The sequence below is a fragment of the Chlorobium phaeovibrioides genome, assembly GCF_003968655.1.
GTDB classification, from domain to species: domain Bacteria; phylum Bacteroidota; class Chlorobiia; order Chlorobiales; family Chlorobiaceae; genus Chlorobium; species Chlorobium phaeovibrioides.
This window is the reverse complement of record NZ_RXYK01000001.1, coordinates 287,288-342,632: the sequence shown is the minus strand read 5'-3', so window position 1 is coordinate 342,632 and position 55,345 is coordinate 287,288. Positions and strand designations below refer to the sequence as shown.

Annotated in this window: 60 protein-coding genes and 1 tRNA gene (1 of these 61 only partly in view); 30 read left to right on the top strand and 31 right to left on the bottom strand. The window is 50.8% G+C overall.

Going from position 1 to position 55,345, the window contains the following annotated elements; genetic code table 11:
• Positions 1 to 154: 154 nt before the first annotated feature.
• The 4 genes from EKD02_RS01595 to EKD02_RS01580 all read left to right on the top strand — a co-directional run bounded on the left by EKD02_RS01595 (position 155) and on the right by EKD02_RS01580 (position 2,466).
• A complete protein-coding gene (locus EKD02_RS01595; protein ID WP_049752411.1) occupies positions 155 to 388 on the top strand; it encodes a hypothetical protein in 234 nt (77 codons plus the stop codon).
• A 172-nt stretch (positions 389 to 560) separates the two neighbouring features.
• Positions 561 to 1,415, top strand: coding sequence for a bifunctional methionine sulfoxide reductase B/A protein (locus EKD02_RS01590; protein ID WP_126383484.1), 855 nt, complete (start codon positions 561 to 563; stop codon positions 1,413 to 1,415).
• Between the two features lie 92 nt (positions 1,416 to 1,507).
• The gene (locus tag EKD02_RS01585) at positions 1,508 to 2,101 is read left to right on the top strand and encodes a DUF134 domain-containing protein (protein WP_011889980.1); all 594 of its coding nucleotides are present in this window, start codon (positions 1,508 to 1,510) and stop codon (positions 2,099 to 2,101) included.
• A complete protein-coding gene (locus tag EKD02_RS01580) occupies positions 2,098 to 2,466 on the top strand; it encodes a NifB/NifX family molybdenum-iron cluster-binding protein (protein WP_011889981.1) in 369 nt (122 codons plus the stop codon). The genes EKD02_RS01585 and EKD02_RS01580 overlap by 4 nt, the downstream gene beginning before the upstream one ends.
• Positions 2,467 to 2,504: 38 nt before the next feature.
• Here the strand turns inward: EKD02_RS01580 and zupT are convergent, their stop codons facing one another.
• Genes zupT through chlG form a run of 4 tightly spaced genes read right to left on the bottom strand, consistent with a single transcriptional unit; the run spans position 2,505 to position 5,408 of the window.
• Positions 2,505 to 3,305: a zinc transporter ZupT gene (gene zupT / locus EKD02_RS01575; protein WP_011889982.1), complete on the bottom strand. Its 801-nt coding sequence runs from the start codon at positions 3,303 to 3,305 to the stop codon at positions 2,505 to 2,507.
• Positions 3,302 to 3,868: an LOG family protein gene (locus EKD02_RS01570; protein WP_011889983.1), complete on the bottom strand. Its 567-nt coding sequence runs from the start codon at positions 3,866 to 3,868 to the stop codon at positions 3,302 to 3,304. Before EKD02_RS01570 ends, zupT begins: the two co-directional genes overlap by 4 nt.
• A complete protein-coding gene (locus EKD02_RS01565) occupies positions 3,865 to 4,506 on the bottom strand; it encodes a glycosyltransferase family 2 protein (protein WP_011889984.1) in 642 nt (213 codons plus the stop codon). Before EKD02_RS01565 ends, EKD02_RS01570 begins: the two co-directional genes overlap by 4 nt.
• Positions 4,503 to 5,408, bottom strand: a complete 906-nt coding sequence (gene chlG, locus EKD02_RS01560) for a chlorophyll synthase ChlG (RefSeq protein ID WP_126383482.1) — start codon at positions 5,406 to 5,408, stop codon at positions 4,503 to 4,505. The genes EKD02_RS01565 and chlG overlap by 4 nt, the downstream gene beginning before the upstream one ends.
• 196 nt (positions 5,409 to 5,604) lie before the next feature.
• Here chlG and EKD02_RS01555 point away from each other — a divergent pair, with 196 nt between their 5' ends.
• From EKD02_RS01555 to EKD02_RS01545, 3 genes are read left to right on the top strand one after another with little or no spacing between them, the layout of a single operon-like run.
• Positions 5,605 to 6,087 (top strand): DUF2231 domain-containing protein, encoded by a 483-nt coding sequence (locus tag EKD02_RS01555; protein ID WP_011889986.1) that lies wholly within the window; start codon positions 5,605 to 5,607, stop codon positions 6,085 to 6,087.
• Positions 6,084 to 7,067 carry a D-alanyl-D-alanine carboxypeptidase family protein gene (locus EKD02_RS01550; RefSeq protein WP_244924381.1) on the top strand — a complete coding sequence of 328 codons (984 nt, stop codon included), beginning with the start codon at positions 6,084 to 6,086 and terminating at the stop codon, positions 7,065 to 7,067. The genes EKD02_RS01555 and EKD02_RS01550 overlap by 4 nt, the downstream gene beginning before the upstream one ends.
• A 31-nt stretch (positions 7,068 to 7,098) precedes the next feature.
• Positions 7,099 to 7,404: a Dabb family protein gene (locus EKD02_RS01545; protein WP_126383480.1), complete on the top strand. Its 306-nt coding sequence runs from the start codon at positions 7,099 to 7,101 to the stop codon at positions 7,402 to 7,404.
• A gap of 57 nt (positions 7,405 to 7,461) precedes the next feature.
• On the opposite strand, the gene EKD02_RS01540 is transcribed toward EKD02_RS01545, so the two are convergent.
• From EKD02_RS01540 to EKD02_RS01520, 5 genes are all read right to left on the bottom strand, one after another.
• Positions 7,462 to 7,650, bottom strand: coding sequence for a 4Fe-4S binding protein (locus EKD02_RS01540; protein WP_011889989.1), 189 nt, complete (start codon positions 7,648 to 7,650; stop codon positions 7,462 to 7,464).
• Positions 7,651 to 7,805: 155 nt separating this feature from the next.
• On the bottom strand, positions 7,806 to 7,994 hold the full coding sequence (locus EKD02_RS01535; protein ID WP_011889990.1) for a 4Fe-4S binding protein: 189 nt from the start codon (positions 7,992 to 7,994) through the stop codon (positions 7,806 to 7,808).
• A gap of 85 nt (positions 7,995 to 8,079) precedes the next feature.
• Positions 8,080 to 9,036: a PhoH family protein gene (locus EKD02_RS01530; protein ID WP_126342415.1), complete on the bottom strand. Its 957-nt coding sequence runs from the start codon at positions 9,034 to 9,036 to the stop codon at positions 8,080 to 8,082.
• A complete protein-coding gene (gene rfaD, locus EKD02_RS01525; protein WP_126383478.1) occupies positions 9,036 to 10,043 on the bottom strand; it encodes an ADP-glyceromanno-heptose 6-epimerase in 1,008 nt (335 codons plus the stop codon). The genes EKD02_RS01530 and rfaD overlap by 1 nt, the downstream gene beginning before the upstream one ends.
• Positions 10,044 to 10,164: 121 nt before the next feature.
• Positions 10,165 to 10,587, bottom strand: a complete 423-nt coding sequence (locus tag EKD02_RS01520; RefSeq protein ID WP_126383512.1) for an RNA polymerase sigma factor — start codon at positions 10,585 to 10,587, stop codon at positions 10,165 to 10,167.
• Positions 10,588 to 10,775: 188 nt separating this feature from the next.
• Between EKD02_RS01520 and hisC the strand changes: the two genes are divergently transcribed.
• The 3 genes from hisC to EKD02_RS01505 are packed head-to-tail and all read left to right on the top strand — an operon-like array spanning position 10,776 to position 13,301.
• A complete protein-coding gene (gene hisC, locus EKD02_RS01515; protein WP_126383476.1) occupies positions 10,776 to 11,858 on the top strand; it encodes a histidinol-phosphate transaminase in 1,083 nt (360 codons plus the stop codon).
• Positions 11,855 to 12,397, top strand: coding sequence for an RNA methyltransferase (locus EKD02_RS01510; protein ID WP_237409554.1), 543 nt, complete (start codon positions 11,855 to 11,857; stop codon positions 12,395 to 12,397). The genes hisC and EKD02_RS01510 overlap by 4 nt, the downstream gene beginning before the upstream one ends.
• 58 nt (positions 12,398 to 12,455) lie before the next feature.
• Positions 12,456 to 13,301 carry an alpha/beta fold hydrolase gene (locus tag EKD02_RS01505; RefSeq protein WP_011889996.1) on the top strand — a complete coding sequence of 282 codons (846 nt, stop codon included), beginning with the start codon at positions 12,456 to 12,458 and terminating at the stop codon, positions 13,299 to 13,301.
• Positions 13,302 to 13,320: 19 nt separating this feature from the next.
• Here the strand turns inward: EKD02_RS01505 and pth are convergent, their stop codons facing one another.
• From pth to EKD02_RS01480, 5 genes are all read right to left on the bottom strand, one after another.
• Entirely contained in the window at positions 13,321 to 13,893 is a 573-nt protein-coding gene (gene pth, locus EKD02_RS01500; RefSeq protein ID WP_011889997.1) for an aminoacyl-tRNA hydrolase, read from the bottom strand.
• Between the two features lie 81 nt (positions 13,894 to 13,974).
• Positions 13,975 to 16,056: a sodium-translocating pyrophosphatase gene (locus EKD02_RS01495; RefSeq protein WP_126383474.1), complete on the bottom strand. Its 2,082-nt coding sequence runs from the start codon at positions 16,054 to 16,056 to the stop codon at positions 13,975 to 13,977.
• Positions 16,057 to 16,145: 89 nt separating this feature from the next.
• Positions 16,146 to 16,754, bottom strand: a complete 609-nt coding sequence (locus tag EKD02_RS01490; protein WP_126342409.1) for a cytochrome b/b6 domain-containing protein — start codon at positions 16,752 to 16,754, stop codon at positions 16,146 to 16,148.
• Complete coding sequence (locus EKD02_RS01485; RefSeq protein ID WP_041470101.1) at positions 16,751 to 18,358, bottom strand: tetrathionate reductase family octaheme c-type cytochrome; 1,608 nt, start codon at positions 18,356 to 18,358, stop codon at positions 16,751 to 16,753. The genes EKD02_RS01490 and EKD02_RS01485 overlap by 4 nt, the downstream gene beginning before the upstream one ends.
• A 125-nt stretch (positions 18,359 to 18,483) precedes the next feature.
• The gene (locus EKD02_RS01480; RefSeq protein WP_244924380.1) at positions 18,484 to 19,410 is read right to left on the bottom strand and encodes an endonuclease/exonuclease/phosphatase family protein; all 927 of its coding nucleotides are present in this window, start codon (positions 19,408 to 19,410) and stop codon (positions 18,484 to 18,486) included.
• A 207-nt stretch (positions 19,411 to 19,617) separates the two neighbouring features.
• Between EKD02_RS01480 and EKD02_RS01475 the strand changes: the two genes are divergently transcribed.
• From EKD02_RS01475 to EKD02_RS01420, 12 genes are all read left to right on the top strand, one after another.
• Entirely contained in the window at positions 19,618 to 20,022 is a 405-nt protein-coding gene (locus EKD02_RS01475) for a hypothetical protein (RefSeq protein ID WP_011890002.1), read from the top strand.
• A gap of 86 nt (positions 20,023 to 20,108) precedes the next feature.
• Positions 20,109 to 20,819: a phosphoribosylaminoimidazolesuccinocarboxamide synthase gene (gene purC, locus EKD02_RS01470; protein WP_126383509.1), complete on the top strand. Its 711-nt coding sequence runs from the start codon at positions 20,109 to 20,111 to the stop codon at positions 20,817 to 20,819.
• A 47-nt stretch (positions 20,820 to 20,866) separates the two neighbouring features.
• A complete protein-coding gene (locus EKD02_RS01465; protein WP_126383472.1) occupies positions 20,867 to 21,511 on the top strand; it encodes a DedA family protein in 645 nt (214 codons plus the stop codon).
• 88 nt (positions 21,512 to 21,599) lie between these two features.
• On the top strand, positions 21,600 to 22,511 hold the full coding sequence (locus tag EKD02_RS01460) for a transketolase (protein WP_011890005.1): 912 nt from the start codon (positions 21,600 to 21,602) through the stop codon (positions 22,509 to 22,511).
• Between the two features lie 15 nt (positions 22,512 to 22,526).
• Positions 22,527 to 23,093, top strand: a complete 567-nt coding sequence (gene rsmD, locus EKD02_RS01455; protein WP_126383470.1) for a 16S rRNA (guanine(966)-N(2))-methyltransferase RsmD — start codon at positions 22,527 to 22,529, stop codon at positions 23,091 to 23,093.
• Positions 23,077 to 23,589, top strand: a complete 513-nt coding sequence (gene coaD, locus EKD02_RS01450; protein ID WP_011890007.1) for a pantetheine-phosphate adenylyltransferase — start codon at positions 23,077 to 23,079, stop codon at positions 23,587 to 23,589. The genes rsmD and coaD overlap by 17 nt, the downstream gene beginning before the upstream one ends.
• 44 nt (positions 23,590 to 23,633) lie before the next feature.
• Positions 23,634 to 24,842 (top strand): pyridoxal phosphate-dependent aminotransferase, encoded by a 1,209-nt coding sequence (locus tag EKD02_RS01445; RefSeq protein WP_011890008.1) that lies wholly within the window; start codon positions 23,634 to 23,636, stop codon positions 24,840 to 24,842.
• A 12-nt stretch (positions 24,843 to 24,854) separates the two neighbouring features.
• Complete coding sequence (locus tag EKD02_RS01440; protein ID WP_011890009.1) at positions 24,855 to 25,646, top strand: lysophospholipid acyltransferase family protein; 792 nt, start codon at positions 24,855 to 24,857, stop codon at positions 25,644 to 25,646.
• A gap of 18 nt (positions 25,647 to 25,664) precedes the next feature.
• Positions 25,665 to 26,642: a PSP1 domain-containing protein gene (locus EKD02_RS01435; RefSeq protein WP_126342398.1), complete on the top strand. Its 978-nt coding sequence runs from the start codon at positions 25,665 to 25,667 to the stop codon at positions 26,640 to 26,642.
• 34 nt (positions 26,643 to 26,676) lie between these two features.
• A complete protein-coding gene (gene metG / locus EKD02_RS01430; RefSeq protein ID WP_126383468.1) occupies positions 26,677 to 28,785 on the top strand; it encodes a methionine--tRNA ligase in 2,109 nt (702 codons plus the stop codon).
• A gap of 46 nt (positions 28,786 to 28,831) precedes the next feature.
• Positions 28,832 to 28,904, top strand: a tRNA-Met gene (locus EKD02_RS01425).
• Positions 28,905 to 28,969: 65 nt separating this feature from the next.
• Positions 28,970 to 30,259 carry an exo-beta-N-acetylmuramidase NamZ family protein gene (locus tag EKD02_RS01420; RefSeq protein WP_126383466.1) on the top strand — a complete coding sequence of 430 codons (1,290 nt, stop codon included), beginning with the start codon at positions 28,970 to 28,972 and terminating at the stop codon, positions 30,257 to 30,259.
• Positions 30,260 to 30,271: 12 nt separating this feature from the next.
• Here the strand turns inward: EKD02_RS01420 and cfa are convergent, their stop codons facing one another.
• The 8 genes from cfa to EKD02_RS01380 all read right to left on the bottom strand — a co-directional run bounded on the left by cfa (position 30,272) and on the right by EKD02_RS01380 (position 39,584).
• Positions 30,272 to 31,390 carry a cyclopropane fatty acyl phospholipid synthase gene (gene cfa / locus EKD02_RS01415; RefSeq protein WP_126383464.1) on the bottom strand — a complete coding sequence of 373 codons (1,119 nt, stop codon included), beginning with the start codon at positions 31,388 to 31,390 and terminating at the stop codon, positions 30,272 to 30,274.
• 93 nt (positions 31,391 to 31,483) lie between these two features.
• Positions 31,484 to 32,047 carry an STAS domain-containing protein gene (locus tag EKD02_RS01410; RefSeq protein WP_126342390.1) on the bottom strand — a complete coding sequence of 188 codons (564 nt, stop codon included), beginning with the start codon at positions 32,045 to 32,047 and terminating at the stop codon, positions 31,484 to 31,486.
• Between the two features lie 160 nt (positions 32,048 to 32,207).
• Entirely contained in the window at positions 32,208 to 33,203 is a 996-nt protein-coding gene (locus EKD02_RS01405; RefSeq protein WP_244924379.1) for a DUF481 domain-containing protein, read from the bottom strand.
• 106 nt (positions 33,204 to 33,309) lie between these two features.
• The gene (miaA, locus tag EKD02_RS01400) at positions 33,310 to 34,239 is read right to left on the bottom strand and encodes a tRNA (adenosine(37)-N6)-dimethylallyltransferase MiaA (RefSeq protein ID WP_126383462.1); all 930 of its coding nucleotides are present in this window, start codon (positions 34,237 to 34,239) and stop codon (positions 33,310 to 33,312) included.
• A gap of 5 nt (positions 34,240 to 34,244) precedes the next feature.
• Entirely contained in the window at positions 34,245 to 34,826 is a 582-nt protein-coding gene (locus EKD02_RS01395; protein ID WP_126383460.1) for a Maf family protein, read from the bottom strand.
• A 17-nt stretch (positions 34,827 to 34,843) separates the two neighbouring features.
• Positions 34,844 to 36,601, bottom strand: a complete 1,758-nt coding sequence (locus EKD02_RS01390; protein ID WP_011890018.1) for a sodium:solute symporter family protein — start codon at positions 36,599 to 36,601, stop codon at positions 34,844 to 34,846.
• Positions 36,602 to 36,664: 63 nt separating this feature from the next.
• On the bottom strand, positions 36,665 to 37,576 hold the full coding sequence (locus tag EKD02_RS01385) for a PfkB family carbohydrate kinase (protein WP_011890019.1): 912 nt from the start codon (positions 37,574 to 37,576) through the stop codon (positions 36,665 to 36,667).
• A 97-nt stretch (positions 37,577 to 37,673) separates the two neighbouring features.
• Positions 37,674 to 39,584, bottom strand: coding sequence for an alpha-amylase family protein (locus EKD02_RS01380; RefSeq protein ID WP_126383458.1), 1,911 nt, complete (start codon positions 39,582 to 39,584; stop codon positions 37,674 to 37,676).
• Positions 39,585 to 39,663: 79 nt separating this feature from the next.
• Here EKD02_RS01380 and truA point away from each other — a divergent pair, with 79 nt between their 5' ends.
• From truA to EKD02_RS01350, 6 genes are all read left to right on the top strand, one after another.
• The gene (gene truA / locus EKD02_RS01375; RefSeq protein WP_126383456.1) at positions 39,664 to 40,395 is read left to right on the top strand and encodes a tRNA pseudouridine(38-40) synthase TruA; all 732 of its coding nucleotides are present in this window, start codon (positions 39,664 to 39,666) and stop codon (positions 40,393 to 40,395) included.
• Positions 40,396 to 40,481: 86 nt separating this feature from the next.
• On the top strand, positions 40,482 to 41,960 hold the full coding sequence (locus tag EKD02_RS01370; RefSeq protein WP_225739459.1) for a lytic transglycosylase domain-containing protein: 1,479 nt from the start codon (positions 40,482 to 40,484) through the stop codon (positions 41,958 to 41,960).
• 145 nt (positions 41,961 to 42,105) lie between these two features.
• A complete protein-coding gene (locus tag EKD02_RS01365) occupies positions 42,106 to 43,296 on the top strand; it encodes an ArsA family ATPase (RefSeq protein WP_126383452.1) in 1,191 nt (396 codons plus the stop codon).
• Positions 43,297 to 43,480: 184 nt separating this feature from the next.
• Positions 43,481 to 44,530, top strand: a complete 1,050-nt coding sequence (locus EKD02_RS01360) for a 3-deoxy-7-phosphoheptulonate synthase (protein WP_126342378.1) — start codon at positions 43,481 to 43,483, stop codon at positions 44,528 to 44,530.
• 37 nt (positions 44,531 to 44,567) lie between these two features.
• Entirely contained in the window at positions 44,568 to 44,771 is a 204-nt protein-coding gene (locus EKD02_RS01355; RefSeq protein ID WP_011890025.1) for a YgaP family membrane protein, read from the top strand.
• 77 nt (positions 44,772 to 44,848) lie between these two features.
• A complete protein-coding gene (locus EKD02_RS01350; RefSeq protein ID WP_126383450.1) occupies positions 44,849 to 45,985 on the top strand; it encodes a GNAT family N-acetyltransferase in 1,137 nt (378 codons plus the stop codon).
• Positions 45,986 to 46,109: 124 nt separating this feature from the next.
• On the opposite strand, the gene EKD02_RS01345 is transcribed toward EKD02_RS01350, so the two are convergent.
• From EKD02_RS01345 to EKD02_RS01335, 3 genes are all read right to left on the bottom strand, one after another.
• Positions 46,110 to 46,805 carry a TorF family putative porin gene (locus EKD02_RS01345; protein WP_126383448.1) on the bottom strand — a complete coding sequence of 232 codons (696 nt, stop codon included), beginning with the start codon at positions 46,803 to 46,805 and terminating at the stop codon, positions 46,110 to 46,112.
• A gap of 82 nt (positions 46,806 to 46,887) precedes the next feature.
• Positions 46,888 to 47,229, bottom strand: a complete 342-nt coding sequence (locus EKD02_RS01340; protein ID WP_011890028.1) for a P-II family nitrogen regulator — start codon at positions 47,227 to 47,229, stop codon at positions 46,888 to 46,890.
• Positions 47,230 to 47,247: 18 nt separating this feature from the next.
• The gene (locus EKD02_RS01335) at positions 47,248 to 48,573 is read right to left on the bottom strand and encodes an ammonium transporter (protein WP_011890029.1); all 1,326 of its coding nucleotides are present in this window, start codon (positions 48,571 to 48,573) and stop codon (positions 47,248 to 47,250) included.
• Positions 48,574 to 48,829: 256 nt separating this feature from the next.
• Here EKD02_RS01335 and EKD02_RS01330 point away from each other — a divergent pair, with 256 nt between their 5' ends.
• Both EKD02_RS01330 and pgi read left to right on the top strand, forming a co-directional pair.
• Complete coding sequence (locus EKD02_RS01330; protein WP_011890030.1) at positions 48,830 to 49,249, top strand: ATP-binding protein; 420 nt, start codon at positions 48,830 to 48,832, stop codon at positions 49,247 to 49,249.
• A 34-nt stretch (positions 49,250 to 49,283) separates the two neighbouring features.
• Positions 49,284 to 50,972 (top strand): glucose-6-phosphate isomerase, encoded by a 1,689-nt coding sequence (gene pgi, locus EKD02_RS01325; protein ID WP_126383505.1) that lies wholly within the window; start codon positions 49,284 to 49,286, stop codon positions 50,970 to 50,972.
• Here the strand turns inward: pgi and EKD02_RS01320 are convergent.
• The 6 genes in view from EKD02_RS01320 to rsxC are tightly spaced (at most 36 nt apart) and all read right to left on the bottom strand, a layout consistent with a single transcriptional unit that may run on beyond the window.
• The gene (locus tag EKD02_RS01320; RefSeq protein WP_011890032.1) at positions 50,952 to 51,968 is read right to left on the bottom strand and encodes an FAD:protein FMN transferase; all 1,017 of its coding nucleotides are present in this window, start codon (positions 51,966 to 51,968) and stop codon (positions 50,952 to 50,954) included. The two genes, pgi and EKD02_RS01320, sit on opposite strands and share 21 nt — an antisense overlap.
• A 36-nt stretch (positions 51,969 to 52,004) precedes the next feature.
• A complete protein-coding gene (gene rsxA, locus EKD02_RS01315; RefSeq protein WP_011890033.1) occupies positions 52,005 to 52,583 on the bottom strand; it encodes an electron transport complex subunit RsxA in 579 nt (192 codons plus the stop codon).
• Entirely contained in the window at positions 52,583 to 53,185 is a 603-nt protein-coding gene (gene rsxE / locus EKD02_RS01310; protein WP_011890034.1) for an electron transport complex subunit RsxE, read from the bottom strand. The genes rsxA and rsxE overlap by 1 nt, the downstream gene beginning before the upstream one ends.
• Entirely contained in the window at positions 53,182 to 53,727 is a 546-nt protein-coding gene (locus EKD02_RS01305; RefSeq protein WP_011890035.1) for an RnfABCDGE type electron transport complex subunit G, read from the bottom strand. The genes rsxE and EKD02_RS01305 overlap by 4 nt, the downstream gene beginning before the upstream one ends.
• Positions 53,724 to 54,698 carry an RnfABCDGE type electron transport complex subunit D gene (locus EKD02_RS01300; RefSeq protein WP_011890036.1) on the bottom strand — a complete coding sequence of 325 codons (975 nt, stop codon included), beginning with the start codon at positions 54,696 to 54,698 and terminating at the stop codon, positions 53,724 to 53,726. The genes EKD02_RS01305 and EKD02_RS01300 overlap by 4 nt, the downstream gene beginning before the upstream one ends.
• Before the next feature lie 18 nt (positions 54,699 to 54,716).
• Positions 54,717 to 55,345 carry the final stretch of an electron transport complex subunit RsxC gene (gene rsxC, locus EKD02_RS01295; protein WP_126342367.1) on the bottom strand. It continues 697 nt past the right edge of the window, so only the last 629 of its 1,326 coding nucleotides appear in the window; its start codon lies beyond the right edge, outside the window; its stop codon occupies positions 54,717 to 54,719.

The window sequence follows — 55,345 nt, the reverse complement described above, 5'->3', positions numbered from 1 at the left end:
CTGTCAAGGTAATGATTGGAAATGATTTGGCAAAATGCTTGTTTGAATCCGGCACGAGCCGAGGGGAATGGAGTGCGTGGGGATTTGTATTGATGATGGGTCTTGTGATATATTCATCCATAGGCTGGGTTTTCAAGAATATTTAAATCCTGAAATGATGAATGAGAGTCAGATTGATATGGTGAAAAAGACCATAGGTGCTGGTGGGGCTGTTGCTATCGCTCCGCTTGCCGCTCCAGTTGTGGGTCCGGTATTGAGCGGGGTTGCCGGTATTGCTGTTCTCGGACTTGGCGCTTTTGCTGTTGGTTCGCTGGTTGGCAAGGTCGCCGGGTTTATATCAAACGGGCCTGGATCTTCCACTGCTCCGGAAAGAAAGGGAGAGGACTAATTGAATTTCCAATTCCTTTTCATTGTCAAAGCCGCAGCGATGCGGCTTTTTTTATGGTGCAAGGAACCAAGTTCCTTTTAATCCTGTTTTAATTGGTATGAACCTTATACTGATGATTTTGTTTTTGACTGCGGCATATGGCTGCACTGCACCAACACAAAAGGAGGATGGCGTGAGCTATAATGATCTTTCACCGGACGAGAAGAGGGTTATAGAGAATAAGGGAACGGAGAGGGCGTTTTCGGGTAAATATTATCTCAATAAAGAAGCTGGAGTGTATCTCTGTCGTCGTTGCGATGCGCCTTTGTTCCGCTCTGAAGACAAGTTCGAGTCGGGAACAGGCTGGCCGAGTTTTGATGATGCCATTCCGGGTGCGGTTCGCGAGGTTCCTGATGCTGATGGAAGGAGGACGGAAATTTTGTGCAGCAACTGCGGCGCACATTTGGGACACGCTTTTTATGGTGAGTCAATGACTGAGAAAAATGTGCGTCACTGCGTCAACTCTGTTTCGCTTGATTTCAGTCCTCGGGCAACGGCGCCCCGGCTGGAAGAAAAAGCGGTGTTTGCCGGTGGATGTTTCTGGGGTGTGGAACATCGTCTTTCTGAGCTGAAGGGTGTTCGTTCAGTCACTTCGGGCTATACTGGAGGCAGGAGTGAGAATCCATCGTATCGGGAGGTGTGCAGTGGCGATACTGGACATGCCGAGGCTGTCGAGGTTGTGTTCAATCCTGCCGAGGTCAGTTATGAAACCCTCGCAAAACTGTTTTTTGAGATTCATGATCCTACCGAGCTGAACCGTCAGGGGCCGGACAGGGGAACCCAGTATCGGTCAGCTGTTTTTTACAGGAACGATGAACAGCGGTCTGTTGCAGAGCACTTGATAGCGGAGTTGAAGGCTAAGGGATACCCGGTGGTGACCACGGTTGAGAAAGCCGGGCGCTTCTGGCCGGCGGAGGAGTATCACCAGGATTATTATGAAAAAACAGGCCATGAGCCTTATTGCCATATCTATACAAAGCGTTTTTAAAAAAAGAGGCCATCTGGCTTGACAGGTGGCTTTTTTTGTGGTATGTTATTGGCATATGCTAATAACAAATTGTTGAGTAACTATTGAGCCGTATGCCGAGACCAGTCAAATGCAGAAAAATTGGGTGCAGCCCGGAGTTTGTTGTTTTCAAGCCCGCGGGGGTGCCTCTTGATGAGCTGGAAGCAATTGAATTGACGGTTGACGAGTTTGAGGCTATACGGTTGGCGGATTTTGAAGGGCTGTATCAGGAGGAGGCTGCCGGGCGAATGCATGTTTCGCGACAGACTTTCGGCAATATCCTCAGCTCGGCGCGCCATAAGGTTGGCGTGATGCTGGTAACAGGAAAGCAGTTAACAATAACAGGAGGTACAATTATGATGACGGAACAGAGACTTTTCAAGTGTGGCGGTTGCGGCCATGCATGGGCTGTTGGGCATGGAGTGCAGCGTCCTGAAGTATGCCCATCATGCGGTAGTGAAAACATCCATCGCAGTTCACCGGGTGGTGGATTCGGCGGCGGAAGGGGCGGTGGTGGCCGTTGCAGAGGGCTCAGGACCGGCCTGCATCGTGAAGGGACGGGTATGGGTCAGGGTGGTGGCGGTGTGCATGAGCACCATCACGATCATGATCATTCCAATAACGGTGGAAATGGTGGCTCCGGTGCTGCTGAAGGAGAGAATAGATGAAAGTTGTTATTCCTCTTGACGATAATGCCGGCGAACAGTCGGTGGTCTGTGAGCATTTCGGAAGTGCCCCATGGTTTGCAATCAGCAATACGGAAACGGGTGAGGTGCAGATCACAGAAAACCCGAACAGCCAGCATGTGCATGGTCAGTGTACCCCGGCTGAAGCATTTATCGAAATGGGCGTGAACGCTGTTATCTGCAATGGCATTGGCGCCAGAGCGGCTGCAAGGCTTCAGGAGCTTGGTATTGATGTGTTTATGGCCGACATGGCTCCTACGCTTGGTGTGGCTCTTCGGCGCTTTGCCGGCGGGGATCTGGTCAAAGTTACTGCGGAGCAGGCCTGCCAGGGCCACGACTGCCACTGACGCAGAGGTTTCAGGCCTGCTTTTCCTGTCTGAAAGACTCAGGCGAGGAGGAGCAGGCTCAGGGCCATCACTGCCATTCCGGCAATCAGCCCGGAAATGGCCAGATGGTGCTCTCCATACTCTTCTGCCGTCGGCAAAAGTTCATCCAGCGAAATATAGACCATAATGCCGGCTACGGCGGCCAGCACGCTTCCGAATACCGGGGGGCTAAGCCATGGCTTGAGGATTGCAAAACCCACGATTGCTCCAAGTGGCTCGGCCAGGCCCGAGAGAAAGGAGTAGGTGAAGGCTTTTTTTCGGCTTTTTGTGGCAAAATAGATTGGTACGGCTATGGCCATTCCTTCTGGAATGTTGTGCAGTGCTATGGTGGTAGCAATGACTATTCCGAGATTTTGGTTTGACAGGGCACTGAAAAAAACGGCCATGCCTTCCGGGAAGTTGTGGATGGCTATGGCGGCAGCGGTAAACAGCCCCATCCGGTTCAGCCGCATGCTGTCGGGCACTCTTTCTTCCATTCTGCCGATATAGGACATTTCATGAGGGTTTTCTACATCGGGTACAAGTTGGTCGATGGCCCAGATAAAGAATATTCCTCCGAAAAAAGCGAGCGTTGCTACCCATGCTGCGGCTTGAGAGGGCATGCCGGCAAGAAGGGTTTCCTCTGATTGTGGGAGGAGCTCAACAAAGGAGACATAGAGCATGACTCCGGCAGAGAAACCAAGCGCAAGTGTCAGAAATCGTGTGTTGGTGTGTTTGACCACGAGAGCCATTGCGCTTCCAATCCCGGTGGAGAGGCCTGCAAGAAGTGTCAGGAGAAGGGCGGGGTATAGGTCATTCATGGAGTGGTGTCGGCTTTTGTGTTGTGACTCTGGAGGAGGCTGGCAGCCTCTTCTGTGCTGTTGCAGATTGTATAGTAGTCCTTGTAGCGGCTGTTGACCATTCGTTCTTCGGCAATGCGTCCGAAGAACTCAAGCAGGGGATTCCAGAATCCGTTGAGGTTCAGCAGGATGATGGGTTTGTGGTGATGGCCGAGGTGTTTCCATGTCATGACTTCCAGCAGCTCATCAAGGGTTCCCAGGCCTCCAGGAAGTACGAGATAGGCGTCCCCCCATTCAGCAAGCTTCATTTTTCGCTCATGCATGGTTTCCACCACCGTGAGTTCACTCAGGCCGTAATGCGCTACTTCCCGCTCTTCAAGGAACCTGGGTATAATGCCTCGTGCCGTTCCCCCGTTCTGCATCACAGCATCGGCAATGCAGCCCATCAGCCCGACCCTGCCTCCACCAAAGACAAGAGAGATGTTCAGTGCCGCACATGATTTTCCGAGTGATGCGGCTGCTTCAAAATACTCCTGGGGAGCCTCGGTACTGGAACTGCAGTAGACGGTCAGGGAGTTGATCATGATTGCCTGTAGTTTTGTGTGATGCTGTCGGGAGACTGCTGATAGATATAGGTTTTGGGGTGATCAACTGTTTTGAGCTTCCATCCGGCGGCCGTGGCCCGTTCCCACAGGTCAGTATCTTCAGCATAGGGAAGATTCCGGAACCCGGAAAGAGCAAAAAACAGCTCCCTACGACCAAAAAAAGTGGCTCCGGGAATGCATTGTTCTAGCGGAACAAGCATCTCCGGGTTGGTGCGGTCGCGCACCATGGTGCCGGGTGGGGCAAGAATGCCTCCCACAAGAAGGTCCGGGGAATCGGGCTCTCCGATGATGCTTACACGGCTTGCAAGATGGTTGGGCAGGTAGTAGTCGTCGCTGTCGAGAAAGGTGATGAACTTACCGAACGAGGCCTGCATGCCGGCGTTTCGTGAGAGGGGCGCTTTCCTGTTGCTGTGCTTCATGTAACGGACGCGCGGGTTCTCGAACAGGTAAGGCTCAACAATCTGCATCGTACTGTCGGTGCTGCCGTCGTCAACAATGAGGAGTTCCCAGTCGGTGAATGTTTGACTGAGCAGGCTCTTGATGGCGGTCCGGATGAATCGGCTCCTGTTGAATGTCGGCATGATAACCGATACGCAGGGCTTGCTGGTGAACCTCATGGCCTGGCAGCCTGAATGGCAAGAGCTGAAACAAGCATGCCTGCAACAAGAAAATTCTGAGCAAGGGCATTGTAGCGCACATCCATTGTTTTTGGTGAGCGTACAAGCGGGAACTGGAGAATGAACTGGGGAATGATAAGCAGGATGACAATGGCGGCATACAGCCCTTGTTCCCGGGAAAAGAGATAGAGTGCCGCAAGCAGTTGCCCCGTGTTGATAAGGACCGCAGCAATCAGGGCTGCGTTGGTTTCCCCGAAAGCGACCGGTAATGTTCTGATGGCCGAGCGGCTGTCACCTTCAAGTGACTTGAAATCATTGATGGTCATGGTTCCGGTGCTTGAAAGGGTAAAGAGGCCGGCAACAACCAGCGAAGGGGTCAGTGAAGAGAGTGAGATACTGCTGCTGTAGGCAATTTCTCCCGCCATCCATGGAATGATGAGGTAGGAGAGAGCAACAATGATATTGCCGGCCCAGAGCCGTTTTTTGAGCTTGATCGGGTTGGCGCTGTAGAGGTGGGCATTGATGATGCCTATGATGACATAGAGTCCTATCACCGGATGTATCAACCAGCCGGCAATGATTGAAAGTGCCGACCAGACTGCAATGAGGATGGTTGCGTTTTTCAATGATATGTCCCCTCCGGGAATGGGGCGCCCGGGTTCGTTGATTTTGTCAAGGTCGCGGTCGAAGTAGTCGTTGAGCATCTGGCATGTGCCGGTTGCCAGAGGGCCGGTGAGCAGCATGCCCAGAATGAACTTTTGCCCGGTCAGGTCATTCCAGCTAAACCCGCCGCTGGCAACGGCACCGCACAGGAAGCTCCACATGACCGGTATCCAGGTGATCGGCTTGAGAAAGCGGATGATGAGCAGGGTGGCTGCAAGGGGTTGGACTGGCTTCTGCACCTCGGCGTTGTGGAGTTAATAGTTGGGAAAAGATCGGCGTGTTAAAATACCACGAAAATATAAAGAAATGAACTCCCGCTCTGTCATGGCGGGCGACTCGCTAAAAGAACAGCGGGTTTTCTGTATTGGTTCATAGCTGTTATCTTACAGCTCAGCAATCCTATGCAATCATGTAATCACCGAAGACGGATATTCTATGGCTAAACAGAGCCTTTTCAAGGAGATGAAAAAAACTTTCATGCTCCACGCTATTGCCGCCCATTTCAGCAATGGACTGATTCCCGTGGCAGTTCTCTATCTTCTGCTTGCCATACCAGGCGGCAATGTTTTTTTTGAACATACTGTCAAGCATATCATCATCATAACGCTGCTGGCCATTCCAGTCTCTTTTGCTTCAGGCATTCATGATTGGAAAACAAAATACAGGGGAGCCAAGGCTCCTGTATTCATGAAAAAGATACGCCTTTCCATCATTCTGTTTGTTCTCTGTTTCGCCGGGGTGGGATTGCGTCTTGCTCTTCCTGATGTTATGGCAGAAGCCGGTATTCTGCGCTGGCTTTATATCGGGATTCTGCTTTCAATGCTTCCCGTGGTAACCCTGCTTGGACATTATGGGGGAAAACTCGCTTCACAGCCACGACCCGCAAAGCCGGCAGGCGGTGGAAAAGAGAGTGCATGATGAAAGGGTTTGCTGCTGAAAATGAATTTCACATTGGAGAAGGGATGATGCATAATGGGTCTGGCCGCGTTAAACGCATGTTTTCCATGACGGCGGTGTCAGTTATACTCCTGTTTTCCCTTTTCTTTCGGGCCGGTACTGCAGAGGCTGCAGTACCAGTGTTGATTGATTCCTATATCATCAAGGACCTTGGTTATTCCCGGGTGTTTATGTCCAAAGACAGCGATCGGCTCATCAGGCCGGCAAGCCTGACAAAGATCCTTACCTGTGTTCTTGCCATTGAGAGCGGAAAGCTTGACCAGATTGTCGTAATTCCCCGTGAGGCGACCCTTGTGGAGCCGACAAAGGCTGGTTTCAGGACAGGGGACCGGATTCGGTTGATTGACCTGGTCAAGGCATCTATGGTCAGTTCCAGCAATGATGCCGCCTTTGCCATTGCAATGCATCTGAGCGGCAGTGTGAAGGGTTTTGTTGCGGCGATGAACTACAGGGCAAGGGCAATTGGAATGAAACATTCCTCCTTTACCAACCCGGCCGGATTTGATACCGGGGAGTATTCGGGAAATCTCTCAACGGCAGAAGACCTTCTAGTGCTGACAGAATATGCCATCAGGCTGCCTCATTTCAATGATATGGCAATGCTTGGTTCGGTCATTGTGCCTGAATATCGAACCGGGAAAATGTTTCTGCTTCGCACCCATAACAAACTGCTTGCCCGGTATCCCTATGCTGTCGGCATTAAAACAGGGTTTACGCGTCGTGCCGGAAAGTGCCTTATTGCAAGAGCGCAGAAAAATGGCCGGGATATGCTTCTTGTGATGCTCAACGCGCGCGGAGACCGGTGGGGCATAGCTGAGGAGATGTTTGAAAAGGCGTTTTCAACTTTGGAGTCGGCCTTCCGCCGTTTTGCGGAGGCTGGTGAGGGTGGCCTGCGTCGTCCTGATCACTCGGCGTGGGGCGGGAAGAGCAAGCTGCAGTAAGAGAAAAAAAATATCAGGGAGCTGTAAAGGAATGGTAAAACACATTGTCATGTGGAGGCTTCGCGAAGAGGCAAACGGAATGGGGCGAAGGGAAAATGCCCTGGCCATCAAAGGGCGTCTTGAGGGGCTTTCAGGGAAGATTCCGGGTTTGTTGAAGATAGAGGCTGGCGTAGCCGATGAGGTTTCAGAGGGTGGCTATGATGTCGTGCTTCTCTCCGAGTTTACCGATATGCAGGCGCTTGCCCTCTATCAGATACATCCCCTGCATGAGGCTGTCAGGGACTTTATTGTTACTGCAGCGGCCGGTCGGGCGGTTGTTGATTTTGAAACGGCATAAAAAAAGCTGTCTGTTGGTTCAGACAGCTTAAGAAATCGGCTGTTTTTCGGGGTCAGCTTATCCCTGAACGATGCATTCTGCAGGGCAGACAGCAACGCATGCAGGTGCATCAGCATAACCTGCGCATTCGGTGCAGGTTGCTGCATCGATGACATAGATGTCGTCGCCGGCGGAAATAGCGGTAACCGGGCATTCGGGCTCGCAGGCTCCGCAGTAGGTGCATTCTTCGGTAATGTAGAGTGCCATATTGACTTTCTCGCTTATGTGTTGATAAAAAAAATAAAAGAACGATTCAGCTCAGAACAAGTTGAGCAATATACAATATTTCAAAGCTGAAAAAAAAACCTCCAGCCCCATTACAGATAAAGGGGCGGAGGTTTTTTTTAGAACCGATGTGTTCTTCAGACCTTGATGATACAGTCGACCGGGCAGATGGCCACGCAAGCGGGTTCATCGTGGTGGCCGACGCAGTCAACGCATACGCTTTCATTGATGACATAGAGGTCATCGCCTGGTGTGATGGCGCTGACAGGGCATTCGGGCTCGCATGCTCCGCAGTAGGTGCATTCGTCTGTAATTCTATGTGCCATGGCGGCTCCTTTGGTTTATTGTTTATGGTTGCTTTGCTCAGGGGAAATCCCTTTCGTGACAATGTAGTAAATAGTCTGTACTCTGCTATCTGCTTTCGTGAATTTCGTAAGCATTGACGATGTCGCGCACAAGCTTGTGACGGACCACATCGGATTTGTCGAGATCGACAAAGCTGATTCCTTTGATGTTTTTAAGGATGGTGCGGGAGTTTTCAAGGCCGGATTCCACCTCTTTTGGCAGGTCAATCTGGGTGACATCGCCGGTGATGATGGCCCGGGAGTTGATACCGAGTCGAGTGAGGCACATTTTCATCTGCTTGGTTGAGGCGTTCTGGGCTTCGTCAAGAATGATGAAGGCGTTGTTCAGAGTCCGTCCGCGCATATAGGCGAGGGGAACAATTTCAATGATGCGCCGTTCGGTCAGCATTTTCAGCTTTTCTGAGGTCAGCATGTCCTGCAATGCATCATAGAGCGGCCGAAGGTATGGATCGATTTTCTGTGCAAGGTCGCCGGGAAGGAATCCCAGGCTTTCGCCAGCCTCAACGGCGGGGCGGGCAAGGACAATGCGTTTGACTGTCTTGGCTTTCCATGCGGCCACTGCAACGGCAACGGCCGTGTAGGTTTTTCCTGTGCCGGCGGGACCGATGGCGAACACAATGTCGTTTGTTTTGGCTTCGGCTACCATACGACGCTGCCCGTTTGTTTTGGCACGGACAACATAATCCCGGGAGGCAACAATCACATCGTCGTCAAGCGGAATTTCCTCAGCTTTTTCTTTTGAAACTGGTGAAATGGCGAGGTTCACAATTGTTTTGAAGTCGTTTTCTGATATTTCCCCGTCCCGGGTGGCAAGAAGCATCATTTCGCCGAGAACCTTTCCAAGTAATCGGACTTCATCCGCCGTTCCCGCAATGGTGATTTCAGAGCCCCGTGAGTTGATGATAATATCAGGGAACTCCTTCTTGAGCTGTTTCAGGTACCTGTCGTGCGGTCCGAGAAGGATGACCGGTTCAATGCCCTGAATCTCAATGGTTTCTGTCATTACTGGCCCTTGCTGTTGGGGGTGGAGAGAGTGTCACAATATGGGTTCTGCTTCATGAGGAACTGCTGCACATAGGCTTCAACCCCATCTTCAAGGGATGTGAATGGAGTGCTGTAGCCCGCATTGCGCAGTTTGAGAGTTTCTGCGCTCGTATGGTACTGGTATTTGTCGCGAAGGGTTTCGGGCATGGGAATATAGCTGATGTCGGGGCGTTTGTTGAGCGCATGGAATGTGGCTTCGGCAAGGTCGCGGAATGTTCTGGGTATTCCGGTTCCTGCATTGAAAAGCCCGGCTGCAGAGGGGTTTTCAAGGAGCCATGCCATGATTCGGGTGCAATCTCTTACGAAAATGAAGTCCCGTTCCTGTCCGCCATCCTGGTAGCCCTCACGATGCGATTTGAATAGTTTGACGGTACCGGTTGCCTTGATCTGGTTGAATGCCTTGAATACCACGCTTGACATGTCTCCCTTGTGATATTCATTGGGGCCGTAAACATTGAAGAACTTGAGGCCTGCGGCTGTATTGAAAAGGCCGTTCTGTAATGCCCAGCGGTCAAAAAGCTGTTTCGAGTACCCATACATGTTCAGTGGCCGAAGGGCGTCTATGGATTCTGTTGAATCGCTGTATCCGTTTGCTCCGTCACCGTAGGTTGCCGCACTGGAGGCATAGATCAAACGCACCCCGTGCTTCATGCAGTGCTGTCCTATCTTCTTTGAGTATTCATAGTTGTTTGTGAGCAGGTGGTCGGCGTCAGTCTCTGTTGTGGAGCTGTTGGCGCCCATGTGGATGATTGCTGTTACATCTTTCAGGGCATTTCGCTCCAGAAGATCAGGAAGGTCGTCTTTGTGAATGAAATCACGGTATCTCAGGCCGGAGAGGTTTCTCCATTTCGGGGGTGTCGTCAGCCCCAGATCATCAACCACAAAAACATTCTCTTCCCCCTGACGGTTCAGTTCCCACAGCATGGCACTTCCAATGAAGCCAGCCCCTCCGGTAATAATGATCATAAAGCAGTCGGCGAATGTTAATGATTTGGGTTTCTCGTGCGTCAAAACCAATATAAAGCGGCATGGGTAAAAACAAAAAGCCGCCTCATTCGGGCGGCTCTCTGTCATATGGGGAAATCTGTCATGCTGAGGCTTTCAGTTGCATATCCTTTACCATTATTCTGCGGCCGATAAAGAGCCATTTTCTTATGGTTTCAACCGGCTTTCCTACTATTTCGGCTATCTGTTCGTGTTTCAATCCGGATATCTCACTCAACAGAACAGAGAGTTTTATGTCTGCGCTCCACTCACGGAATTTTTCCAGAAGCGTAACATGCGGCCTGCAGTCCTGTTCGGAAATGCAGAGTTGGGCTTCATTCCCGTACTGGTCTACATAGCATGCCCTGAAAGTTTTCAGTACATCTGTTTCCGCGGCACTCCCATGAAGATTGACATAAGTCATATTGACCAGGTCTGCTGTCTCTTTCTCATTTCCTGTCATCCAGTAGGCAAGGCTGTATATATCGTCGAGCAGATCGAGGGGTGTTTTTTTCAGGTGCGTCATCATTGCCTCCAGTTGTCTGTTTAAAAGAGGATTTAATTTGTCCTCTTTTAAGGTACGAAAAAAACTATCATTGTCCAGTTTTTTTTCGTGAATTTGGGTGAAAAAGCGTTTTTTACAGATGCGCTTTTGACGGGAGCCCTCTCGGGATGAGCATATCTGGTATTTTCCAATAACTTTGAAGGCTGTCTATGCAAAGAGATATCATGCGTTATTTGAATCCTTCACTCAGGGACATTGCAGCCTACAGTGTTGAGGGTGGTCAGCAGGCAGCCATTAAGCTGAACCAGAATGAAAGTCCGTTTGACCTGCCGATGTGGTTGAAGGAGGCTATTGTTTCCGAGTTTGTTCGGGAGCCCTGGAACCGGTATCCCGATATTCTTCCTTACAGGGGGACGAAGGCATATGCTGATTTTCTTGGCGTTCCGGCTGAGGGCGTGATGATGGGAAATGGTTCCAATGAACTGCTCTATACCATCTTTCTTGCCTGTCTTGGTCCGGGGAGGAAGATTCTTGTTCCCGACCCCTCATTTTCACTCTATGAAAAACTGGCACTTCTCCTTCAGGCTTCCCTTGTGAGGGTTCCCTTGAAGGCTTCGCTTGATTTTGATGTGGACGCCATTATCCAAAGCGCACAGGAAGAGTCTGTTGATTTTGTCGTTCTCTCCTCACCAAACAACCCGACGGGAAAGTCGATCACTTTTGATGATATCCGCCGGATAGCATCGTCGTGTGATGCTCTTGTACTTGTCGACGAAGCTTATATTGAGTTTTCACGACAGGACTCTGCTCTTCCTCTCATTGAAGAATTTCCGAATCTGGTGGTGCTTCGAACCATGTCAAAGGCTCTCGCACTTGCTGGTATGCGTATCGGGTTTGCCATTGGCCGGCCGGAATTGATTGCTGAAATTGCAAAACCAAAGATTCCGTTCGCTTCAAGCAGGCTTGCTGAAATAACCTTGATGCATGTGTTGGAGAATTATGCGATAGTTACGGATGCTGTGTCGTATATTCTTAATGTGCGTGATGAGCTCTATGGGGAACTCCTTTCTGTTCAGGGTGTTGAACCGTTTATGAGTGACACAAACTTTCTTGTGATCCGTGTTCCCGATGCAGATGCGGTGTTCCGTAAACTCATCGGCAGGGGCATTCTCGTGAGAAATGTGTCTGGTTACCACCTGATGAAGAACTGTCTTCGTTTCAATATTGGGCTTCCGGATGAAAATAGTCGCCTGCTTGATGCTCTGCTGGCCATAAATGGCGGCATGGCTTGAAGGTGTTCCGAAAGCTTGAAGGCGATGCCATGGGAAGGCTGAGCACGGATGAGTATGCGGCAGCACCCAAACATCCAGTGATTCTGATGCTTCATAATATCAGGAGTATGTGGAATGTAGGGTCCATGTTCAGGTCGGCCGATGCGGCTGGAATTGAAAAAATCATTCTTTCCGGATATACGGCAACGCCACCGAGAAAAGAGATAACAAAAACCGCTCTTGGTGCTGATGCCTCAATGCCATGGGAGTATACTGACAACCCGCAACAGACTCTTCGGGATCTGAAAAAAAGCGGCGTGAGGATATGTGGGCTTGAAATTGCCGAAGGGAGCCGATTGTATACGGAGATGAAGGCACAGGATTTTCCTGTTTGTCTGCTCGTAGGCAATGAGGTTCAGGGTATAGAGGATAACCTGCTGGCGGAGTGTGATTTGGTGCTTGAGATTCCACAGTTTGGCATAAAGCATTCCCTCAATGTTTCAGTTGCTGCGGGGGTTGTACTTTTTGAGCTGGTTCGGGTTCTTCATGCGAAGGGGTAACTTTTTGTTCCCGGTTTTTGTTCTTTACTGGAGTCACTTGATTTAATCCTGTTCTTCAATGCTGCATTACAAAAAATATCAGTTGGTTGAGCCCGGTGCCCCATGGGTTGTTTTTGTCCATGGTGCTGGCGGGAGCTCTTCCATTTGGTTTCTCCAGATAAAGGAATTCATAAGGCATTTCAATGTTCTTCTTGTGGATCTGCGGGGGCATGGCCGTTCCAAATCCATTGCAGCCGGCAAAGATCTGCGGAATTACAATTTTGAAGATATTACGCTCGACATTCTTGAGGTTCTCGATTCACTGAAAATAGAGAAAGCTCATTTCGTAGGGGTGTCGCTCGGTACCATTCTTATACGCAATATCAGTGAACTGGCACCGCAGCGGGTAAGTTCCATGGTGATGAGCGGAGCTATCATACGATTGAATGTCCGTGCAAAAGTTCTGGTGGCTCTTGGCAATATGTTCAAGAGGGTGGTGCCCTACATGTGGCTGTACAGCTTTTTTGCCTGGATTATCATGCCTCGTGAACGGCACAGAAAATCGCGGCTGCTGTTTGTGAATGAAGCAAAAAAGGTGGCACAGAAAGAGTTTATGCGATGGTTCCGGTTGACCTATGAGCTGACACCAATGCTTAAGTTTTTTGAGGAGAAGGATACAGGCATTCCCACGCTGTATCTTATGGGGGATGAAGACCACATGTTCCTTCCTGCTGTTGAACACATCATTACCCGCCACACCAACTCGTTCCTTCAGGTTATTGGCGACTCAGGTCATGTATGCAATGTTGACCAGCCTGAGGAGTTCAATGTCAGGGCCATCAGGTTTCTTGAGGAGATTTCAGGGAGAGGGGCTGTGGTGAGTTTTCCTCTGAAGCGTTCATCTGTATCACTTGCTGCCTGCTGAGCACAGGCTTGCCGAACCGCTATGACACCGGTTTGTTGTAATGGTTCATGGCATGTGATATTCCGTTGACGGCAAAGTCCAGAATTGCCTCTGTGCATACTTCAAGGGTACGGTTCATTACATTGCGCTCGTCGGTACTGAATTTTCCCAGTACAAAAGAGGAATATCCTCCCTGTGGCTTTTCTTCAAGTCCTATACCGATTCTCAGTCGGGCGAATTCCTCACTTCCCAGCGATTCAATTATATGTTTCAGGCCGTTCTGGCCTCCAGCTGAACCTTTGCTGCGCAGTCTCAGAGTGCCGGAGGGGAGGTTCATGTCGTCGCAGATGACGAGTATGTCGCTTCGTAGGGCTTTGTGAAAATTCATGGCGGCAACAACGGCATGACCCGAGAGGTTCATGTATGTCATCGGCTTGACGAGCATCAGCTGCTCGCCTCGGTGGCGGATTTTTGCCACAAGATATTTGCCCTTGCCTTTGCTGAAGGGGGCTCCAAAGGCAGCGGCCAAGGCCTCCACGGCCTCAAAACCAATGTTGTGACGGGTGTTGCTGTAGCGGGCTTCAGGATTGCCCAGGCCTATGATCAGTTTCATGACGGTGCATCTGAGGCGGGTGCAAAAAAAAGACGGCCTTCAAGTGAAGGCCGTCCAATCTTACGAAATGTGAGGGACTAATCAAAGAAGCGGCGCAATAACCAGAGCTACAACAGCTATGAGTTTCATGAGAATATTGATGCTCGGGCCGCTGGTGTCTTTGAGCGGGTCGCCGACGGTATCGCCAACCACGGCAGCTTTATGCGTGTCGGAACCTTTACCGTAGACCACCCCATCAAACTCGATGTTGCCCTCAATGCGCTTTTTGGCATTATCCCAGGCTCCGCCGGCATTGGACTGGAAGATGGCCATCAGAACGCCCGATGAGGTTACACCGGCAAGCACTCCGCCGAGCATGTCCTTTGAAATGAAGCCAACAACCACAGGAACAAGTACACCGAGCATACCGGGAAGAATCATCTCCCTGATGGCGGCTTTGGTTGAAATGTCAACACAGTGTGCAAATTCTGCAGGTGCCGTCCCTTCGCGCAGTCCCGGGATCTCCCGGAACTGACGGCCAACCTCATTGATCATATCGCCTGCGGCACGGCCTACCGCTCCCATGGCCATGGCACTGAAAACAAAGGGCAGCATTGCTCCAATAAGCAGCCCTGCCATAATGATTGGCTGTGATATGTCAAGCGATTCGATATGTGCCTGCTGGCGGAACGCGGCAAACAGTGCCAGTGCGGTAAGGGCAGCACTGCCGATAGCAAAGCCCTTGCCGATTGCTGCAGTGGTGTTGCCAACCGCATCAAGCTTGTCTGTGCGTTCGCGTACTTCAGGAGGAAGTCCTGCCATTTCAGCAATGCCTCCTGCGTTGTCGGAAATTGGTCCGTATGCGTCAACAGCAAGCTGTATACCGGTCACAGAAAGCATTCCCAGTGCGGCTATTGCAATTCCGTACAGGCCTGCCAGATAATGGGAGGCAACAATTGCGGCGGCAAGCACAAGAACGGGAAGGGCAGTGGACATCATTCCTACACCAAGTCCGGCAATGATTGTTGTTGCAGCTCCTGTAATGCTCTGGCGGGCAATCCCTATGACGGGCGCCTTGTCTGTGGAGCAGTAGTACTCTGTGATAAGACCAATCATGACTCCTGCCGCAAGACCGATGATGACTGCGTAAAATACATTGACCGATGTATAGACGAAGCCTTCAGCCGTCCAGGTGGCCGGAAGAAACGAGGTGATGAGGAAATAGCTGAGAACGGCCATAATGATGGAGGCTCCAAATTCTCCCATGTTCAGCCCGTTCTGCGGGTTGCCGCCCTCTTTCACCTTGACGAGGAACGATCCGCCAATGGATACCAGAATGCCTACAGCTGCCAGAACCAGCGGAAGCATGACTGCGGCAATGGGGTTGGTAAACCCGATTTCGTTGAACATGGGAATGAATGCAGCGCCAAGAACCATGGTGCCGATTATTGACCCGACATAACTTTCAAAAAGATCGGCTCCCATGCCGGCAACATCACCTACATTGTCGCCTACATTGTCGGCAATTGTTGCGGGGTTGCGGGGGTCATCTTCGGGTATTCCTTCGTACACTTTTCCTGCAAGGTCGGCTCCTACATCAGCAGCTTTTGTATAAATGCCGCCGCCCACACGGGCAAACAGTGCGATGGATGATGCACCGAGCGAAAAGCCGGATATGAGGTTGATGACTTCGCCCATGTCTGTAAACATCCGGCTGTAGATGATGAACAGACTTGACAGACCGATGATGCCAAGGCCAACGACCGAAAGCCCCATAACCAGGCCGCCTGAAAAGGCAATGTTGAGTGCTTCGGCAAGGCTGGTTCGTGCGGCATGGGTGGTGCGTACATTTGCTTTGGTGGCAACTTTCATACCAAAGAAGCCTGCCAGAGCAGAGCAGAACGCGCCAACAACAAAGCTGACGGCAATCATGGGTGAAGTGCCTTCACGGCCCATGTTTGCCCACCCGAGAAGGATGGCAACGGATACAACAAAAATTATGAGCACTTTGTACTCGCGCTTCAGAAACGCTATGGCTCCGTCGGCAATATGACCGGCGATTGTTGCCATCTTTTCAGTTCCTGTAGACTGCCTGCTTATCCATGAAGCTGTGAAGAAGGCATACAGGAGTGCAAGCACCCCGGCGGCGGGAATTGCATACAAAACAAGCGTTTGAGTGTCCATAGCTGTTTTTTTTGTTGTAATTGGCGAAAGGTAATTGCTTGTGGCACTAACCGACAATAACAATGAAAATTACGCTTTATCCGCCTCTCTCAGTCGTCCTCAACCTCTTCCCAACCGGTCACCATGGCTTTGATGTTTGATGTGAGAGTATGGCCTGTGGTGGTCATATACACATGCATGATCACAAAGCCAACGAGGAGATAGGCGAGAAGGGTATGGAAATAGGCTATAGGTGCAAGAAGTGCCGGGTCCATACCCAGAGCAACGAGTTCATTGAAATAGAAATAGATGAACCCGACGATTATTTGAGCCGGAAGACCGACAAGGGTGAGCATCAGGTAAGTGATGCGCTGCAGTGGATTGAGTCTTGAAATCTCGTTTTTCTTGAATGGATGCGGCTCGTTTCTGAAAATGCCGTTCATATAATAACGGGCCTGAAGAAGGATTTTGTCGAGCAGATTGCCCTCTGTCAGATATTGACGGAAATCACCCGTGGTAATGTACCAGAAAAAGGCAAGGAGGATGAATGCCAGGAGCCCCATTGCAAAGTAATTGTGCATATGGAATGCCGCCTCATACCCCATAAGCTTGAAGAGCCCGTGAATTTCCATTCCAGAGAAGAGAAGGGCGAAGATTATCAGCGCCTGCATCCAGTGCCAGAATCTCTGAAACCTTGCATAGAGATAAACTTTTCTCATGCTGCGTCCTCCCGCTTCATTTTTTTTTGTGTTGTATACCTCATGATGCTGTGCACTATGATGCCGATAAGAGAGCCGATTGTGACAAGGAATCCAATGATTTCAACCAAAGGGTTCATGTCGCGTCCGGGGAGGTAGAACCCTCCGAGAGACTCAAGCCTTCCCCCATGAGCATGGCATTCGACACATCCCATTGCATCCTCTTTTGGTGAAACCATGTGCGATATGGGCCAGTACATTTCTGTTTCAATGAAGTCATATTTGCCGCTGTATTTCAGTCCGGCATTTGTCATGCCTGCGCTTATGGATTTGTCCCATGAGAAGTCAGACCAGTATGCACCGGATCCTTTGGGGCCGTAAAGTTTAGGCTTTACAAATCGTTTGAGCTGGGTATCATAGGGCTGTTTGCCGCGATGGACCTTGAATGGCCATATTCTTGAAAGCGTGTCACCGGCTTTGCCGTCAGGGTGGTTGATCTGTACAATGCCACGATCGTCAAAAGTGGTGAGGAAGGTTGTATAGTTCATCTGGCCGTTGAACCAGCGGTATTCCGGTTCCATATTTTTTTCCCAGCGGAACTCACCTTTCTTGGTGATGTATGTTGGAAGGCCGGTGGAATCTTTTTTGACAATCATCTTTCCTTTTTCATCAAACTTTCCGGCTTTTGACCAGTCCCACCACATTTTTGTTGCGCGCTCTTTGGCTATCTGCGGAATATGGCAGGTCTGGCAGGCAACTTTGTCTATGTGGTCGTTGAGTTTTTTGTTTGTCGTGTGCGGCGTGTTGCCGTGGCATGAACTGCAGGTTGTGGGGAAGTCATCGGGAAGGGGATAGTCAAACCCGTGTTTGTCTGCTGCGGTTGGTTCATAGCGGCTTCCGGGGACCTGATGGCCTTCTGTTTTATGGCAGTCGGTGCAGGTCATGTTGAGCTCCCCTTTTCCGGATGCCATGTGTATGTCAAGCGAGCGGTCGGGTTTCAGAAGGGAGTTGTCAAGATCGCCGTGTTTGACTGCATCTGCTCCTCCTCCCTCAAAATGGCAGGTTCCGCAGTTGTGCCTGTCGGGGTTCTGGACATGCCGTGCAATGTTGGAAAGGTTGACTTTTTTGTAGGTTTTTTTCTCCTGAACTGTTGTCTGATATGCCGGATGGCCTGCGCCTGCGGGGAGTTTCTGGTAGGTGCCTGTACCGTCGTGGCAGATAAGGCAGTCTACATTCAGCTGACTTGCGAAGTCAAATTTTTTGTCTTTCCATCCATACCCGATATGGCATGAAGTGCATCGTGGTTCATTTCCCTCAACAGAAATACAGAAGTTGTTGACAACATGCTGTTTGCCGAGCATCTTGCCATCTTTCATGGGTACTTCCCATGTCCAGTGTTTGGTACGGTGAATTTGCCGGGATGCTTCTGTATGGCACTCAAGACAGGCCCTGGTTACTTCCGGGCCGCTTTTGAAGTTTCTTTTGAGTTGCGGGAATTTTGTGTGGTCGGCTGTTGATTTCGTCAATTGGTCAACAGGATTGTGATACACTTCTGCTGTAACCGTGGAAGTGATAAACAGGTAGAGGAGAACCGGAATGAACCGGGCCATCATCAGTTTATGCATTATGGATGGGTTTGGGATACTGACAGAAATTTCATGCTCCATTGTATTAATGTACGCATATCTTTTTAATATAAAACAATATAACAATTGTTTAGTGCTCTCGTCAACGGAGCTGATACTCTTGTTCAGGGGCTGGTTCGTACTTTGAGAAGCAGGGGCAGGTGGTCGGAATATCCCCCGCTGTATTTTCCCTTCTCATAAGTCCGCCATGGGTATTTGCTGTTCGACGGGAACATGGGGGATATGGCAAAACAGCTGAATGGTTTTGAGTCAAGGCGCAGGCCGCTTTTTTGAAGCATGCCTGAAGAAACAAGCATCTGGTCAATCTGTTCCCAGTGCCCGCGGTAGCGGTAGCTTCCCTCGCCGTCATGTCCGTCCCAGCAGTTGTACAGATATGTATCCGGTTCACTGAGCACCTGTTCTCTGCTGAAGGACGAGCCGAGCGTTTCCTTGAGTGAGCGGTCACCGGGTTCGTCGTTGAAGTCGCCCATTAGAATAATGTCCGCCTGTGGATTTCTCTGCAGAAGACTGTCAACTATTGCCCGGGCAACGGTGGCTGCCGCAATGCGTTTTTTTTCAGTCCATCGGGTATCGAATGCGCGGGAAGGCCAGTGGTTGAGCACCAGGTGAAGCGGGCGGCCTCCAGCTGTAAAGCCGGCTACAACAATATCTCTTGTCGGTCGTCCCTCAAGAGGAACGCAGTAGGTTTTCATTCCTGTCGGGGCGAGAGTTTTCGGGTTGTAGGCAAGGCCCACATCGATACCGCGGATGTCGGGAGAGTCATGATGCAGGGTTTTATAGTGTACTTTGGGAACTTTGGCCATGGTGGCTTTCAGGACAGCCTCATTTTCCACTTCACAGACGGCAACAATGTCAGGGAACCTTCTGTAGTCTGGATGCTTTTCGATTGCTGAAATGACAAACGCGATGCGCATCTGTTTGAGCTTCAGTTTTTTTGCAGTCCAGTGAAGTTTGCCTGACGGGGTGAAGTCGCTGTCGTTTGTGGATGGGTCGTCACGGGTATCAAACAGGTTCTCAAGGTTCCACCACATAACAAGCCGCTGCTCCTCCTTCGGTTGCGCCCAAAGTGGCAGGGAGTGTGAAAAAAGGAGGAGGAGCGCCAAGAATAAAAGTGAGTGTTTTTTTTGCATACCCCTCCGCCATGGTTTATTTTTTCTTTACCATTTTGATTATGTAACTTAACCGGGATTTTTCCGGTTATCAATTTTTTATTTCATCTACTGACGAAGGGAGTCCGTATGGCCCAGAAACAAGATGTCAAAACTCGTGCAAAAGATATTCTCGAAGAGACTCTTGACAGGGAAGCGGCAATTGTTCTGGCAAGGATTTCCGAAGAGATGCAGATGATGTTTCAGGCCCATCCTGATCCTACCAGAGAGGATGTGGTGAAAATCGTGACAGCCTATTTTCTTGAAAAAGGGAAATCAGAGCTATTTATCGAAGACTGGATTGCCACCGCGGAAGAGTATGGCCGTGCCCGCGGATTGAGTAAAAAAGACCAGCCCGGCGCAATGCTTTCTGATTTGGGCGTCTTCCGGTTCATGAACTTTCTCAAGGATAAAGGGCTGACTGATGATCAGATCACCATTGTCCTTACCGGTGCGGTGCAGCAGGCGGCGTCCGCCACTCCTTCCGGTCACTGATTTTTCATTACAGGAGTTCTCCCTTTTTCTTTCGCCTTATTTATTCATAACAATTGACAACACCAAAGCACAGCTGAACTATGATAATGAACAAGACTACATTGCTTCACGAAGGCAAGGCCAAAAAAGTTTTTCTGACAGATGATGCTGATCTTGTCATTCAGGAGTTCAAGGATGACGCAACGGCATTCAACAACAAAAAGAAGGGCTCAATTGCTGATAAAGGGGTGGTGAACAATGCCATTTCCTGCAGGCTCTTCACCATGCTCGAAGAGCATGGCGTCAACACCCATCTTGTGGAGAAGCTGTCAGATCGTGACATGCTCTGCCGTCGACTTGACATCATCAAGGTTGAGGTTGTTGTCCGCAATATTGCAGCCGGTTCACTGGTTAGGCGTTATGGATTTACCGAAGGAACCGTTCTTGCCAGGCCGATTGTAGAGTTCTATCTCAAGGATGATGATCTTGATGATCCGCTGATGATCGCTGAGCATGCAGTTGCTCTTGGTGTTGCCACAATGGATGAACTGGAGGTTCTCAAATCGCGGGCCGGGGCCATCAACGATGTGCTGAAAACGTTTTTTGCCGACAGAAGGCTCAAACTTGTTGATTTCAAGCTTGAGTTCGGGCGCCATAAGGGAGAAATTCTGCTTGGCGATGAAATCAGCCCCGACACCTGCCGGTTCTGGGATCTTGATACTGATGAGAAGATGGACAAGGACCGTTTCCGGTTTGATCTTGGTGGTGTGGAGGATGCATACACCGAGGTGCAGCGCAGAGTACTTGAGCTGGACTGAACATATGATGTATCGGGACAAGAGAGCAGCAATGCGGGGGGCGGCTTATGTTTGAAGCTGCGTTTCTTTGGCTTCAGCAGGCAGACCCTAATGCCGTGTATGGTTTTCTTTTTCTGATAGCTTTTCTCGAAAATGTTTTCCCTCCCATTCCCGGAGATCTGCCGGTTGCATTCATTGGTTCGCTGATAAGTTTGAGCCCGGTCTCTTTTGCCGGTGCACTGGTGTCAGCCTCATTGGGTTCAACTGCCGGTTTCATGCTTCTGTTTCTTCTCAGCCGGCATTTTGGCATCAGGCTCTATGCCGAAGGTGAAACAACAGCCAGACACTGGCTCTCAAGAGGCGCCTATAGGCTGTTCCCTCCATCAAGCATGGTTGCATTGCGTCGGAAGTATGCGTCGCACGGATATATTGCTGTTCTTTTCAACCGTTTTCTTTTCGGGTCAAGGGCGGTCATTTCCATCATGGCCGGTCTGATGCACCTGAGGGTGATGAGGGTTCTGGGTGCTGCAACGGTGAGTGCTTTTGCCTGGAATGTGCTTCTTCTCTACTCAGGCGCACTTCTGGGGGACAACTGGCAGCATATTGGCCGGTATGCCACACTTTTTTCGCTTCCTGTTACCGCAGGTACTGTTCTGCTGCTGATTTTTTCGCTACGGCGTTATATGAAGAGGAGAAAACAAAGGGAAGATTGACTTTTTTTTGTTATTTCCAGTGAGCCCTGTACCTTTAAAATTGTTGTTCCCGAAACAATCCATTTCAACTGAAAGCTGCAGTAACCCCATGGCACAAGATCAGAAACGCTATCCGGCAGAAAAAAAAGGTGAGCTGCTCCAGCTTGCCACTCTTGATGACCTTAAAGTCATGGCCCGTCAGGTACGGCGCGATATTGTCAGAATGCTTGCCCTTGCCAACTCCGGCCATACCGGTGGCTCGCTTGGAATGGCGGACATTTTCACGGCCCTCTATTTTCGCGTGCTGAACCATCGCCCCCATGATTTCGGGGACCATCATGGCCAGGACCTTCTCTATCTTTCCAACGGACACATTGCTCCCGTATGGTACAGCGTGCTGGCACGGTCGGGATACTTTCCCATTGCGGAGCTTGCAACACTTCGCCAAATCAACTCCTATCTGCAGGGTCATCCTACCTGTGAATCAGGACTTCCGGGCGTCAGAATAGCCAGCGGATCCCTGGGTCAGGGTCTTTCAGTTGCCGTTGGCGCAGCCAAAGGGATGAAGATGGACGAATGTGACGGCAGGGTGTTCTGCCTGATGGGGGATGGTGAGTGCCAGGAGGGTCAGATATGGGAGGCGGCCATGAGTGCGGCCCATTTCGGGCTTGGCAATCTCATCGGGATTGTGGACTTCAACAATCAGCAGATTGATGGCGAGGTATCCGGCGTAATGGGAATTGAGCCTTTTGCCGATAAATGGAAGTCTTTTGGCTGGGATGTGTACCATTGCGATGGCAATGATATTGAGGATTTCATAGCAACCATAGGGAAAATCAAGGCAGCCGGATCCTCCGACAGGCCATCTGTTGTGCTGGCCGTTACAGTTATGGGCAAGGGCGTACCGTTTTTTGAGGGAACCATGCCCGACAATACCAACTGGCACGGAAAACCGCCATCAAAAGAGGATGCTGCAAAAGCGCTTGAGATTCTTTCGGAGACCCCATACGGAGACTTTTAAGCAGAAAATCACAGCGTGCAGATAATCGCAGGTGCATACAGGGGCAGAAAAATAAGAACGACATCGTCGCAGGATGTCCGTCCCTGCAGCAGCCGTGTCAAAAAGTCCCTTTTTGACACACTCCTGCACAGGTTTACTTTTGAGGAAGCGAAGGTTCTTGATCTGTTTGCGGGGTTTGGTTCGCTTGGTTTTGAGGCACTCAGTCGCGGTGCGGCATCAGTCACTTTTGTTGACCGTCACCCCGAATCTCTCCGTTCACTTCGGGAGACTGCCCGAGAGCTTGCTCTGGAAGATCAGGTCAGCATAATTGACGAAGATGTGCCTGCTTTTTTGTGCCGATACAGCGGTGAGGCTGATCTTGTTTTCTGCGATCCTCCCTATTCATGGCAGGATTATAACGGGTTGATTGAGAGCATAATGGATGAGGGCGGCCTCAGTGAGGACGGATTTCTCCTTATTGAGCATAGCGCACGACTTGGCTTGACAGCATCTCCGTATTACCGGTTTCACAAAGATTACGGGATGACGAGAGTTACATTTTTTCAGCACCCAGAACACCCCTGCAATGACTCTGAAAGTTAAGAAGGCTATTTATCCCGGGACTTTTGACCCCTTTACCAACGGCCATTTCGATGTTCTTGAAAGGGCCGTTACCCTTTTTGATGATGTGACGGTGGTTATTGCCGTCAATAGCTGCAAGCAGACACTGTTCAGCTTTCAGGAGCGTCGTGAGATGATTATGGAAATCACGGCTGGTCTTGATGGAGTGCATGTTGATGTACTCCAGGATGGACTCCTTGCCGATTATGCCCGCAATGCAGGGGCAACCGCCATCATCAGAGGGGTACGCCAGGTCAAGGATTTTGAGTATGAGTTTCAGCTTTCACTTCTCAATCGCCATCTTTACCCTGAAGCCACCACGGTGTTTCTTATGCCTAATGTCAAGTTTACCTATGTTGCCTCATCAATCATACGGGAAGTCGGCATGCTTGGTGGTGATGTCAGCAAGTTTGTTCATCCGACGGTGCTGAAAATGCTGGACCGGAAGCGCGAAGAAGCTGCCGGCTCTTGTTCATGACGGCATCGAATTCATTTTTCTTGTAACGAAAATATCTATACCCAATGTCGACTTCTCTTTCGCCGGCTGATAAATACCTGACCAAGAGGGTCAAGAGCATGCAGGAATCACAGACCATGCGTATTTCAGCTCTTGCAAACTCCATGAAGGCTGATGGGGCTGATGTTGTCAGCCTTTCAGCTGGAGAGCCTGACTTTCCGACTCCGGATTTTGTCAACCGGGCCGGTATTGCCGCTATATCCGCAGGCTTTACCCGCTACACGGCAAACTCGGGTATTGTGGAGCTGAAGCAGGCCATTGCGGCCAAGTTCCGCCGTGATAACGGGCTGGAGTTTCCCATAAACCAGATCATGGTAAGCAACGGAGGGAAGCAGACGCTGGCCAATACCTTTCTTGCCCTTTGCCAGGAAGGTGACGAAGTCATAGTTCCCGCCCCTTATTGGGTCAGTTTTCCCGAAATGGTCCGTCTTGCCGGTGCTACTCCCGTAACGGTTGAAACGACGCTTGAGAACAACTACAAAATGACTCCGGAACTGCTGCTTGCAGCAATAACCCCGGCCACCAAAATGCTGGTTCTCAACTCACCCTCAAACCCTTCCGGTGCCGTATACAGCGAGTCGGAGGTGAGGGCTCTTATGGAGGTTCTTGAAGGGCGTGAAATCTTTGTTCTCTCCGATGAGATGTATGATATGATTGTGTACGGTGGAGTGCGGCCATTTTCACCGGCCCGGGTTGAGGCAATGAAAGACTGGACCATTGTCAGCAATGGAGTATCGAAAACCTATGCCATGACTGGTTGGAGAATCGGCTATATCGCCGGTCCCAAATGGATTATTGATGCCTGCGACAAAATTCAGTCGCAGACAACCTCCAACCCCAATGCCATAGCCCAGAAGGCTGCCGTAGCAGCTCTCACGGGTGATCAGAGTATTGTGGAAGAGCGCCGGGCTGAATTTGAAAAGCGGCGGGACTTTATGTATCGGGAGCTCAACAGCATTCCCGGTATTGAAGCCACCCTTCCGGAAGGTGCATTTTACATTTTTCCCTCCATCAGGGGGGTGATTGGCAAGACTTTTGGCGGCAGGGTCATGAATGATTCTGCGGATGTGGCTGAATATCTTCTCAAGGAGCACTTTGTTGCCACCGTTCCTGGTGATGCTTTCGGTGCGCCCGAGAATCTTCGGCTCTCATACGCGGCATCTCTCTCCTCGCTCCAGGAGGCGGTCAATCGTATAAGAAAAGCCTTTTCCTGAGGCGCGACACCTATGCAGCGTGACTCTTCAGAGGCGTTGAAGGTCAACCGCAGCAGGCTCTATACCCTCTGGTTCGGATGGTATTCACGACGCCAGTTCAGAAGATTTTTCAACTCGGTCCGGGTTTTCATGAATCCCCAAACCCCTCTTATGGAGAGGGGCGTCCCGGTTGTTTTTTATGCCAATCACGCATATTGGTGGGATGGTTTCTGGTCGCAGCTCTGCACGGAAAATTTTTTTCACCAGAACCTGTTCATTGCCATTGAAGAGCCTCAACTTCGTAAGCACAGGTTCTTTACCCGTATCGGCGCATTTTCCATTCTCCGCAGCAATGCCCGCAGTGCAGTCCGAAGTCTTGAGTATGCTGCAGAACTCCTTCTACAGCCTTCAATCCGGCAGAACGCTTTATGGATTTTCCCTCAGGGCGAGATTCATCATGTTGACCGCCGGCCTCTGGGCTTTTTTGGCGGAACAGCATCCATCGTTTCCCGGGTGCTTGCCCGAAGTCCGGCAATTTACCTTGTTTCAGTTGTCAGCCGGATTGAATATCTTGATGATCAGAGGCCGGAGCTTTTTCTCTCATTTCAGGCTCCGGTAAAAATCATGCCCGACACCTGCCCGGGCAAAGATTCTCTCAGGGAGATTATGGAAAAGACGGCTGAATCGCATCTTGATGAATTGAAGGAGATGGTTGTAAGCCGTCAGCTTGGCAATGCGGAGACTCTCGTCACCGGAGTGCCATCCATTAACCGTCGGGTTGAGGCTATCAGGAGCAGGATGCTTTTTTGGAGAAGGCCAAAATAACAGGGTGTAGAAAAGAGTATGAGCAATGTGGTCTGCAGTTGTCTTTCAGGTGACAATGCCCGGGTAAGGCTTCGTCTTTCGCAGCTTCTTCACAATGAAAGTTCATCATTGTACGGAGACGATACATCCGACATGATCGGTGATATCTGTGAGGTTGAGCTTCCGGGCTGCCTTCGTGAGTTTTTCCGTAACACTACAGGCATTCCCCTGGAAGTAGGTCAGATGGTTATTGTTGAGTCTGACGGAGGTTATGATTTTGGGGTTGTCTATACTGCGGGGCTGATTGCCCGAAAAAAATATCTCATCAAGGGGCTCGATAGGAAAACCGAGGCAGCTCCTGTTGTGCTGAGGCTTGTGAGTGAAGATGATCTGGTTGGCATCGGTGAGGTTAAAACAAAGCAGGATGAAATCCGTGAGGTATGCCGCGAAAAAATAAAAAGACATGGACTGGAACTGAAGCTTGTTGATGTTGAGCTTCGTCTGGATCGCCAGAAGCTCTCTGTGTACTATACATCGCTTCATAGGGTGGATTTCAGGAACCTTGTGCGTGATCTTGCCGGAGAATTCAAGGCACGGATCCAGATGGTGCAGATTACAACGCGTGAAGAGGCCCGCCGCGCAAATGCTTCCGGACCATGCGGGTGCCAGATATGCTGTTCAACCTGGATGCAGAAAATTCATGCCAATCCGTTTGCCGACAAGGCTCAATATCTGGATTCGGCAGGCAATGACAATAATGCGTTCAACATGACAGGGCTATGCAACAAAACCAAATGCTGTCTCGGATTTTCGGGTAATGGAAACTCCTGCACAGTTCACCAGTCCGGCAACGGCTTGCCGCAGGTTGGCAGCCGTCTTTCCACTCCCGATGGTCCCGCAGTTGTTCATAGCGTTGACGGGACCAGAAAGAGCGTTTCCATACTCTATGACAAAGATTCACGCAGACGCAGGCTTTCACTTGAGCGGTTCAATGCCCTCTTTGCCCGCAAAAAATAAATAGTGACCACTCAATATCCGTAACCTTAATCGCATGCCGCAGTTCCAGCGAACCCTCGTCACCACAGCTCTTCCTTATGCCAATGGGCCTGTTCATCTTGGCCATCTTGCCGGGGTCTATCTCCCGGCCGATCTTTTTGTCCGATACAAGCGCCTTCAGGGAGAGGATGTCATCCATATAGGCGGTTCTGACGAACACGGAGTTCCCATTACCATTACTGCTGAAAAAGAGGGGATTACTCCCCGGGATGTTGTCGACCGCTATCATTCGATGAACCTTGAGGCCTTCAAGAGATGCGGTATTTCTTTTGATTATTATGGCAGAACCTCTTCTGAGCTCCACCATAAAACGGCTCAGGAGTTCTTTCTTGAAATAGAAGGGAAGGGGATCTTTGAGCGCAAAACTGAAAAGCTCTTTTATGACGCAAGTGCCTGCCGATTCCTTTCCGACCGGTATGTGACGGGTACCTGCCCAATCTGCGGCAATACAGAGGCTAATGGTGACCAGTGTGAACAGTGTGGCACTCACTTGAGCCCACTGGAGCTCATCAACCCCAAGAGTAAACTTTCCGATGCTACCCCCGAGCTTCGCGAAACCCTCCACTGGTACTTTCCACTTGGGCGTTTCCAGAAACAGCTTGAAGCATTCGTTGGCAGTCATGACGATGACTGGCGGGCAAATGTGCTGAACTACACAAGAACCTGGCTTAACCAGGGGCTTAACGACCGGGCAATTACACGCGATTTGAGCTGGGGCATCAAGGTGCCTCTCCAGGATCCGGACGCAGAGGGGAAGGTTCTTTATGTCTGGTTTGATGCTGTACTCGGCTATGTCTCCTTTACCAGAGAGTGGGCCGCCCTTCAGGGTTCGCCTGACAGATGGAAGGAATATTGGCAGAATCCCGACTCCCGGGTTGTCAACTTCATCGGTAAAGACAATGTCGTTTTCCATACTCTCATGCTTCCCGCCATACTCATGGCATGGAATGAAGGCCGCAGCGACTCCATATACAACCTTGCCGACAATGTGCCGGCCTCAGAGTTCATGAACTTTGAAGGCCGCAAGTTTTCCAAGTCACGGAACTACGCGGTCTATCTCGGTGAATTTCTTGATAAGTTTCCCGCTGAGGCCCTGCGCTACAGCATTGCGATGAACTACCCTGAAAACAAGGACAGTGACTTCAGCTGGACTGATTTTCAGAACCGTACAAACGGTGAGCTTGCCGATACGCTGGGTAACTTTATCAAGCGCTCAGTTGATTTTACCAACTCCCGTTTTGAGGGAATTGTGCCCCACGCCTGCAGTTGTGAGGAGTGGGATAGCCTTGGTATCAACTGGGCCGACACCATCCGTCAGCTTGACGAGGCCTTTGAAGGGTTCCATTTCCGTGAGGCTGTTTCAGCCGCAATGGACATAGCCCGTGCCGCCAACCGTTTCCTTACCGGGGCCGAGCCCTGGAAAGCCATTAAAGAAGACCGCGACGGTGCCGCCAGAACAATGGCCCTTTCGCTCAATCTCTGCCATGCGCTTTCCATTGCCCTCTATCCAGTTCTTCCGGAAACCGCAAATCGCATTCATTCCATGCTGGGCTTTCAGGGCACCATTGAATCCCTGTTCAAGAGGGGAGTGCCGCTGCTCCAGTCCCTTGTTGAGCCAGCCCTCCCCAAGGGTCATCGCCTCTCGGGATCATCTGAAATTCTCTTTATAAAAATAGATGACGCCATGATTGAACCCGAACTCCGCAACATCGAGCATTTGCTTGCTGAAGCACAGGCCCGTGAAGCCGGAGCAACAGCAGAGAAGATGGAATTCAAACCCCTGATTGAGTTTGACGATTTCCAGAAAGTGGATCTCAGGGCGGCCAGTGTCATCTCGGCTGAAAAAGTCAAGAAAGCCTCAAAGCTTCTCAAGCTCCAGCTTCAGGTTGGTTCAACAACCCGTCAGGTGCTTGCCGGAGTAGCTGAACACTACAGCCCGGAAGAGATGGTAGGGAAAAATGTACTCCTCGTTGCCAACCTTGCGCCGAGAACCATTCGCGGCGAAGTGTCTGAAGGCATGCTGCTTGCCGTAGAGGGAGACGCGGGAAAACTTTATATGGTCGAACCTCAGGGAGAGAAAATAAATGGCAGCTCTGTACAATAAATGTTTGGAAGTTGCTGATTATTCCCTACATTGTGAATACAAACACCGTGGGGTGGAGCAATTGGTAGCTCGTCGGGCTCATAACCCGAAGGTTGCAGGTTCAAGTCCTGTCCCCACCACAAAGAAAAAGCCGGTCTCACCCCATGAGAATCGGCTTTTTTCGTTGGGTTTCCCGGGGACATTCATGACTGAGTGTCTTTGTCGACTCATTGCAAAGAATTCAGGTCGTTCTTCACTCCCTGCTCCTGCTTTTCTTTTTTTTCTTCTTCTTCTTCCCCTTTTCCTGCCATGTTCGCTGCATGCTGCTGACCGGTCGGCCTCTTTTCCTGCACTTGCGGTTGAGCCGCTTCTCAGTGGAATAGACCGTCTTGATGTTTCACGATGCAGTGAGCTCAGCGGCCTAAGGGTGGGGCTCATTACCAACGAGGCCGCTGCTACAGGGACGGGAGAGCCGGGATATGCCATGATGCTCCGTCATGGTGTCAGGCTGCAGTATCTCATGGCACCCGAACATGGCTTTGCTGTAAATGTTGAGGCCGGCAGGAGCGCTGAGGGGACTATTCTCGCAGGCAATCTTCAAGTACATTCGCTCTACGGATCCACTCGTATTCCTGACGCTGCACTTCTCCAGCAGATTGATCTTCTCATATTCGATCTTCAGGATGTAGGAGTTCGTTGCTACACCTATCTGTCAACAATGAAAAACGCTATGCAGGCGTGCAGTGAAACCCGAACAGCTTTCATGGTGCTTGATCGCCCCAACCCGATTGCTCCGCTTGCGAGGGGTGGGTTCATGCTGGAGCCCCGGCAGGTTTCATTTGTTGGTGCGGAGGATATCCCTTTCATTCACGCCATGACGCTTGGTGAACTGGCTCAACTCATCAAAGCGCGCCATTTCCCTGATCTCAATCTTCATGTGATTTCCATGCAGGGATGGAGCCGCAACCGTTTCGGCGACGAATTTCCCGGCTTCACTTTTCGCAGCCCTTCACCCAACATCAGCAGCGTGGAAACTGCAATAGTCTACCCTGCAACGGTATTGCTTGAAGCCACCCGGATAAGCGAAGGACGAGGAACGGATGCCCCCTTTTTACAGTTTGGAGCCCCGTTCATTGATCCGGAACGCATTGCCGCCAGCCTCAACCAGGAGAATCTGCCGGGTGTTCGTTTCTTCCCGGTTTCATTTATCCCAACGACGAGCAAGTTCAAGGGCAAGCGTTGCAACGGGGTCAGGCTCTCCATTACGAACCGCCGTGAATTCAACGCTTTTATGACCGGCGTGGCCATTCTCCAGACACTTCACTGCCACTACCCCTCAGAGGCTGGAATAGATCATCACAAAGCTTTTTTTGACCGTCTTGCCGGAACATCCCGGTTGCGCGAGATGATCATGAGCGGGGCCTCTCTGGAAGGCATAATGAGTGAGAGCAGGCAGAACCGCGAAGGTTTTCTTCCGGCGCTTCTGTATCCCTGAGGGAGGCGGGATTCAATGCGGGACCTGCCAGGAGCCTTCAATTCCTTTTGGTGAAAACAGAATCTGCCATAACTGGACATGGCGGCCGCGGAATGAGCCGGCACAGCTCAGCAGGTAATAGCGCCACATTCTCATGAAACGCCTGCCGTAATGCTTTTCTATGTATTCGCTGTTTTTCTCCACATTTTCATACCAGGCTTTCAGCGTATGGAAATAGTCATGCCCGAATGAATGCCAGTCTTCCAGTATCATCAACCCTTCCGCAGCAGCGGCAATCTGCTTTGCCGAAGGCAGCATGGAATTGGGAAAGATATAACGGGTTGTCCACGGGTCGGTATTTGTGTCTGAACGGTTGCTTCCAATGGTGTGCAACAGGAAGAGCCCATCGGGTTGAAGCAGGTGTCGTACCGTTTGGAAAAAGCGGCGATAGTTTTTGTATCCGACATGCTCAAACATTCCGATGGAATAGATACGGTCATACCGCCCTGATACTTTCCTGTAATCCTCAAGGCGGATGTTCACAGCAAGCTCCTTGCAGTGGTCTTCTGCCCAGTGCGCCTGTTCTTTTGATATGGTGATTCCCGTCACTTCGGCTCCGTACTCCTCGGCTGCAAACCGTGCAGCTCCACCCCATCCGCATCCAATATCGAGAACCTTCATGCCAGCTTTCAGCTGAAGTTTTCTGAATATCAGGCGCAGTTTATTCTCCTGTGCGTCATCAAGCGTTTCTGCATTGTGCCAGTAGCCACAACTGTAGATCATTCGCCTGTCAAGCATGAGGCGGTAGAGATCGTTGCCGATATCATAATGCGTCTTTCCAACCTTGAGAGACCGGTGTATCCCCTGATGGTTGAAAAGTTTGCCGGCAAGCGCGTTGAGGATCCTTGGCAGGCCTGATACCTTTTGTTCAAGCCCCGCGCGCAGCACCCGGTAGAAGAACTCGTCAAGTGCGGGGGAGTCCCACCAGCCGTCCATGTAGGATTCGCCCACACCGAGATGGCCTTCAGTCAGAACACGACGGTAAAACCGGTTGTCATGGATGGAAATGTCCCATGGTTCGGGTCCATCAACAGTGACTCCGGCAGAGGCAAGCAGATGCTGCAGGTGGTGGCGGAAATATGAATCCCCCATACTCACAACTCCTTTTGTTGTTTGTTCTGGGGGAGACCGGTTCTTTTTCGCGTTGTATTGGCGCTCTTTGCGGGCGGCAACTGTCTGTTGCGGTTATTTTTTAGATGTTTTTTTTGGGCGACCTCTTTTTTTCTCGCCAGTCGCTTTCATTGTCGCACTCTTTGCATTGACATCCTCATCAGGATCAAAGTCTTCATCAAAAGCATCGTCTGAGAGTCCGTTCTCTTCAATCAGGTCAATCTCTTCATCCAGCTCTTCAATAGGGTCAAATGCAGGGGCTTTACTGTGTCCTTTGGAGCCCCGTCGGCTTTTCATGGCAGGTTCAATCAATGTGACGACTTCATTGATTGAGGAAAAAATATAGAGCTGTTTGTCAATGCAGGTCAGTTTCAGCAGGTCTTTTATCTGCTGGCAGAGAGCCACAAAAATGGCCAGTCCATGAGCGGTATTGGCGAGTTTGTGGGCCAGCAGTATGGAGCTGATTCCGCAGGAGTCAATTGCCTTTACTTTTGAGAAATCGATGATGAGATGGGTGTTGCCATTCTCTATCAGGTCTTCAAGAGTTTTTCTGTACGAAGGCCCATGACGAAAGTCAAAAACATCTTCTTCAATTTTAAGAATGGTGAGTTCTTTCCGATTCGATACTGAATGCTTCATTGTAAATTCCTACGATAAAACCTGTAAGAGATTACGAACTTGTTTTCTGTCAGCGATGTGAAAAATGAACCTTTTGATGTTGAACCAGCCCACTTCAATTATAGGTAAAAAAAAAGGGCATTGAGAATTTTTTTTATGCCCCGATAATGCTTCCTTCCGGTTACCAGAGGTAGCCGAATTTGAGACGATAGGCAAGGTCCCATGGATCAATGCCTGCCAGTGCATCTCCACTGTATTCGGCTTTGAGTTCAGCGCTGGTACTGAACCCGCCACGAATGGGGATTTTCAGTCCGGTCCAGGTATCAAGAACTACGCCGTTGAGGTTGTTGACATTTGCCAGCCCTTTCTGACGGTGGTAGAACTGCAGCGCATCGTCAATGATGGTGTGGCTGAAATCAAGCGACCAGGATCCTGCAAGGTAGGTGTTTTCGGGCAACGCGTCAAAAGACTCCTTCACTCCGTCCACACCAAATTCGGTGCTGAGTTTAGTTGTTGGTCTGTTGATGAACTGGATGCCCAGATAGGGCCCTGCCGTCAGGCGAAGGTTGAGATCGGCTATCCGGTCCGTTTTATAGGAGACTTTGCCTCCGTAGTATCGGAGCGATGAGACGATATTGTCGTATTTGGCAAGAATGAACCACCTGTCGGTTGTTTTTTCGTTTTCTGCGGTATCATACTCCAGCTCACTCTGCAGCTTGATTCTATGGTTGAGGTGCCGCCACTCCATGGCCAGATCAAGGTCGGCCTCCTCCTGCCGGGTGTTGCCACGGTCAATATTCAGCGACATTGCGGCTTCGCCCTTAAAAAGATGGCCATCCCCTGTCTGCCATGCTTCGGGGTTGATTGCCTGTATGGAGTTGCGGTTTTCCGCAGTGATGCTCATGACTGTTCTGGCGCCACCCTCTTTCATGAGTATTCGCATGGGGGAGTCGGAGGATATTCCGCTGATGGAATCCCATGCAATGAAGAGAGTTCCTGCATACTCTGTTTTGAGCTGGAGGACGCTTTTGTCCATCCGCACCACTGCACCGGAGATCCTGTCGCCATTGTGGAAGATGATTTCATCAATGGCCATTGCCGTGTGCGGCATGGTGATGAGCAGAATGGTCGAAATAACGAATGAAAAAAAACTGAAGGGGGTCAATCGGGTACTCATGCAAGTGATCTTGTTCAGGCTACTGAAGGGCCGCCAGTGGTTAGGGTTAGGGTTGGTGGGCAACCTACTTTCTTTTCTCCTGCAAGCCAAATAAAAAGTTCGACACTCAAGAAAGAAGGCTTTCGGCGAGCTCAGTGCGTTCCTGAGCGGTCAATGGCGCTTGAATCCAGTTGAGCTGCATCCGGTTGCGCAGAAAGGTCAACTGGCGTTTGGCGTAGTTGCGGGTGTGCTGTTGTATGAGGGTCACGGCCCCCTCAAGTGGGGTTTTTCTCTCCAGGTGGTCGAACAGTTCCTGATAGCCGACGGTAAGGAGTGCGGGCAGTGTACGGTTTGAGATTTCGGGACGGTATTTTTTCAGGAGAGCCTCTGCTTCCTGAAGGAGACCCTCGCTCATCATTTCCTCGACACGCAGGTTGATGCGCTGGTAGAGTTCTTCGCGCGGGAAATTGAGTGCCACAGCGTGGAATTGCATTTCGGGAGTTGGTGAGGGTGGTGTACTGCTTTTTCCGATGAGTTCTATGATTTCCAGGTTACGGATGAGGCGGTGGGTTTTTGTGTGGTCGAGGGTTGCCGCCCGTTCAGGGTCAAGGTCCTGAAGTTTTCTGTAGAGGGCACGGCTTCCTTGTTCGGCGAGTTCTTTTTGGAGCTTTTCGCGGATTTTCGGGTCAGCTGGAGGGAGGTCGGAGAACCCTTCAATGAGTCCCTGAAGGTAGAGGGGTGAGCCGCCTGCTACGATGACTGGGTTGCCTCGCTTGCGGATCATGGCTATGCGTGCTCGTGATTCTGTGGCGAATGCCCCTGCGCTGTAGGGCTCGCCAATGGTTTTTTCGTTGATGAAGTGGTAGGGGACTTCACCAAGCATTTCAGGAGTTGGCTTTGCTGAGCCGATGGTGAGTTCACGGTAAATCTGGCGGGAGTCGGCTGAAATTATTTCAGCGCCGGTTCTGAGTGCAACTTCGTGTGCGAGGGCTGATTTGCCGGATGCGGTGGGGCCGGTGATGACCAGTGCTGCGGGTTCTTTTGTCTTTGCCGGCATCGCCGTCAGCTCCTCAATTTCTGAAGTGCCATCCATACACGGGAGAGGGGAAGACCCATAACATTGTAGTAGCAACCGGTTATGCTGCAGACGAAGCAGGCCATGACAGGGTCCTGAATGCCGTATGAGCCTGCTTTGTCGAAAGGAGCTGCGGTGTTGATGTAGTGCAGTATCTCTTCCTCTGTCATCTTGTTCAGGGTTACTTCGGTTGTGGCGCATTCGCTGTAGAGGTGAGCTCTCTGGAGAAGCGCAAATCCAGTATGCACTTCGTGGGTTCTTCCCTGAAGCTGGAGGAGCATTTCGAGTGCTTCAGCCGCATTGGCCGGTTTGCCGAGAATACGCCCGTCTATAGCTACAACAGTGTCGGCTCCGAGCAGAACCGGATCTCTCGTGTCGTTCTGGAAGCTCTGTATTGCAGCCTTTGCTTTTTCCTCTGCTATGCGCCGGACATTCGATTCAATGCTTTCGGCCGGGTCAAGGTGTTCTGGTGTTTCTATGCTTACGGTGCTGAAAGAAAGGCCGCTCAGCTGCAGAATCTCTTTGCGTCTTGGCGATTGAGAGGCAAGAATGATTGGAGGAAAGGCCATGGTGCTCTTGATTTTTTTCAGTTGAGGTTGCTCCATCCACGGCGGTTCAGGTCCATGAAGATGAGGATGCCGGCAAGCGCTCCTGCCAGTATGAAGAGCGAACCCTGCAGGGGGTCCCCGAAGAGTATGCGTCCGGTGCCGAACAGGATGGAGTAGACCATGATGATGCCAAGGGCCCAGTCGAGAAAGAGGCGGAAGAAGCCTGTGTCGCCCTCTACTTCGGGCAGATTCTTTGCTACAGGTTGCCAGAGAATGCCTCCAACCCGTGTGGTGCGGTAGAAAGCTTCCAGGTGAGCCCGATCGGAGGGTTTGGTGAGGAAAGTGACTGCAAGCGTGCTGGCGATGGTGAAGGCGACGATAATGAAGATGGATGATGGAAAGACAATATCAGTGAAAAAGCTGAGGTAACCGTATGCGAGGAACGGAGCAACCATGGAGGTGATTTCACTCCATGCGTTGAGCCTCCACCAGAACCAGCGGAGGATGAGGACAAATCCTGTTCCGGCGCCGCACTGGATAAGGAACTCCCATGCGCCTGTAATGGTACTGAGAACGAAGAATGTTATGTAGAGGGCAAAGGCGGCCGTTAGGGCTGTGGTGAGTTTTGATACCCTGACATAGTGCCGGGCATCACCATCTGTTTTGATGAACCGTTTGTAAAAGTCGTTGATGAGGTAGCTTGTTCCCCAGTTGAGGTGTGTGGAGAGGGTCGACATGTAGGCCGCAAGAAATGCCGCAATAAGGAGCCCCTTGAGTCCCGGGGGGAGCACATCGCGCATGACATAGACAAAGCCGTCCTCTTTCTGGCCTACGGGCAGGTCGGGGAACATGACAAGGCTTGCCAGGGCAACAATTATCCATGGCCAGGGGCGAAGGCAGTAGTGCGCCACAGTGAACCAGAGGGTGGCGAGCAGGGAGTGCTTTTCGTCTTTGGCGCTCATCATCCGCTGTGCTATGTATCCGCCCCCTCCGGGTTCTGATCCGGGATACCATGAGGCCCACCACTGCACAAAAGCCATGGCGGCAAAGGATGCAAAAGGGAGGGCAAAGGCGCCGGCGCCATTCTGACCTGTGCTGTTTATTGCGGGGAAGAAGTCGAACATCCATGGGGGAAGTGCTGCCTGAAGTCCGCCTGCGTCGACAACTGCCGGAGACCGGACTGCCAGAACAGCAAGGATGACGCACCCGACAATGGCAATGACAAACTGCACGGCGTCGGTGATTGAGACGCCCCAGAGCCCTGAAAGCCCGGAGTAAAAGGTGGTGAGAAGAACGAGGGCTATGATGGTCAATTGAGGGTTGAGTTCCGGCATCATGATGCTGATGATCTTGAACATGGCCAGATTCACCCAGCCGATGATGACGGCGTTGATGAAGAGGCCGAAGTAGATCGCTTTGAACCCTCTGAGAAAGCGCGCGGCTTTTCCGCTGTAGCGGAGTTCTATGAATTCAAGGTCGGTAAGGATTTCAGCGCGGCGCCAGAGACGGGCGAAAAAGAAGACGGTCAGCATGCCTCCTGAGACAAAAGTCCACCAGACCCAGTTACCGGCTATGCCATGTTTGGCTACGAATCCTGTGACGGCAAGCGGAGTGTCAGCAGCGAAGGTGGTGGCCACCATGCCGGTTCCCGCTATCCACCAGGGGAGTTTGCGGCCCGAAAGGAAGAACTCACCAACATTTTCACTGGCTCTCTTTGAAAACCAGAGACCGATGAAAAGCGTCAGGAGAAGGTAGCCGAAGATGAAGCTGTAGTCGAGGATGTTGAGTGCGTTCATAGTCTCTGTGGAATCCGGGGGTGGGTGCCCCCGGGTTCATGTGATGAATGCCGGTGGATGGTCTCAGCACTCGATTCTGGAGAGTTCGAGGAAGCTGTCGTAACGGTCTTCAATGTCGAGCATGGTGAGGTCTGCAATTTTTTCTGTGCCGAATTTCTCGACGCAGAAGCTGGCCATGGCGCTGCCATAGAGAACGGCTTTGCGGAGCTCTGTGTCGTTGACTGTTTCGCAGCGTGAGAGGTGGCCTATGAAGCCTCCTGCAAAGGTATCGCCTGCTCCGGTGGGGTCAAAGATTGATTCAAGCGGAAATGCGGGGGCGGCGAAGATGCCGTTGTCTGTAAAAAGGAGCGCTCCATGTTCGCCTTTTTTGATGATGAGCGTTTTGGGGCCCATTTCGCGGATGATACGGGCTGATTTGACCAGATTGGGATCACCGCTGAGCAGGCGTGCTTCGCTGTCGTTAAGAATGAAGACATCGACGCGGCTCAGGGTTTTCTTCAGCGCTTCTGGTTTTCCCTCAATCCAGAAGTTCATTGTGTCGAGAATGACCATTTCGGGTTTCTGGATCTGGTCCAGCACCTTCATCTGCAGTTCAGGGTCGATGTTGCCGAGAACAACAATGCCTGTGTCCTGATAGCGCTGAGGTACGCGGGGATCAAAATCAGCAAATACATTGAGCTGGGTGTCAAGCGTATCACGGGTGTTCATGTCGTAGTGGTAGCGGCCTGCCCAGCGGAAGGTTTTGCCTTCTTCGACCACCTGAACGCCTTTGGTATCGATATTTCTGTTGTGCAGGAGCTTGAAGTGGCTCTCTTCAAAGTCGGATCCAACCACGCCTACCATCTGTATGGCGTCGGAAAAATAGCTTGCTGAAAGAGCGATGTAGGTTGACGATCCTCCAAGGGTGTTCATGGAACTGCCGAAGGGGGTTTCGATATCGTCAAATGCAAGAGAGCCGACAATGAGTATGGCCATGGTTGAATAAGGGTTTACGGTGTTGAATTGAATCGGATGAAGATGGTTATTGCGCCAAACAAGATACGATTTACAGCAATTTCTTTTCAATCGCCGTTCAGTTTTCCGTTGGGAGAAGAAAAAGCATGCATTCACCAGGCTGGAATGTTGCCTCAAGCCTATGGTTGACAATGGAATGCGGTTTTCGGCTGATGAGGTCTTCAAGCACGCCTGTTTTCATTCCGAATTCCAGCCCTCCTGTTATGGGTTCGTGCATGTTGCTGTTGCCGATGAAGAGCAGTGAACGCCCTTCGGCAGTTCTTTTGATGGCGAAAAGCTGCTCATGACTGACATAGGGAATTCCTATGGAGCCGGCTTCTCCAGAGAGAATGATGTCAAGGTATTGACTGCGGATGGCGATGATTTTCTGAATGTAGCTGGTGAGCGGCGGGAGAGTGTTGGTCTCCTTCCAGTCAATGGCTGCCGGGCTGAAGAGGGGGAGCGTTTCAGGCGGAAAGTTTGTCCGGTCTTCATCGGTGAAGTTCAGGCCGAGGTTCACAGGATGCCATTCGCTGACTTCCATGCCTGATTGGATGAAGGGAAGTGTTGGCAGTATGGCTGCGAGGGTGAAAATGAAGGCTGAGTAGTTGCGTCCGGCTGCTTCTTTCGGGAAGCGGAATGGAACTCTGGGTGTGTTGTGGTTTTCACCCGTACCGAAGAATGGCAGGGCGACCCCTGTTTTGTTGAGAAAGTTGAGAAGTCCGCGGATATAGATGATGTCATTGATGACAAAGGGCAGGGAGCCGAACACGGCGTTGAATCCTTCATCCCTGATTTCAGAGGTTGGGTTGAAGTTTTCGTCCCAGAACAGGAAGTCAGGGCGTGTTGCCCTGGCTTTTTCAACAATGTTTTTTTTGAGCAGAGGAGGCAGGGCGTGGCCCATGTCCATCATGGCGCCATCAATTCCGTATTCCTCCTGAAAGCGGGGAATGATGGAAGAAATTTCATTCCAGAGACCGGTATTGAAGGATTCGGGATCGTTGAGTGCCTCATCGTACATCCGGATGGTGTTGTAGGCGATGTAGTTGAACTCTTCAGGCCTGTGCATTTTCAGGTAGGTTACATCAGTCCATGCCGGCTGGCGGTCATCTGGCGGCCAGTCGGAGAATGCACTTGCTATTCTGCAGGCTTCTCCATTGGCATCGGTTGCCTGAATGCCTTCATTGGTTTTTGTGACTGTGACCGGGTGGGGGGCAAACTGCTCCTTAAAGGCCTCAGTGGGTGCGGGAAGGTAGGCGAGCTCGTGTCGGTCCACCTGCGAAAAGATGCGTGTGAGGGTATCCTGATCAAACTGCGGAGGGCCGTATGAAGATTGCGGCACATCGTTTTTCAGCCAGTAGAACCAGTCGGGGTGCTTTTCTATCCAGTTGCTGTCAGTGGCGGCCGTGCGGAATACAAATTCAAGGACAACACGCATTCCAAGAAGATGAGCTGCTTCAACAAATGCTTTCAATAGAATTTCCGGTGAAAGGTCGAGTGCGGGTTCAGCCAGCATCGGGTCCAGCTTCATCGGGTCTTTTATGGCGTATGGGGATCCGAGCGAGCCTTTCCTGTTGGCCGTACCGATTTCGGTCAGCGGCAGGAGGTAGACGGTGTTTGCTCCCAGTTTTTTTATGTAGGGTAAAAGAGCAATCGCTTTCAGAAGTGTCCCGGTTTCACGGAAGCCTTCTGGCAAAGGCTTTTCGGAGATGCTTCCGTCGCCGTTATGGTCAAATGCTGTCCCGAATCGTACAAAAAGGTTGTAGACGACGGTATCCTTTTGCCAGTTTTCAGGGAAGGTAGCGGCTGGTGTTGATGATCCGGTCTGCAGAATTTCTTCTATGCGTCCGATGAACCAGGGGGCAGGCGATTGGAGCGAGGCCCCTGTTTCTTCTGAATTCCATATGTTTGGTACGAGATAGCTGGCAGCTGAACTCTGCAATGCCTTCAGACGGTTGAGGAGAAGCTCTATTGTGGAAGTCGTTTCCATATTGGGGTAAACTGTCAATATATTAGTGTCATGAATTTTTCAGCCGAATGGTCGGATGGATACAAATGTAACATTTCAGATGCCTAATATCAGACTGGATGTTGAATATGACGGAACTTCCTATGCTGGCTGGCAGCGGCAGCCGAACGGCATAGTGACGGTGCAGGGTGAGATTGAGGCTGTGCTCAGTGAGATTCTGCAGGAAAAAATCAATCTTGCTGCAGCTGGCCGGACTGACAGGGGGGTTCATGCACGGGGGCAGGTGGTGAATTTTTCTACCCGTTCACCACTTGAGCATTCAAGAATCCGCCACTCTCTCAACTGCCTTCTCCCTTCATCCATATGCATACCTTCGTCGCAGCTTGTACCGGACGATTTTCACGCCAGATTCAGTGCATTGGAGCGGCAGTATCGTTATTTTGCCATTCCTGAGCCCTCGGCCTTGATGGGGCGTTATACCGGATGTTCACATGGAGATGTTGATTTTGCTCTCATGCAGCATCTCTCGTCTGGTCTTCGGGGGACTCATGATTTTTCCCTTTTTTCGAGAGAAGACCGGGATGGAAACGGGAGTCTCTGCACGGTTCGTGAGGCGGGATGGTACCGGCATAAAGGGGTGATGGTTTTTCATATAGCGGCAAACCGGTTTCTCAGGAGTATGGTTCGCGGTATTGTCGGTGGAATGCTCAGCGCGGGACGGGGTGAGCTTGACCCGGAGGAGTATCTCGGAATGCTTGGTGGAGGAGGCGGAGGGATGAGGGTTAAGCCTGCTGTTGCTTCCGGGCTCTTTCTCTGGCGGGTTCGATATTGACCGGCGTCATACCCCCGGGGCGTTCTCTGTTGCAATAGTCGGGAAGGGTGTTTATGTTGGTTTCATCTCTGAACAACAGGATTTTCATGTCATTTTTCAGATGTATCTGTGTTGCGTTCCTGTTTGCGTGTATTCCGTTGCGGAACATATCTGCTGCTGAAAATGCAGCGCCCAGTGTGGTATTCAGCAGTGCGTCCCTGTCGCAATCGCTCGACAGCCTTATGAACGCCACATATTTCAGTGACGAACATTTTGCATCTCCTTCGGGGAAATCAGCAATGCCGGGGTTCCCATCAACTTTTGTTCCCCAGTACAATGATTCGGTCTATACGGCACGAATTGCCGAACTGAACAGCAGAACCCGGTTCGAACTGACATACAACAAGTATGTGAACGGATTCATCAGGGTCTATGCGGTTGACAAGCGGCTTGCAACCGCCAAGATTCTTGGATTGAGAGAGGTTTATTTCCCTCTTTTTGAGGAGGCGCTTGCCATTTATGGGGTTCCTCCGGAAATGAAGTATCTCGCCATTGTTGAGTCGGCCCTTAATCCAACGGCAGTGTCCCGTGCTGGTGCACGGGGGCTCTGGCAGTTCATGTACCCGACGGGGAAGATGTATGGCCTTGAGTCATCGGCATTCATTGAAGACCGGTTTGATCCGCGCAAAGCCTCAATGGCTGCCGCAAGGCATCTTCGCGATCTGTATGACCGCTATGGGGACTGGTTTCTCGCCCTTGCTGCATACAATTCCGGTTCCGGGAATGTGAATCGTGCAATTCGGCGGTCGCGGGGCGGAAAAGATTACTGGGCCATCTGGAGGTATCTGCCAGCCGAAACCCGTGGCTATGTTCCGGCGTTCATTGCGGTCAACTACATCATGAACTATCACCAGGAACACAACCTTCTTCCGCTCCGCCCCGGGTATCTCTATCAGGATATAGAAAATGTCAGCGTCATGCGTCCTCTCTCTTTTGAACGCATCAGTGCTGCTGTCGGCATTTCCGTGGAAGATCTCAGGTTTCTCAATCCGCAGTATACGCACGGCATTATCCCTTCATCCGTTGACTCTCCCTATGAGCTGCGACTTCCTAAGCATCATGCCGCTCTATTCGCCGCTGTTGAAACGCGGCTCTATGACGCCCTTTCCATTCCGGTGCCTGACAGTTCAGCGGTTGCAGAGAGTGTCACTCCTGACAGCATCAGGGTCTCTTTTGTTGCTGTTGCGCCCCGCCTTCTTTCCTACAAGGTGAAAAGGGGAGAAACACTTGCCGTGATTGCCCGTCGGCATGACACGACAGAGGGACGGTTGATGGAGTTGAATGGTCTCGGTTCCCCCGCCTCACTTTTTCCCGGTCAGATTCTCAAAATCGAAAAGGTTTCCGGTGGGGGGCTTCTGGTGAAAAAAGGAGTTGTGGTGAAATACCACAGGGTCCGCCGCGGGGAGACCCTCGGCAAGATAGCCAGAAAGTACAGGGTAAGCATGGCAAGGCTTGCCTCATGGAACAGGCTGAGAGGGAAAAAAGTGATTTATCCGGGCCAGAAGCTTCGCGTTACTGCCCCATAGCATTTTCCCCGGCTAAGGAATAGTTGGACGCGTCATGTCCACTTATTGGATTATTTATTATCTTAATCCTTTTCAGGTTGATCGAATGATCGGAGATCAATGGGGAGCTTTTCAATAATTCTTTAATCGAGAATCATTAAATCGTATGCGTAATATCATTTTTACTGGAAAGGGTGGCGTGGGCAAAACTTCTGTAGCTGCCGCAACGGCCCTCAAAGCAGCTGACCTGGGTTTCAAGACACTCATTATGTCTACTGATCCGGCACACAGCCTTGGCGACTCTCTTGATGTTCAGCTCGGCCCATCACCTGTCAAGATCACTGAAAATCTCTGGGGTCAGGAGGTCAGTGTTTTTGGCGATCTCAACCTGAACTGGGATGTTGTCAGAGAGCATTTTGCTTCACTGATGGAGTCTCGTGGAATTGAAGGAGTCTATGCTGAAGAGATGGGTGTTCTGCCCGGCATGGAAGAGCTTTTCTCACTCTCTTATATCAAACGCTATAACGAAGAACAGGCTGATTTCGACCTTTTAGTTGTTGACTGCGCTCCTACCGGAGAAACTCTCCGCCTGCTTTCGCTGCCTGAAACATTCGGCTGGTTCATCAAACTTATCCGCAATGTTGAGAAATACATGGTGAAGCCGGTCATCAGGCCGCTTTCCAAGAAAATCAAGAAGATTGACGATTTCGTGGCTCCTGAAGAGGTGTATGAGAAGGTCGACAACCTCTTTTCTTCAACGGAAGGAATTATTGATCTGCTTGCTGATGGAAGCAAATCTACGGTCCGTCTTGTCATGAACCCTGAAAAGATGGTTATCAAGGAGTCCATGCGGGCTCTTACCTATCTCAACCTGTATGGTATTACGGTTGACAGCATTACAATCAACCGCGTCATGCCCGATCAGAGCAGTGATACATATTTCCAGAAATGGCGCGCCATTCAGCAGAAATATATTGAACAGATTCAGGATGCATTTGCACCGATTCCGATTGCCGAGGTCCCGCTTTTCGAGGGTGAGGTGGTTGGTCTTGATATGCTTCGCAAGGTTGGTGCAAAAGTCTATGGCGATAAGAATCCTCTTGATATCATGTTCAAGGAGAATCCCATTGACATCAAAAAGGTGTCGGAAGGCCATTACACTGTTCGTGTTCGTCTTCCCTTCATTGATCATATGGGTATGGAGCCGAAAATTCTCAAGCTCGGCGATGATCTTACCATCCGTATTGGCGATTATCAGAAAATTGTTGCATTGCCGATTTTCCTTGCAGGGATGGAATCAACAGGGGCATCATTTGAAGACAAATGGCTCAACATTGATTTTGAGCGCAAACACTGATCTGTTTTTGTTCAACGACCACGCAACACAAAAAACCCGCCACTTGAAGGCGGGTTTTTTCGTTTGTCTCACACAGCGTCATTTCCCATTACGGATATAATTGCTCCATGTCCTCCGGATATGTCACGGTTTTTTTTATCTTCCTTCCAAACATTTTAATGGCTTGATTTTTTTTGCATAGCTGATGGAACAGTTACAGGATTTAAGAGTTTCGGGTATTACCCGTCTTTCAGCCCCCCGTGTGCTGAAAGAGAAATTGCCGGTCGATGAGAATGCCGCCTCCGTCATTCTTTCAGGCCGTCGCGAGATTGAAGATATTTTGACCGGCAGGGACCAAAGGATGCTGGTGATAGTAGGGCCATGCTCCATCCATGATATTGGAGCAGCAGAGGAATACGCCCGGCATCTCACGGAACTGCGTGAAGAGCTGAAGAATGAGCTCTGTATTGTCATGCGTGTCTATTTTGAGAAGCCGAGGACAACCGTCGGGTGGAAAGGATTCATCAACGATCCCCACCTGAATGATACTTATGATATTGAGCACGGACTCTATTACGCGCGGAAACTCCTGCTTGACATCAATGCCATGGGGCTGCCGGCAGCAACCGAATTTCTTGATCCCATTTCACCCCAGTATGTGGCGGATGTAGTCAGCTGGGCGGCCATAGGTGCGCGTACCATTGAGTCGCAGACGCACAGGCAGATGGCAAGTGGCCTCTCCATGCCGGTAGGATTCAAGAACTCCACCGATGGGCGCATAAGCGTTGCTGTAGACGCCATCCGCTCGGCCATGCATCCGCATAGTTTTCTTGGTATTGATCAGGACGGTCACAGCAGTGTGATTACAACCAAAGGAAACCCGTTCGGTCATCTGGTCCTTCGTGGAGGACCGCACCCCAATTATGACCCGGCCAGCATCACTGCCGCAGAGGCTCTTCTTTCAAAAGGAGGCCTCCGCCAGGCTCTTCTTGTTGACTGCAGCCACGCAAACTCAGGGAAAAAACATGCCGAACAGCTCAATGTGTGGGAGAGTGTTCTCGGGCAGAAGGTTGATGGCAATAAAAGCATTGCAGGCGTCATGATTGAAAGCAACATATGCTCGGGTAATCAGCCGTTCCCGGAAGATCCCGCCAAGCTTCGTTACGGAGTTTCCATTACTGATGAATGTGTTTCCTGGAAAGAGACTGAACGGATGCTCCGCGAAGGGGCAGAAGTAATGCGCACTATTTTATAGTACCTTACAATACAACTAACACTAAACAAATACCGACATGAACATTGATAAACTCGTTCTGGCTATCGCAGGCCTTCTTATTCTCCTCAGTGTCGCTCTTGCTCTCACAGTGAGCAACGGATGGCTCTGGCTTACCGGCGTTGTTGGCTTTATGATGCTGCAGTCTGCATTCACAGGGTTCTGCCCAATGGCACTTATTCTGAAGTCGCTCGGCGTTGAGCCCGGCAATGCCTTCAAGTAAACAGGACAGGCTGTTTCCATGCTGCCCTCATCCCCCTTTCGAGGGGGATTTTTTTTAATCCCACGGGAGTAACGCATATGGCTGTAGAAGTCAGGCAGGTTCGCACTAAAGCAGAGCGAAAAGAGTTCATCAGGTTTCCCTGGAACATATACCGCAATGACCCTGAACTTGGAAAAAACTGGGTTCCCCCGGTTATTTCCGACTATATGAATACGCTGGATACGGATGTGTTCCCACTCTATGAACATGCTGACCTGGAAATGTTCACCGCATGGAAAGATGGTGAGATGGCCGGAACCATTGCAGCAGTAGCAAACCACCGTCATCAGGAGTTTCATGACGACCGGGTGGGTTTCTGGGGCTTTTTTGAGTGCATCAACGACCAGGAAACCGCCAATGCTCTTTTCGCTGCAGCCGCAGTATGGCTTAATGCCAAAGGTCTTGATACAATGCGTGGTCCGGTCAGCCCATCAATGAACGACCAGTGCGGTATGCTGACCAAAGGGTTCGACACCCCACCTGTGTTCCTGATGCTCTACAATCCTCCATATTATAATGACCTTGTGAAAAATGCAGGTCATGGTATAGGGCAGGAGCTGCTTGCCTGGTACATCGACCAGAAAATCATTGATATTGAGCGTCTCCGCAAAATAGCGGCACATGTAATGAAGCGCGAGAAACTCTCGATCAGGACCTTGAATATGAAGGATTTCGACAATGAGATTGAGCTCATCCGCGACATTTACAATAAGGCTTGGGAAAAGAACTGGGGTTTTGTTCCCATGACCGACAAAGAGTTCAACTATCTTGCCAAAAATCTCAAGCCAATTGCCAATCCCCATTACATTTACTTTGTTGAAGACAGCGACGGTCGTGCCATCGGGTTCTCACTGTCACTTCCCGACGTCAATCAGGCCCTCCGCCATGTGAACGGCAATCCATTCTCGCCATGGGGGTTCCTGAAATACCTCTGGTACAGCCGCAACATCTCAATGGTACGCACAATCACCATGGGCGTGCTTCCTGAGTATCGCAACAAGGGGATTGACAGCATTCTCAACACCCATATAGCAGATTACGGCGGACAGCACGGTGTTTTTGCCAGCGAAATGAGTTGGGTGCTCAAGGCCAACGAAGCTATGAGCAAGCTGGCCAAGGTGATTGGAGGGAAGCCTTACAAGGAGTATGTGATTTACGAGAAGCGGATCAGCTGAGAATATGTTTTAGCCTGATATTCAGAAAACGATTATTCATTTTTCCCATACAACAGCAAAGGGGCCCGAGGGCCCCTTTGCTGTTGTCACACACGACAACCTGACGAAAGAACATGGTAAAGCTTTAGAACGAGGCCATGAAGACGAGGTTAGACTTTGCTGTGTCGGGGTTGTAGATGTAGGAAGCGGTGTAGCGATCCTTCGAAACGGAAACACCGGTGTTGACAACAGCGAACTTCTTGCCTTCAAGGTCGCCGTAATAGTCTTCGTCTCCTGCTCCCACAACTGCCGATGCTGTGTAGCCATCTTTTTCGTAGAACTGGTAGCCAGCCTCACAGTAAGTTGCGTTGCCATAGTCGTTACCGCCAACAAAAACAGCAGCAAGCAGGCTCAAATCACCGAACTCTGCTGAAGCGCTGACTTCAAGCGTGTTGATGCCGTCGCTGCTGAAATCGAACGAGTCGGTTTCAGTGTCGTTCGGAAGGCTGTAGCTGGTGAGGGTAACGCTGGCAGGGCCGACCGGAACGGTCAGGTAAAGGTCAATCTCCTTGTAACGGTAGTCTCCATTCCCTTCAATAGCGCTTGCGGTGTTCTTTTCAATGGCGTATGAGCCCCAGGCGCCGATTTCAACTCCCATGCCGGGAAATGTATAGGAAAGGCTCGGCTGTATGGCGAAGGAGTCACCTAGCTCGGTACCTCTCCATACATAACTGCTGACAACATCGGCGCCGATGCTGAAGCCTTCGTCGGCCATTGCTGTGCCTGAAAAGCCGGTTGCGAGAAGAGCCGCAACGGTCAGAAATTTTGTGGTCTTTTTCATTGAATTGCTCCTGTGTTTTTTTTTGTGTGGTTGATCAGCTCGCCCCCTTTGTGGGGGCTCGCCTTTATTGATAAAAGAACAGTTATCCGATAGCGTCGTTGCCTTTCTCTTCGGTACGGATCCTGATGCATTCAGGAAGGTCGAAGACGAAGATCTTTCCGTCACCGATTTCACCGGTCTTTGCCCCTTTGATAATGGCCTGTACGGTTTTGTCGGTGTACTCTTCATTGACTCCGATTTCAAGCTTGATCTTCTTCAGAAGGTTGATCTCGCTTGGCACTCCACGATAGACTTCGGTGTAACCACCCTGTGAACCGCAGCCGAGCGCGTTGGTTACGGTCATTTTTCTGACTCCAACCTCGGCAAGCGCAGCCTTGACATCTGTCAGCTTGTGCGGCTGGATCATTGCGATAATGTATTTCATTCGATTGCTCCGGTTGATTTACTGTGTTGTGAATATTTCAAACCCGTAGTAGGCTTCCTCTTCATGTTCAGAAATGTCGAGGCCTTTCATCTCTTCTTCTCTTGATACCCTGAGTATGCCGATGGCTTTCAGTATGCCAAAGAGCACAAGCATGGTCCCGAACCCCCAGAGCGGTATGGCTGTTGAGCCAATCAGCTGAGCCATGAGGGGCTTGCCTCCAAAGATGCCGGCTGCAATGCCGCCCCAGATGCCATTCAGGCCATGTACCGGCCATGCACCGACAGGATCGTCAATCTTGAGCATGTCAAGCAGTTTGATGCCTGATACCACCAGAATTCCACCAACTGCACCAATGATGAGTGCTTCATTGTAGTCAACCGCATCGCAGTTTGCCGTGATTGCAACAAGTCCTGCGAGCATACCGTTGAGACCCATGGTAAGATCGGGCTTTTTGAACAGTGCCCAGGCAAACATCATTGCCACAAAAGCGCCCGCTGTTGCAGCAAGGGTGGTGTTTGTTGCAATTATCATGACTGCGGCAGTGTTATCGCCGCCGACAACAGCAAGCTGGCTGCCGGGGTTGAAGCCGTACCATCCAATAAGAAGGATGAACACGCCAAGCGTACTGAGAGCAAGGTTGTGTCCGGGCATTGCATTGGGTTTGCCGTCGGCATTGAAACGACCGAGCCTTGGTCCAAGAACTATGGCTCCTGCAAGTCCTGCAAACCCACCGAGTGCGTGCACGACGAGCGAACCGGCGAAATCATGGAAGCCAAGTGTGTTCAGCCACCCGCCGCCCCATTTCCACATGCCGCTGATCGGGTAGATGAAGGCGGTCAGCACAGCAGAATAGATGAGGTAAGATTTGAACTGCATTCTTCCTGCGACTGCTCCTGAGACTATTGTGGCTGCAGTTGCGGCAAATGCTACCTGGAAAAGGAAATCAACGGCAGGGTGGAGAACGCCGGCGCCAATTTCGGATGACGCGCTTCCGATTCCGAAGCCTCCGAATCCAAACCATCCGCCTTCAAAAGCTCCACCGGGATACATGAGGCCATATCCGATGAAGTAGAACAGAATGGCGCCGATTGAAAGATCCATAAGGTTCTTGAACAGGATGTTGACCGTGTTCTTGGCGGCATTGAGTCCTGTCTCGACAAGTGCGAACCCGGCCTGCATGAACAGGACCAGCACGGCACAGATGAAGAGAAAGAAGTTGTCGATCGCGTAGGCATTGACTGCATCCGCTGTTGCCTCAGCCGCATGAAGCTGCGGACTGAAGAGAGCGGCAGCCACAAGCAGGCCTGCGGAGAGGACTCCCGTTTTCAGTGTTAATCGTTTCATACTGATGACTGTTTACTGTTTGTTTAAAAGTTAAGGCGTTGAGAGTGATACAGGAAGTTCTTTAAGTGAACTTCTTGGATTAAAGTAAATAAATAATGCAAAAGAACAAATAGGTAACAAATAATTAGAAAAAAAAATCAGTCGTCTGAAAAAATTAAGGCGCTCTGTGGTGCTGGCGGGTCTTGTTCGGCGGTTTGGCTGGTGGTACCTTATAAGTATGTGAAATGCTTTCTTTGCGCTTTCAGATGGATTTTTTATGAGAACGAACTCGATTGTATTGGCAAGCAGGGCAGAAGAGTGGGATGCTCTTCAGTCATGGGTTGAGGCTTTTGCCTGCAGCGAGAGATACGACAGTGCGTTTCTCTCTGACCTGCTTCGTGTACTCAAGGAGGCGTTTGTCAATGCCCTTCATCATGGCAACCGCAATGATGAGAGGTTCCCGGTTACTGTTATGATGACAGCTCTTGGAATGGAAGGAGTGAGGGTTCTGCTTGTGGAGGTTAGGGATTGTGGTGCCGGATTTTGTCTTGAGGATATTTCGGACCCGACTGCTGAAGAATTCCTGCTCTGTTCTTCAGGACGGGGAATGTATATTATCAAGAGCGTTGCCAGTATTGACGGCGTTGAGTGTAATGAAGACGGTTGCAGTATCAAGCTACGGTTTGAGCCTTTTTGACCCCAACCCTGTAAAACAGGAAATACCTATTATGATGGATCTTTCACGAAGCGCTGCATGGAGCGCCCTGGTATCGCATAAACATAAAGTTGAGACGCTTCATATGAGGGAGATGTTTGCTGCTGATCCTGAACGATGCAATCGATTTTCTATTCAGTGGAAGGGTCTGCTGTTTGATTATTCCAAGAATCTGGTGACTCCCAAAACGCTGGAGCTGCTGATGGATCTAGCCCGACAGGCAGGTGTTGAGGAGCGACGCAATGCAATGTTTCGCGGAGAGGCCATAAATTTTACTGAGAACCGCTCTGTACTTCATACCGCCCTGCGCCGTCCGCAGGGTGAGAGCATGATTGTTGACGGCCTGGATGTTCCTGAGGCTGTTGCAGCAGTTCTTCACCAGATCAAGGAGTTTACCGCCAAGGTGATTTCCGGCGAATGGAAAGGGTATACGGGAAAGAGAATCACTGATGTTGTCAATATCGGTATTGGTGGGTCTGATCTTGGCCCCTGCATGGTTGCAGAGTCACTCAAGCCGTTCGCACATGGTTCAATCAAGGTCCATTTCGTCTCCAATATTGACGGAACCAACATTGCTGAAACCCTTAAGCAGCTGCATGCTGAGAGCACATTGTTTGTCGTGGCTTCAAAAACTTTCACGACACAGGAGACGCTGACCAATGCCATGTCTGCAAGAGAGTGGTTTCTCAACCGTGCTGTTCAGCCGGAGCACATCGCACGCCATTTTGTGGCGGTATCGACCAACCGGGATAAAGTTCAGGAGTTCGGTATTGATGTTGCCAATATGTTCGGGTTCTGGGACTGGGTGGGTGGCCGCTACTCGCTCTGGTCGGCAATAGGTCTTTCCATAGCACTGTACCTTGGCTTTGATGCGTTCATGGAGCTTCTCCGGGGAGCCAATGCGATGGATCGGCATTTTACTGAAGAACCGATTGAAAGCAATATTCCGGTGATTCTTGCAATGCTTGGCATCTGGTACAATAACTTCTTCGATGTCCATTCACACGCAGTAATTCCTTACGACCAGTACCTTCACCGTTTCCCTGCATATCTGCAGCAGCTGGATATGGAAAGTAACGGCAAGCGGGTTGACCGTCTTGGGAAAACTGTTGAGTATGCAACCGGCCCTGTCATCTGGGGTGAGCCCGGAACCAATTCACAGCATGCCTTTTTCCAGCTTCTCCATCAGGGAACAGGATTCATTCCTGCTGATTTCCTTCTGCCTCTGAAAACTCAGAACCCGCTTGGAGATCATCATGACATTCTTGCTGCCAACTGTTTCGCTCAGACAGAGGCTCTGATGAAGGGGAAAAATGAACAGGAGGTTCGTGAGGAGCTTATGGCCGCAGGACTTTCTGACGACACCATTGCCATGCTTCTTCCTCACAAGGTTTTCCCCGGCAACCGGCCGACGAATTCACTCGTGTTCAATGAGCTTGATCCCTTTATGCTTGGTGCTCTGATTGCGATGTATGAGCACAAGGTTTTTGTGCAGGGGGTTGTCTGGCAGATCAATTCCTTCGATCAGTGGGGCGTGGAACTGGGCAAACAGCTTGCAAAGGTGATTCTGCCTGAACTTCAGGGAGGAGAAGAGATTGACGCGCATGACTGTTCAACCAACGCTCTTATTGAGGCATACAGGGCCATGAGGGGGCAGCATGGCAGACCCTCCAGTGAGCAGATTTCATTCTTCGATGAACCTTGACAGGTTGGGGCTTTTTTTGATGGTCCCCGTGCTGTCGATAAGGATGAATGCTACAGTTGTATCGCGTCTGGTGACTTCGAGAGATTTTTCGCTGCCAAGAATGTAAAAGGCGGTTGCATATGCATCTGCCTTTGCAGGATCAGCGGAGAAGACGGTTGAACTTTTCATTCCCTCTTTCGGCCATCCCGTTTTCAGGTCAATAATGTGGTGGTAGCGTTTACCTTTCCATGTGAAATAGTTTTCATACCCTCCGCTTGTGGCAATTCCGCATGCCTTCTTTATCCTGAAGCGCACGACTGGCGGTGCGTTGCTCAGGTCTGGATTCTGAATCCCTGATGTCCATGGCTCGCTTCCTTTCTTGCCATGCACGAAGAGGTCTCCGCCGGCGTCAATGATGTAGTCCGTTATCCCTTTTTTTTCAAGGATGAGCCCGGCCTGTTTTGCTGCATACCCTTTTCCGATACCACCAAATCCGATTCTCATGCCTTTATTTCGGAGGAACAGTGTCATTTCCTCTCGATTGGTTTCAACTTCCCGCCAGTTGACAAACTGAAGCGCGCTGTTGATGCTGTCCTGAGTTGGCGGCTGCTTCCGGTGTCGAATGTTCCAGAGCTCGCCTAAGGGAAGAAATGTGCAGTCGAATGCTCCATCGGTGTGCTCAGAAATACTCAGGGCAAGATCAGTAACCCTGAGAATATCAGGGGTGATGGGTACAGGAGATTCTCCGGCGCGCTGTGCGGCCCTGGAGACAGGACTCTCTTCAATCCATTCGCTCAGCTGCGATTCAAGCCGGGCGATTTCACGAAATGCATCTTTGTATGACTGCCTTACGCTGTCTTCGGAAATGGAAGAAACGGCTGACTTGAACTTGAATACGGTGCCCATGAGCACTTTTTCCTGCTCATAAAGCCTTGCCGGGGGATCGTTGGGGGTGCAGGAAAGGAGTGCTGAGAGCGGCAGCAAACCCAGAAGAATATGGCGGAAGAAGTGAGCCATAGCGGTGTTGGGAGTGCTGCCTTGGGGGTGGCTGGTTTATTTTACGAGACCCGAAAAGCCCATGAAGGCAAGCGAAAGGATTGCCGCGGAAATAAGGCCTATGGGAACATTTTTGAAAGGGCCGGGAATATCGGCATCCTCAAGCTTTTCGCGGATTCCGGCAAAAATGACAATGGCAAGTATAAACCCGATTGCCGAGAAGAAGGCAAAGACTACCGACATGACCAGTGAGTATTTGTCCTGAATGGCAATAAGGGCAACGCCCAGGATGGCACAGTTTGTTGTGATGAGCGGCAGGTAGATGCCCAGAGCGCTGTAGAGAGACTTGCTGACTTTCTTCAGGACAATTTCAACCAGCTGGACGAGGGATGCAATGACGAGTATGTACATGACCGTCTGCATGAACTGGATGTTGAATGGTACCAGAACGCCGTAGTAAAGAACATAGGTGATGGCAGTGGCAAGGGTCATTACAAAGGTAACGGCAAATCCCATACCTAAGGCAGTGTCTATTTTTTTTGAGACACCAAGATAGGGGCAGATTCCCAAAAAGCGGGCAAAGACAACATTGTTGACAAAAACCGCGCTGACAATAACGAGCAGATATTCAGCCATCAGTTAACTCCTCTTTTCTTTTCAAGTGCGTTCATCAGTGCGATAATAGCTCCCAGTCCTGCAAATGCTCCGGGGGGGAGGGCAAAGACCAGCAGTGGTGTGCCATCCTCGCCAATAAGGGGCATGTTGAAGATTGTGCCGCTTCCGAGTACTTCACGGATAGATGCAAGCGCAAGAAGGGCAAGGGTAAAGCCGATTCCCATCCCGATTCCGTCGAGAAGCGAATACCAGACCCCGGAGCGGCTGGCGAAGGCTTCCGCGCGACCCAGAATCATGCAGTTGACCACAATAAGGGGAATGAAGATTCCGAGCGACTGGTTCAGTTCGGGCGAAAATGCCTTGATGAGCATGTCAACTATTGTGACGAATGTGGCGATGATCAGGACGAATGAGGGTATGCGTACGGTATCAGGAATCATTTTTGAGGTCATCGAAATGACAACATTTGATCCTATCAGCACAAAGGTGGTGGCCAGCCCCATGCCGAGTCCGTTGACCGCCGTTGTGGTGACAGCCAGCACGGGACAGAGCCCGAGGAGCATCTTTGTGACCGGGTTCTCTTTAATGAACCCTCTTGTCAGGGTGTTGATTGCTTCGTTCATTGTTCGGCGGTGTTAGGGTATTGCTGATTGATATGCTCAAGTCCGCGGTGAACCGCATCGGTTATGGCGCGCGACGAAATTGTTGCTGCAGTCAGTTCATCAACGAAGCCGCCATCTTTGTTGACTTTCCAGATCGGACCCTCAAGGCTCTTGCCTTTGAACTGCTCCCTGAATTTCGGCTTGCTGATTTTGTCACCAAGGCCGGGGGTCTCGTTGGTGTAGATGACCTTGTAGTCAATGATGGTGTGGTCGGGCTGAACGGCAAGAATGATTTCAATCTTTCCGCTATAGCCTTTTTCAGTGGAGGTTTTGACGGCAATGCCTTTCAGTCTGCCTTCATTGTCGCAGGCTTCAAAAAATGAGGTCTCGCCTTCCGTGACGGTTCTCAGGCTATCGAGCGGGAAAGGGAATACCTCCTCGATTGCACGGCGTTCCATGAGCTCCTTTGCTTTGGCAATTGGGTCTCTGGTAATGTCGTCAACCAGTGCCAGAAGCGATGCGCTGATCAGGCCGACGATGGTAAGAATGATTATTGGTCTCATGCTGTTGTAAGGGACTTTTGTTTTTTGGCTTTAATCTCGTCAAGGTCCCATTTGTCAAGAAGCGGGACTAAAGAGTTCATGATGAGGATGGCAAAGGAGACCCCTTCGGGATATCCCCCCCAAAGCCTGATGACTGCTGTCAGAAGGCCGCAGCCAATACCGAACAGCAGCTGTCCTCTGAGTGAAAGTGGGCTGGTGACCATGTCTGTCGCCATGAAGAATGCTCCAAGAACAAGGCCGCCGGTCAGAAAATGAAACAGCGGTGAGGCGTAAGTGGTGGGGTCAATAAGGTAAAAAATCCCTGTGAACGCCAGTGTGCTTGCTATGAAAGAGAGAGGAATGGAAATGGTGATGTAGCGCTTGTAAAACAGCCATGCGGCGCCGAAGAGGAGGGCCAGTACGGAGGTTTCACCAAGGCTGCCGCCAGTTTTGCCCAGCAGGGCGTCCATATAGCTGAAGTTTGAGAGCGCAGCCATACCGTCAGTTTTCAGAATGCCGAGGGGCGAGGCGGCTGTCTGCATGTCGACAGCAAAGGGAACTGCCCAGCTGGTCATGGCCACAGGGAAAGAGATGAGCAGGAAGACCCTGGCAACAAGAGCCGGGTTGAAGATATTGAAGCCTAACCCGCCAAAAAGATGTTTTGTCACCACAATGGCGACGAAAGAGCCAACAACTACCATCCAGAGCGGAAGGCTGGAGGGAACATTGAGGGCGAGAAGGAGGCCTGTGACAACGGCACTGCCGTCCAGACATGAGTCAGGCTTTTTGCGAATTTTGTCAGTCAGCCATTCAAATCCGACTGATGAAGCGATAGCCGTTATGGTCACAAGAAGAGCTGGTATGCCGAAATAGTAGACCGACATGGCTGTTGCCGGAAAAAGGGCAAGGGCAACATTGTACATGACCGATTCTATGGAGTCTTTCGACCTTACAAACGGCGCGTACGATACTTTGAGTTTTACGGGTTCCATGTGTTGACGGTAATGCGGTTAGGCGGTTTTGCGTTGCTTGCGGTTATTGACCAGGGCTTTGGCATACTTGATCCAGTGTACCAGCTCCCGTTTGGAAGGGCAGACAAAGGTGCAGCTCCCGCATTCAGTACAGTTGGCGAGGCCGTAAAGTTCTGCTTCGTCAAGTCTGCGGAACTGGGCTTCATTGCCAAGCAGCCATGGCTCAAGGCCCTGCGGGCAGGCATCTATGCATTTACCGCACCGTATGCAGGTTCTTTCCCGTGATGATTCCAGACCGGCGTTATTGATGAAGAGAATGCCGGAAGTTGTTTTTGTGATGGGCACCTCAAGGGTGAACTGTGAGCGGCCCATCATGGGGCCACCGGTTATGACCTGATTGGTTTTTTCGCTTATGCCGCCTGAGAAGGCAGCTATGTCGCTGAACCGGGTGCCGATGACCGCCCGTATGTTCCTGGCTGAAGAGATCTCCATTCCCGAGACAGTCAGTACCCGCTCAACAAGTGGGCGGTTGCATGAGACTGCGTCATAAATAGCCACTGCCGTGCCGATATTGTGGACAAGGCATCCTTTGTCGAAGGGTAGCTGTCCCTCTTCAATGGTTCTTCCCGTTATGGCGTTGATGAGCTGTTTTTCAGCGCCCTGGGGAT

Coding starts and splice junctions, on each gene's coding strand:
- EKD02_RS01595 (WP_049752411.1), top strand. CDS start 155: ATGATGAATGAGAGTCAGATTGATATGGTGAAAAAGACCATAGGTGCT.
- EKD02_RS01585 (WP_011889980.1), top strand. CDS start 1,508: ATGCCGAGACCAGTCAAATGCAGAAAAATTGGGTGCAGCCCGGAGTTT.
- EKD02_RS01580 (WP_011889981.1), top strand. CDS start 2,098: ATGAAAGTTGTTATTCCTCTTGACGATAATGCCGGCGAACAGTCGGTG.
- zupT (WP_011889982.1), bottom strand. CDS start 3,305: ATGAATGACCTATACCCCGCCCTTCTCCTGACACTTCTTGCAGGCCTC.
- EKD02_RS01570 (WP_011889983.1), bottom strand. CDS start 3,868: ATGATCAACTCCCTGACCGTCTACTGCAGTTCCAGTACCGAGGCTCCC.
- EKD02_RS01565 (WP_011889984.1), bottom strand. CDS start 4,506: ATGAGGTTCACCAGCAAGCCCTGCGTATCGGTTATCATGCCGACATTC.
- EKD02_RS01555 (WP_011889986.1), top strand. CDS start 5,605: ATGGCTAAACAGAGCCTTTTCAAGGAGATGAAAAAAACTTTCATGCTC.
- EKD02_RS01550 (WP_244924381.1), top strand. CDS start 6,084: ATGATGAAAGGGTTTGCTGCTGAAAATGAATTTCACATTGGAGAAGGG.
- EKD02_RS01545 (WP_126383480.1), top strand. CDS start 7,099: ATGGTAAAACACATTGTCATGTGGAGGCTTCGCGAAGAGGCAAACGGA.
- EKD02_RS01540 (WP_011889989.1), bottom strand. CDS start 7,650: ATGGCACTCTACATTACCGAAGAATGCACCTACTGCGGAGCCTGCGAG.
- EKD02_RS01535 (WP_011889990.1), bottom strand. CDS start 7,994: ATGGCACATAGAATTACAGACGAATGCACCTACTGCGGAGCATGCGAG.
- EKD02_RS01530 (WP_126342415.1), bottom strand. CDS start 9,036: ATGACAGAAACCATTGAGATTCAGGGCATTGAACCGGTCATCCTTCTC.
- rfaD (WP_126383478.1), bottom strand. CDS start 10,043: ATGATCATTATTACCGGAGGGGCTGGCTTCATTGGAAGTGCCATGCTG.
- EKD02_RS01520 (WP_126383512.1), bottom strand. CDS start 10,587: ATGACGCACCTGAAAAAAACACCCCTCGATCTGCTCGACGATATATAC.
- hisC (WP_126383476.1), top strand. CDS start 10,776: ATGCAAAGAGATATCATGCGTTATTTGAATCCTTCACTCAGGGACATT.
- EKD02_RS01505 (WP_011889996.1), top strand. CDS start 12,456: ATGCTGCATTACAAAAAATATCAGTTGGTTGAGCCCGGTGCCCCATGG.
- pth (WP_011889997.1), bottom strand. CDS start 13,893: ATGAAACTGATCATAGGCCTGGGCAATCCTGAAGCCCGCTACAGCAAC.
- EKD02_RS01495 (WP_126383474.1), bottom strand. CDS start 16,056: ATGGACACTCAAACGCTTGTTTTGTATGCAATTCCCGCCGCCGGGGTG.
- EKD02_RS01490 (WP_126342409.1), bottom strand. CDS start 16,754: ATGAGAAAAGTTTATCTCTATGCAAGGTTTCAGAGATTCTGGCACTGG.
- EKD02_RS01485 (WP_041470101.1), bottom strand. CDS start 18,358: ATGCATAAACTGATGATGGCCCGGTTCATTCCGGTTCTCCTCTACCTG.
- EKD02_RS01480 (WP_244924380.1), bottom strand. CDS start 19,410: ATGTGGTGGAACCTTGAGAACCTGTTTGATACCCGTGACGACCCATCC.
- EKD02_RS01475 (WP_011890002.1), top strand. CDS start 19,618: ATGGCCCAGAAACAAGATGTCAAAACTCGTGCAAAAGATATTCTCGAA.
- purC (WP_126383509.1), top strand. CDS start 20,109: ATGAACAAGACTACATTGCTTCACGAAGGCAAGGCCAAAAAAGTTTTT.
- EKD02_RS01465 (WP_126383472.1), top strand. CDS start 20,867: ATGTTTGAAGCTGCGTTTCTTTGGCTTCAGCAGGCAGACCCTAATGCC.
- EKD02_RS01460 (WP_011890005.1), top strand. CDS start 21,600: ATGGCACAAGATCAGAAACGCTATCCGGCAGAAAAAAAAGGTGAGCTG.
- coaD (WP_011890007.1), top strand. CDS start 23,077: ATGACTCTGAAAGTTAAGAAGGCTATTTATCCCGGGACTTTTGACCCC.
- EKD02_RS01445 (WP_011890008.1), top strand. CDS start 23,634: ATGTCGACTTCTCTTTCGCCGGCTGATAAATACCTGACCAAGAGGGTC.
- EKD02_RS01440 (WP_011890009.1), top strand. CDS start 24,855: ATGCAGCGTGACTCTTCAGAGGCGTTGAAGGTCAACCGCAGCAGGCTC.
- EKD02_RS01435 (WP_126342398.1), top strand. CDS start 25,665: ATGAGCAATGTGGTCTGCAGTTGTCTTTCAGGTGACAATGCCCGGGTA.
- metG (WP_126383468.1), top strand. CDS start 26,677: ATGCCGCAGTTCCAGCGAACCCTCGTCACCACAGCTCTTCCTTATGCC.
- EKD02_RS01420 (WP_126383466.1), top strand. CDS start 28,970: ATGACTGAGTGTCTTTGTCGACTCATTGCAAAGAATTCAGGTCGTTCT.
- cfa (WP_126383464.1), bottom strand. CDS start 31,390: ATGGGGGATTCATATTTCCGCCACCACCTGCAGCATCTGCTTGCCTCT.
- EKD02_RS01410 (WP_126342390.1), bottom strand. CDS start 32,047: ATGAAGCATTCAGTATCGAATCGGAAAGAACTCACCATTCTTAAAATT.
- EKD02_RS01405 (WP_244924379.1), bottom strand. CDS start 33,203: ATGAGTACCCGATTGACCCCCTTCAGTTTTTTTTCATTCGTTATTTCG.
- miaA (WP_126383462.1), bottom strand. CDS start 34,239: ATGCCGGCAAAGACAAAAGAACCCGCAGCACTGGTCATCACCGGCCCC.
- EKD02_RS01395 (WP_126383460.1), bottom strand. CDS start 34,826: ATGGCCTTTCCTCCAATCATTCTTGCCTCTCAATCGCCAAGACGCAAA.
- EKD02_RS01390 (WP_011890018.1), bottom strand. CDS start 36,601: ATGAACGCACTCAACATCCTCGACTACAGCTTCATCTTCGGCTACCTT.
- EKD02_RS01385 (WP_011890019.1), bottom strand. CDS start 37,576: ATGGCCATACTCATTGTCGGCTCTCTTGCATTTGACGATATCGAAACC.
- EKD02_RS01380 (WP_126383458.1), bottom strand. CDS start 39,584: ATGGAAACGACTTCCACAATAGAGCTTCTCCTCAACCGTCTGAAGGCA.
- truA (WP_126383456.1), top strand. CDS start 39,664: ATGCCTAATATCAGACTGGATGTTGAATATGACGGAACTTCCTATGCT.
- EKD02_RS01370 (WP_225739459.1), top strand. CDS start 40,482: ATGTCATTTTTCAGATGTATCTGTGTTGCGTTCCTGTTTGCGTGTATT.
- EKD02_RS01365 (WP_126383452.1), top strand. CDS start 42,106: ATGCGTAATATCATTTTTACTGGAAAGGGTGGCGTGGGCAAAACTTCT.
- EKD02_RS01360 (WP_126342378.1), top strand. CDS start 43,481: ATGGAACAGTTACAGGATTTAAGAGTTTCGGGTATTACCCGTCTTTCA.
- EKD02_RS01355 (WP_011890025.1), top strand. CDS start 44,568: ATGAACATTGATAAACTCGTTCTGGCTATCGCAGGCCTTCTTATTCTC.
- EKD02_RS01350 (WP_126383450.1), top strand. CDS start 44,849: ATGGCTGTAGAAGTCAGGCAGGTTCGCACTAAAGCAGAGCGAAAAGAG.
- EKD02_RS01345 (WP_126383448.1), bottom strand. CDS start 46,805: ATGAAAAAGACCACAAAATTTCTGACCGTTGCGGCTCTTCTCGCAACC.
- EKD02_RS01340 (WP_011890028.1), bottom strand. CDS start 47,229: ATGAAATACATTATCGCAATGATCCAGCCGCACAAGCTGACAGATGTC.
- EKD02_RS01335 (WP_011890029.1), bottom strand. CDS start 48,573: ATGAAACGATTAACACTGAAAACGGGAGTCCTCTCCGCAGGCCTGCTT.
- EKD02_RS01330 (WP_011890030.1), top strand. CDS start 48,830: ATGAGAACGAACTCGATTGTATTGGCAAGCAGGGCAGAAGAGTGGGAT.
- pgi (WP_126383505.1), top strand. CDS start 49,284: ATGGATCTTTCACGAAGCGCTGCATGGAGCGCCCTGGTATCGCATAAA.
- EKD02_RS01320 (WP_011890032.1), bottom strand. CDS start 51,968: ATGGCTCACTTCTTCCGCCATATTCTTCTGGGTTTGCTGCCGCTCTCA.
- rsxA (WP_011890033.1), bottom strand. CDS start 52,583: ATGGCTGAATATCTGCTCGTTATTGTCAGCGCGGTTTTTGTCAACAAT.
- rsxE (WP_011890034.1), bottom strand. CDS start 53,185: ATGAACGAAGCAATCAACACCCTGACAAGAGGGTTCATTAAAGAGAAC.
- EKD02_RS01305 (WP_011890035.1), bottom strand. CDS start 53,727: ATGAGACCAATAATCATTCTTACCATCGTCGGCCTGATCAGCGCATCG.
- EKD02_RS01300 (WP_011890036.1), bottom strand. CDS start 54,698: ATGGAACCCGTAAAACTCAAAGTATCGTACGCGCCGTTTGTAAGGTCG.